The 57,671-nt window shown below is 41.8% G+C and carries 49 protein-coding genes and 3 tRNA genes (1 of these 52 running past the window's edge); 34 read left to right on the forward strand and 18 right to left on the reverse strand.

What is annotated here, in order from left to right; translation table 11 throughout:
- Positions 1–63: 63 nt before the first annotated feature.
- From rplA to B2727_RS15310, 7 genes are all read left to right on the forward strand, one after another.
- Complete coding sequence (gene rplA / locus B2727_RS15280) at positions 64–759, forward strand: 50S ribosomal protein L1 (protein WP_005200547.1); 696 nt, start codon at positions 64–66, stop codon at positions 757–759.
- A gap of 312 nt (positions 760–1,071) precedes the next feature.
- Entirely contained in the window at positions 1,072–1,578 is a 507-nt protein-coding gene (rplJ, locus tag B2727_RS15285; RefSeq protein WP_004656288.1) for a 50S ribosomal protein L10, read from the forward strand.
- 42 nt (positions 1,579–1,620) lie between these two features.
- Positions 1,621–1,989, forward strand: coding sequence for a 50S ribosomal protein L7/L12 (gene rplL / locus B2727_RS15290; protein ID WP_004656287.1), 369 nt, complete (start codon positions 1,621–1,623; stop codon positions 1,987–1,989).
- Positions 1,990–2,298: 309 nt separating this feature from the next.
- Positions 2,299–6,387, forward strand: coding sequence for a DNA-directed RNA polymerase subunit beta (gene rpoB, locus B2727_RS15295; RefSeq protein WP_004802234.1), 4,089 nt, complete (start codon positions 2,299–2,301; stop codon positions 6,385–6,387).
- A 143-nt stretch (positions 6,388–6,530) separates the two neighbouring features.
- Positions 6,531–10,724 carry a DNA-directed RNA polymerase subunit beta' gene (gene rpoC, locus B2727_RS15300; RefSeq protein WP_004802235.1) on the forward strand — a complete coding sequence of 1,398 codons (4,194 nt, stop codon included), beginning with the start codon at positions 6,531–6,533 and terminating at the stop codon, positions 10,722–10,724.
- A gap of 163 nt (positions 10,725–10,887) precedes the next feature.
- Positions 10,888–11,253: a hypothetical protein gene (locus B2727_RS15305; protein ID WP_005200545.1), complete on the forward strand. Its 366-nt coding sequence runs from the start codon at positions 10,888–10,890 to the stop codon at positions 11,251–11,253.
- Positions 11,254–11,637: 384 nt separating this feature from the next.
- Positions 11,638–11,997, forward strand: a complete 360-nt coding sequence (locus B2727_RS15310; protein ID WP_004802240.1) for a YMGG-like glycine zipper-containing protein — start codon at positions 11,638–11,640, stop codon at positions 11,995–11,997.
- A gap of 62 nt (positions 11,998–12,059) precedes the next feature.
- Here the strand turns inward: B2727_RS15310 and B2727_RS15315 are convergent, their stop codons facing one another.
- Positions 12,060–12,545: a DUF4442 domain-containing protein gene (locus B2727_RS15315; protein WP_026057579.1), complete on the reverse strand. Its 486-nt coding sequence runs from the start codon at positions 12,543–12,545 to the stop codon at positions 12,060–12,062.
- A 113-nt stretch (positions 12,546–12,658) separates the two neighbouring features.
- On the opposite strand from B2727_RS15315, the gene B2727_RS15320 reads away from it, so the two are divergent.
- The 5 genes from B2727_RS15320 to htpG all read left to right on the forward strand — a co-directional run bounded on the left by B2727_RS15320 (position 12,659) and on the right by htpG (position 18,601).
- Positions 12,659–13,534, forward strand: a complete 876-nt coding sequence (locus B2727_RS15320) for an alpha/beta fold hydrolase (protein WP_004802244.1) — start codon at positions 12,659–12,661, stop codon at positions 13,532–13,534.
- A 121-nt stretch (positions 13,535–13,655) separates the two neighbouring features.
- Positions 13,656–15,077 carry a Na+/H+ antiporter family protein gene (locus tag B2727_RS15325; protein ID WP_004802246.1) on the forward strand — a complete coding sequence of 474 codons (1,422 nt, stop codon included), beginning with the start codon at positions 13,656–13,658 and terminating at the stop codon, positions 15,075–15,077.
- Between the two features lie 418 nt (positions 15,078–15,495).
- A complete protein-coding gene (locus B2727_RS15330; protein ID WP_004802248.1) occupies positions 15,496–16,080 on the forward strand; it encodes an OmpW/AlkL family protein in 585 nt (194 codons plus the stop codon).
- A gap of 136 nt (positions 16,081–16,216) precedes the next feature.
- Positions 16,217–16,567 carry a lysozyme inhibitor LprI family protein gene (locus B2727_RS15335; RefSeq protein ID WP_017402445.1) on the forward strand — a complete coding sequence of 117 codons (351 nt, stop codon included), beginning with the start codon at positions 16,217–16,219 and terminating at the stop codon, positions 16,565–16,567.
- A gap of 114 nt (positions 16,568–16,681) precedes the next feature.
- On the forward strand, positions 16,682–18,601 hold the full coding sequence (htpG, locus tag B2727_RS15340) for a molecular chaperone HtpG (RefSeq protein WP_033134025.1): 1,920 nt from the start codon (positions 16,682–16,684) through the stop codon (positions 18,599–18,601).
- A 93-nt stretch (positions 18,602–18,694) separates the two neighbouring features.
- Here the strand turns inward: htpG and B2727_RS15345 are convergent, their stop codons facing one another.
- From B2727_RS15345 to B2727_RS15360, 4 genes are all read right to left on the reverse strand, one after another.
- Positions 18,695–19,591, reverse strand: coding sequence for a hypothetical protein (locus B2727_RS15345; RefSeq protein WP_033134024.1), 897 nt, complete (start codon positions 19,589–19,591; stop codon positions 18,695–18,697).
- A gap of 134 nt (positions 19,592–19,725) precedes the next feature.
- On the reverse strand, positions 19,726–20,859 hold the full coding sequence (locus B2727_RS15350; protein WP_033134023.1) for a hypothetical protein: 1,134 nt from the start codon (positions 20,857–20,859) through the stop codon (positions 19,726–19,728).
- 226 nt (positions 20,860–21,085) lie between these two features.
- A complete protein-coding gene (locus tag B2727_RS15355; RefSeq protein ID WP_033134022.1) occupies positions 21,086–22,507 on the reverse strand; it encodes a hypothetical protein in 1,422 nt (473 codons plus the stop codon).
- A 591-nt stretch (positions 22,508–23,098) separates the two neighbouring features.
- The gene (locus B2727_RS15360; protein ID WP_033134021.1) at positions 23,099–23,794 is read right to left on the reverse strand and encodes a DsbA family oxidoreductase; all 696 of its coding nucleotides are present in this window, start codon (positions 23,792–23,794) and stop codon (positions 23,099–23,101) included.
- Positions 23,795–23,971: 177 nt separating this feature from the next.
- On the opposite strand from B2727_RS15360, the gene B2727_RS15365 reads away from it, so the two are divergent.
- Entirely contained in the window at positions 23,972–24,721 is a 750-nt protein-coding gene (locus tag B2727_RS15365) for a hypothetical protein (protein ID WP_033134020.1), read from the forward strand.
- A 58-nt stretch (positions 24,722–24,779) separates the two neighbouring features.
- Entirely contained in the window at positions 24,780–26,585 is a 1,806-nt protein-coding gene (locus B2727_RS15370; protein WP_033134019.1) for an ABC transporter ATP-binding protein, read from the forward strand.
- 41 nt (positions 26,586–26,626) lie between these two features.
- Here B2727_RS15370 and B2727_RS15375 read toward each other — a convergent pair whose 3' ends face one another.
- Positions 26,627–27,325 (reverse strand): hypothetical protein, encoded by a 699-nt coding sequence (locus tag B2727_RS15375; RefSeq protein WP_033134018.1) that lies wholly within the window; start codon positions 27,323–27,325, stop codon positions 26,627–26,629.
- Positions 27,326–27,412: 87 nt separating this feature from the next.
- Entirely contained in the window at positions 27,413–28,129 is a 717-nt protein-coding gene (locus B2727_RS15380) for a hypothetical protein (protein ID WP_033134027.1), read from the reverse strand.
- Between the two features lie 275 nt (positions 28,130–28,404).
- On the opposite strand from B2727_RS15380, the gene B2727_RS15385 reads away from it, so the two are divergent.
- The gene (locus B2727_RS15385; RefSeq protein WP_033134017.1) at positions 28,405–28,911 is read left to right on the forward strand and encodes a hypothetical protein; all 507 of its coding nucleotides are present in this window, start codon (positions 28,405–28,407) and stop codon (positions 28,909–28,911) included.
- A gap of 51 nt (positions 28,912–28,962) precedes the next feature.
- Here the strand turns inward: B2727_RS15385 and B2727_RS15390 are convergent, their stop codons facing one another.
- The 3 genes from B2727_RS15390 to fadB form a co-directional block, all read right to left on the reverse strand.
- Entirely contained in the window at positions 28,963–29,586 is a 624-nt protein-coding gene (locus tag B2727_RS15390; RefSeq protein ID WP_004802274.1) for a PH domain-containing protein, read from the reverse strand.
- Positions 29,587–29,754: 168 nt separating this feature from the next.
- Positions 29,755–30,927, reverse strand: a complete 1,173-nt coding sequence (gene fadA / locus B2727_RS15395; protein ID WP_004802276.1) for an acetyl-CoA C-acyltransferase FadA — start codon at positions 30,925–30,927, stop codon at positions 29,755–29,757.
- Between the two features lie 12 nt (positions 30,928–30,939).
- Complete coding sequence (gene fadB / locus B2727_RS15400; protein WP_004802278.1) at positions 30,940–33,093, reverse strand: fatty acid oxidation complex subunit alpha FadB; 2,154 nt, start codon at positions 33,091–33,093, stop codon at positions 30,940–30,942.
- Positions 33,094–33,487: 394 nt separating this feature from the next.
- On the opposite strand from fadB, the gene lpxO reads away from it, so the two are divergent.
- The 5 genes from lpxO to pgsA all read left to right on the forward strand — a co-directional run bounded on the left by lpxO (position 33,488) and on the right by pgsA (position 38,408).
- Entirely contained in the window at positions 33,488–34,402 is a 915-nt protein-coding gene (lpxO, locus tag B2727_RS15405) for a lipid A hydroxylase LpxO (protein ID WP_004802281.1), read from the forward strand.
- Between the two features lie 90 nt (positions 34,403–34,492).
- Complete coding sequence (locus B2727_RS15410) at positions 34,493–34,912, forward strand: PH domain-containing protein (protein ID WP_033134016.1); 420 nt, start codon at positions 34,493–34,495, stop codon at positions 34,910–34,912.
- Between the two features lie 103 nt (positions 34,913–35,015).
- Entirely contained in the window at positions 35,016–36,815 is a 1,800-nt protein-coding gene (gene uvrC / locus B2727_RS15415; RefSeq protein ID WP_033134015.1) for an excinuclease ABC subunit UvrC, read from the forward strand.
- Positions 36,816–36,919: 104 nt separating this feature from the next.
- On the forward strand, positions 36,920–37,717 hold the full coding sequence (locus B2727_RS15420; RefSeq protein ID WP_033134014.1) for a thioesterase family protein: 798 nt from the start codon (positions 36,920–36,922) through the stop codon (positions 37,715–37,717).
- A gap of 103 nt (positions 37,718–37,820) precedes the next feature.
- Complete coding sequence (pgsA, locus tag B2727_RS15425) at positions 37,821–38,408, forward strand: CDP-diacylglycerol--glycerol-3-phosphate 3-phosphatidyltransferase (protein ID WP_004802289.1); 588 nt, start codon at positions 37,821–37,823, stop codon at positions 38,406–38,408.
- Between the two features lie 215 nt (positions 38,409–38,623).
- Here pgsA and B2727_RS15430 read toward each other — a convergent pair whose 3' ends face one another.
- Positions 38,624–39,403 carry an IclR family transcriptional regulator gene (locus tag B2727_RS15430; protein WP_033134013.1) on the reverse strand — a complete coding sequence of 260 codons (780 nt, stop codon included), beginning with the start codon at positions 39,401–39,403 and terminating at the stop codon, positions 38,624–38,626.
- 430 nt (positions 39,404–39,833) lie between these two features.
- On the opposite strand from B2727_RS15430, the gene B2727_RS15435 reads away from it, so the two are divergent.
- The 3 genes from B2727_RS15435 to B2727_RS15445 all read left to right on the forward strand — a co-directional run bounded on the left by B2727_RS15435 (position 39,834) and on the right by B2727_RS15445 (position 43,193).
- The gene (locus B2727_RS15435) at positions 39,834–41,927 is read left to right on the forward strand and encodes an FUSC family protein (protein WP_033134012.1); all 2,094 of its coding nucleotides are present in this window, start codon (positions 39,834–39,836) and stop codon (positions 41,925–41,927) included.
- The gene (locus B2727_RS15440; protein ID WP_033134011.1) at positions 41,920–42,126 is read left to right on the forward strand and encodes a DUF1656 domain-containing protein; all 207 of its coding nucleotides are present in this window, start codon (positions 41,920–41,922) and stop codon (positions 42,124–42,126) included. The genes B2727_RS15435 and B2727_RS15440 overlap by 8 nt, the downstream gene beginning before the upstream one ends.
- Before the next feature lie 65 nt (positions 42,127–42,191).
- Entirely contained in the window at positions 42,192–43,193 is a 1,002-nt protein-coding gene (locus B2727_RS15445; protein ID WP_033134010.1) for an HlyD family secretion protein, read from the forward strand.
- Positions 43,194–43,302: 109 nt separating this feature from the next.
- On the opposite strand, the gene ruvX is transcribed toward B2727_RS15445, so the two are convergent.
- The 3 genes from ruvX to recN form a co-directional block, all read right to left on the reverse strand.
- Entirely contained in the window at positions 43,303–43,746 is a 444-nt protein-coding gene (gene ruvX, locus B2727_RS15450) for a Holliday junction resolvase RuvX (RefSeq protein WP_033134009.1), read from the reverse strand.
- The gene (locus tag B2727_RS15455) at positions 43,739–44,293 is read right to left on the reverse strand and encodes a YqgE/AlgH family protein (protein ID WP_004802298.1); all 555 of its coding nucleotides are present in this window, start codon (positions 44,291–44,293) and stop codon (positions 43,739–43,741) included. The genes ruvX and B2727_RS15455 overlap by 8 nt, the downstream gene beginning before the upstream one ends.
- A gap of 114 nt (positions 44,294–44,407) precedes the next feature.
- Positions 44,408–46,066, reverse strand: a complete 1,659-nt coding sequence (gene recN / locus B2727_RS15460) for a DNA repair protein RecN (protein WP_033134008.1) — start codon at positions 46,064–46,066, stop codon at positions 44,408–44,410.
- 561 nt (positions 46,067–46,627) lie between these two features.
- On the opposite strand from recN, the gene B2727_RS15465 reads away from it, so the two are divergent.
- From B2727_RS15465 to B2727_RS15475, 3 genes are all read left to right on the forward strand, one after another.
- Positions 46,628–46,954 (forward strand): pyrimidine/purine nucleoside phosphorylase, encoded by a 327-nt coding sequence (locus B2727_RS15465; RefSeq protein WP_004802302.1) that lies wholly within the window; start codon positions 46,628–46,630, stop codon positions 46,952–46,954.
- A 130-nt stretch (positions 46,955–47,084) separates the two neighbouring features.
- A complete protein-coding gene (rlmB, locus tag B2727_RS15470; protein ID WP_004802304.1) occupies positions 47,085–47,834 on the forward strand; it encodes a 23S rRNA (guanosine(2251)-2'-O)-methyltransferase RlmB in 750 nt (249 codons plus the stop codon).
- A gap of 30 nt (positions 47,835–47,864) precedes the next feature.
- Positions 47,865–48,776, forward strand: a complete 912-nt coding sequence (locus tag B2727_RS15475; protein ID WP_033134007.1) for a DMT family transporter — start codon at positions 47,865–47,867, stop codon at positions 48,774–48,776.
- Here B2727_RS15475 and coaE read toward each other — a convergent pair.
- Genes coaE through pilB form a run of 4 tightly spaced genes read right to left on the reverse strand, consistent with a single transcriptional unit; the run spans position 48,773 to position 53,209 of the window.
- On the reverse strand, positions 48,773–49,378 hold the full coding sequence (gene coaE, locus B2727_RS15480) for a dephospho-CoA kinase (protein WP_033134006.1): 606 nt from the start codon (positions 49,376–49,378) through the stop codon (positions 48,773–48,775). The genes B2727_RS15475 and coaE overlap by 4 nt on opposite strands.
- Position 49,379: 1 nt before the next feature.
- Positions 49,380–50,240 (reverse strand): prepilin peptidase, encoded by an 861-nt coding sequence (locus B2727_RS15485; RefSeq protein WP_033134005.1) that lies wholly within the window; start codon positions 50,238–50,240, stop codon positions 49,380–49,382.
- Between the two features lie 5 nt (positions 50,241–50,245).
- On the reverse strand, positions 50,246–51,472 hold the full coding sequence (locus B2727_RS15490; RefSeq protein ID WP_005314943.1) for a type II secretion system F family protein: 1,227 nt from the start codon (positions 51,470–51,472) through the stop codon (positions 50,246–50,248).
- A gap of 24 nt (positions 51,473–51,496) precedes the next feature.
- Entirely contained in the window at positions 51,497–53,209 is a 1,713-nt protein-coding gene (gene pilB, locus B2727_RS15495) for a type IV-A pilus assembly ATPase PilB (protein WP_033134004.1), read from the reverse strand.
- A gap of 371 nt (positions 53,210–53,580) precedes the next feature.
- Between pilB and tpiA the strand changes: the two genes are divergently transcribed.
- From tpiA to infB, 8 genes are all read left to right on the forward strand, one after another.
- On the forward strand, positions 53,581–54,372 hold the full coding sequence (tpiA, locus tag B2727_RS15500) for a triose-phosphate isomerase (RefSeq protein ID WP_033134003.1): 792 nt from the start codon (positions 53,581–53,583) through the stop codon (positions 54,370–54,372).
- Positions 54,373–54,384: 12 nt separating this feature from the next.
- Positions 54,385–54,714: a preprotein translocase subunit SecG gene (gene secG, locus B2727_RS15505; RefSeq protein WP_004802318.1), complete on the forward strand. Its 330-nt coding sequence runs from the start codon at positions 54,385–54,387 to the stop codon at positions 54,712–54,714.
- A gap of 57 nt (positions 54,715–54,771) precedes the next feature.
- Positions 54,772–54,856 (forward strand) — tRNA-Leu (locus tag B2727_RS15510).
- A gap of 44 nt (positions 54,857–54,900) precedes the next feature.
- Positions 54,901–54,977, forward strand: a tRNA-Met gene (locus B2727_RS15515).
- Between the two features lie 88 nt (positions 54,978–55,065).
- Positions 55,066–55,142 (forward strand) — tRNA-Met (locus tag B2727_RS15520).
- A gap of 201 nt (positions 55,143–55,343) precedes the next feature.
- A complete protein-coding gene (gene rimP / locus B2727_RS15525) occupies positions 55,344–55,868 on the forward strand; it encodes a ribosome maturation factor RimP (protein ID WP_004802320.1) in 525 nt (174 codons plus the stop codon).
- A 37-nt stretch (positions 55,869–55,905) separates the two neighbouring features.
- Complete coding sequence (gene nusA, locus B2727_RS15530) at positions 55,906–57,390, forward strand: transcription termination factor NusA (RefSeq protein ID WP_004802322.1); 1,485 nt, start codon at positions 55,906–55,908, stop codon at positions 57,388–57,390.
- A 10-nt stretch (positions 57,391–57,400) separates the two neighbouring features.
- On the forward strand, positions 57,401–57,671 hold the start of the coding sequence (infB, locus tag B2727_RS15535) for a translation initiation factor IF-2 (RefSeq protein ID WP_033134002.1). 2,444 nt of this gene lie beyond the right edge of the window; only the first 271 of its 2,715 coding nucleotides appear in the window; it begins with the start codon at positions 57,401–57,403; the stop codon falls past the right edge of the window.

A 57,671-nucleotide genomic window follows, 5' to 3' on the forward strand; every position in this document is an offset into this window, starting at 1 on the left:
GCTCGTGTGCGTACCATTGTTGGTTCTGCACGTTCTATGGGCTTGGAAGTGGAGCTATAAGACATGGCAAAGTTAACTAAACGTCAAAAAGCCATTGCTGCTGCTGTAGAAGCAAACAAAGTTTACACTTTGGAAGAAGCAGTACAAGTTCTTAACAGCCTTCCAGCTGCGAAGTTCAAAGAATCTTTAGATATCGCTGTAAACCTGGGTGTAGATCCGCGTAAATCTGATCAGGTTGTTCGTGGTGCTACAACTTTACCTGCGGGTACTGGTAAAACTGTACGTGTTGCAGTATTTGCTCAAGGTGCTGCTGCTGAAGCTGCGAAAGCTGCTGGTGCTGATGTCGTTGGTTTTGATGACCTTGCTGAAAGCATTCAAGGTGGAAACCTTGATTTCGACGTCGTTATTGCTGCTCCTGATGCAATGCGCGTTGTTGGTAAGTTGGGTACGATTCTTGGTCCACGTGGCTTAATGCCAAACCCTAAAGTGGGTACAGTAACGCCTGACGTTGCTAACGCGGTTAAGAATGCTAAATCTGGTCAAGCACGTTACCGTGTAGACAAAGCGGGTATCATCCACGCTGCTATCGGTCAACTTGGCTTTAGCGAAGAAGCTGTGCGTCAAAACGTTGAAACTTTAATTGCAGACTTGAAAAAATTAAAGCCTGCAACTTCTAAAGGCGTATACGTTAAAAAGATCACTTTGAGCTCAACTATGGGTCCTGGTTTGATCGTTGACGTAAGCAACGTTTCTAAGTAATTAGTAAGAATTTTAAAGCCCTGAAAAGCTCCCTCTCTTTATAGGAGAGGGTTGGGGAGAGGTTTTATACCCTCATCCTTACCTTCTCCCTGAGGGAGAAGGGGTTTTTAGGCAAACTTTGAATTGATAAATGAATATTTATCAGCGTCAAAGACCTCAGGCGAGAAATATTTTCGAATATTTTTCTTAATCATCCAGTCTGAGTAGACGCGGTGGTGTGATTTATTCCTCCTCCGCGTGTAAGTCTGAAAAGGCTTACGAATTGGGAGTGCATCTCTATGGGTGCATAAATCACCGTTAGGAGGTTTTACAATGGCTCTTCTTATTGAAGACAAAAAACAGATCGTTGCAGAAGTAAGCGAAGTTGCTTCTAAAGCGTTTTCTGTTGTTGTGGCTAACTATCAAGGTTCAAGCGTAGAGCAATTAACACAACTTCGTGTTGAAGCTCGTAAGCTAGGTGTTACTACACGTATCGTGCGTAATACATTAGCTAAGCGTTCATTTGAAGGTACTCAATTTGATATCTTGAATGACGACCTTGTTGGCCCAACCATTCTCGGTTTCTCAACTTCTGAAGATGACATGGGTGCAGCTGCACGCTTGTTCGAAGAATTTGCGAAAACTAACAAAGCTTTTGAACTTAAAGCTGCTGCATTTGATGGCAAAGTTTATCAAGGTGCTGAAGTTAGTGTAATTGCAAATCTTCCGAACCAAGAAAAAGCGCTTACTATGCTTGCCTCTGTCCTTCAAGCTCCTATTTCGAAATTGGGTCGCCTTATTACGGCACTCAAAGAGAAAAACGAGTCAGAAGCGGCTTAATCCTACTTTCACACCATTCAATATCCATTTGGAGTTATTCTCATGGCTTTAACAAACGAAGAAATCTTAAACGCAGTTGCTGAAAAAACTGTTCTTGAACTTGTTGAATTAATCTCTGCTTTCGAAGAGAAATTTAACGTATCTGCTGCTGCTGTTGCTGTAGCTGCTGCTCCAGGCGCTGCTGCTGCTGCTGAAGAACAAACTGAATTCAACGTTGAGTTGACTTCTTTCGGTGCTAACAAAGTTGCTGTAATTAAAGCAGTTCGTGAAGCTACTGGTCTTGGTCTTAAAGAAGCTAAAGATCTTGTTGAAGGCGCTCCTGCAGTTCTTAAAGAAGGCGTTTCTAAAGAAGAAGGCGAAGAACTTAAGAAGAAGCTTGAAGAAGCTGGTGCTACAGTTACACTTAAGTAATGCTGTAGGGAGTCGATTTTTTGAAAATCGGCTCCAAAAAATGGCTGATGGCTCTTGGGTCATCAGCCTTTTTGCGTTACAATAATCGGCTCGTTTTTTGTTAGTTTTACGTTTAGCGTGCGTATTATTTGAACAAAATACATGAAATCAAACGCTTACCAATATTTTTTTGCTTATAAAAATATTGTTAAGCGTTTTAATACCACTAAAAATTGCAGCATTTGTAAACAGTGGTGGCCATATCGGCCTGCGTAATTCCTTCTAGACCCGTTCTGCAGGCGGGTTTAGTTTACTTTCCGAGGACTCCAGATGGCATACTCATATACCGAAAAGAAACGGATCCGTAAGAATTTTGGTAAATTGCCCCACGTAATGGAAGCACCGTACTTACTTTCGATTCAGGTCGATTCGTACCGTACATTCTTACAAGGCGGTAAAACTCCAAAAAATCGCGAAGATATCGGTCTCCAAGCCGCATTTCGTTCAGTTTTTCCTATTGAAAGTTATTCTGGCAATGCTGCTTTAGAATTTGTTGAGTATAGTCTTGGTAAGCCTGAGTTTGACGTGCGTGAATGTATTTTACGTGGTTCAACTTATGCAGCACCAATGCGCGTAAAAATTCGTTTGATCATTAAAGATCGTGAAACGAAATCAATTAAAGACGTTCGTGAACAAGAAGTTTACATGGGTGAAATGCCACTCATGACCGATAACGGTACTTTCGTTATCAACGGTACAGAGCGTGTAATCGTATCTCAATTACACCGTTCACCAGGCGTATTCTTTGACCATGACAAGGGTAAAACCCACTCAAGCGGTAAAGTGTTGTATTCAGCACGTATTATTCCTTACCGTGGTTCATGGTTAGACTTTGAATTCGATGCCAAAGATTTAGTCTTTGTACGTATTGACCGTCGTCGTAAATTATTGGCAACGGTGGTTTTACGTGCCTTAAATTACAGCAATGAACAGATCTTGAATTTGTTCTACGAAAAAGTGCCTGTATATCTTGATATGGGTAGCTATCAGATTGACCTTGTTCCAGATCGCTTACGTGGTGAAATGGCGCAATTTGATATCTTGGACAATGATGGTAAAGCGATCGTTGAACAAGGTAAGCGTATTAATGCACGTCACGTACGTCAAATGGAAGCTGCTAACTTAGCGAAGCTTTCTGTACCTGATGAATATTTATATGAGCGTATTACAGCTGAAGACATTCCATTGAAAAATGGAGATGTGATTGCTGCGAATACAGTGCTTAGCCATGAAATCTTGGTGAAATTGGCTGAAGGTGGTGTTAAACAATTTAACATCTTATTCACCAATGACATCGACCGTGGTTCTTTCGTTGCAGATACATTACGTGCAGATACGACAACAGGCCGTGAAGAAGCGCTTGTTGAAATCTATAAAGTAATGCGTCCAGGCGAGCCACCAACAAAAGAAGCTGCTGAAAACTTATTCAATAACTTGTTCTTCTCTTCTGAGCGTTATGACCTTTCTCCAGTGGGTCGTATGAAGTTCAACCGTCGTTTGGGTCGTCCTTACGAAGTGGGTACAGATCAGAAGTCGCGTGAAGTTGAAGGTATTTTATCGCACGAAGATATTATCGATGTACTGCGTACATTGGTTGAAATCCGTAACGGTAAAGGTGAAGTCGATGATATCGATCACTTGGGTAACCGTCGTGTACGTTCTGTTGGTGAAATGACAGAAAACCAATTCCGTGTTGGTTTAGTCCGTGTTGAACGTGCTGTTAAAGAGCGTTTAAGCCAAGCAGAAACAGATAACTTGTCTCCGCAAGATTTGATCAATGCAAAACCAGTTGCTGCTGCAATCAAAGAATTCTTTGGTTCAAGCCAGTTATCTCAGTTCATGGATCAAAACAACCCATTGTCTGAGATTACACACAAACGTCGTGTATCTGCGCTTGGCCCTGGTGGTTTGACACGTGAACGTGCGGGCTTTGAAGTACGTGACGTACATCAAACTCACTATGGTCGTGTTTGTCCAATTGAAACGCCTGAAGGTCCAAACATTGGTTTGATCAACTCGCTTTCTGTTTATGCAAAAGCAAACGATTTCGGTTTCTTAGAAACACCTTACCGTAAAGTTGTTGATGGTCGTGTAACTGATGATGTTGAATATTTATCTGCAATTGAAGAAGTAGGGACTGTCATTGCACAGGCCGATTCTGCTGTTGATAAAGATGGTCACCTGACTGAAGAAATGGTTTCTGTACGTCATCAAGGTGAATTCGTACGTATGTCGCCTGAGCGCGTAACACATATGGACGTTTCTGCACAGCAGGTTGTTTCTGTTGCAGCATCATTGATTCCATTCCTTGAACACGATGATGCGAACCGTGCATTGATGGGTTCGAACATGCAACGTCAGGCTGTTCCTACCTTACGTGCTGACAAGCCGCTTGTTGGTACTGGTATGGAAGCAAACGTAGCACGTGACTCTGGCGTGTGTGTGATTGCTGACCGTGGCGGTGCGATTGAATATGTAGATGCATCTCGTATCGTGATTCGTGTAAACGAAGATGAAATGATCGCGGGTGAAGCGGGTGTAGATATCTACAACCTGATCAAATACACACGTTCAAACCAAAATACATGTATCAACCAAAACGTTATCGTAAACTTGGGTGACAAAGTTGCTCGTGGCGATATCTTGGCTGATGGTCCATCGACTGATATGGGTGAACTTGCGCTTGGTCAAAACATGCGCGTCGCGTTCATGACATGGAACGGTTATAACTACGAAGACTCGATCTTACTTTCTGAGCGTGTACTTCAAGAAGACCGTTTAACCTCGATTCACATTCAAGAATTGTCATGTGTAGCGCGTGATACTAAGTTAGGTGCAGAAGAAATTACTGCCGATATTCCTAACGTTGGTGAGGCTGCACTGTCTAAGTTGGATGAGTCTGGTATTGTTTATATCGGTGCTGAAGTAACTGCTGGTGACATCCTTGTTGGTAAGGTAACGCCTAAAGGTGAAACTCAGTTAACACCTGAAGAAAAACTACTTCGTGCAATCTTTGGTGAAAAAGCTGCTGACGTTAAAGATTCTTCTTTACGCGTTCCATCTGGCACTAAAGGTACTGTGATTGACGTTCAAGTCTTCACACGTGATGGTTTGGAAAAAGATGAACGTGCTCAAGCAATTGAGAAAGCTCAGCTTGATGCCTACCGTAAAGACTTGAAAGAAGAATACAAAATCTTCGAAGAAGCAGCACGTGAACGTATTGTCCGTTTGTTGAAAGGTCAAGAGTCTAACGGTGGCGGTTCAACTAAACGCGGTGATAAACTTGCTGAAGACGTATTGTCTGGTTTAGAGCTTGTTGATTTACTTGAAATCCAACCGACTGATGAAGCAATTGCAGAGCGTCTAACTCAAATTCAAGTGTTCTTGAAAGAGAAGAGCTATGAAATTGATGAGAAGTTTGCAGAGAAGAAGCGTAAACTTTCTACAGGTGATGAATTAACCACTGGCGTATTGAAAGTTGTTAAGGTTTACCTTGCGGTTAAACGTCGTATCCAGCCTGGTGATAAGATGGCGGGTCGTCACGGTAACAAAGGTGTTGTATCAAACATCTTGCCTGTTGAAGACATGCCGCATGATGCGAATGGTGTGCCAGTCGATATCGTATTGAACCCATTGGGTGTACCGTCACGTATGAACGTGGGTCAGATTCTTGAGACTCACTTAGGTATGGCGGCCAAAGGTCTTGGCGATAAACTTGAAAAAATGTTGAAAGAACAACGTACAGTGTTAGAACTACGTGACTTCTTAGACAAGATTTATAACAAGGTTGGTGGTGAGCAAGAAGAGCTTGATAGCTTAACTGATGCCGAAATCTTGGCGCTTTCAGGTAACTTACGTGCCGGTGTTCCATTAGCAACACCTGTATTTGATGGTGCTGAAGAAAGCCAGATCAAAGACTTACTTGAATTAGCAGACATCTCACGTACAGGTCAAACGGTATTGTTTGACGGACGTACAGGTGAGCAGTTTGATCGTCCTGTAACTGTAGGTTACATGTACATGCTCAAATTGAACCACTTGGTTGATGACAAGATGCATGCGCGTTCAACAGGTTCTTACTCACTTGTTACACAACAGCCGCTTGGTGGTAAAGCACAATTCGGTGGTCAGCGTTTCGGTGAGATGGAAGTATGGGCACTTGAAGCATACGGTGCAGCATATACACTTCAAGAAATGCTCACTGTGAAGTCGGATGACGTCGAAGGTCGTACACGCATCTATAAGAATATTGTAGATGGTAACCATTATATGGATCCGGGTATGCCTGAATCGTTCAACGTATTGACCAAAGAGATCCGTTCTTTAGGTATCAACATTGAACTGAAAAATGGTGACTAAAAAATCTCCCCCAACCCCTCTTTCTTAAAGAGGGGAGAAAGTCCCCCTTCATAAAGGGGGATTAGAGATTCCCAAATTTCAGTAAAAACAATATTTGTGACCCAGTCGGGTGAGCTTAGCTTCCCGACACACGGAGAAAAAAATTGAAAGACTTGCTCGATATCATGCGTAAGAAAACGGATTCAGAAGGTCATGCACCTGTTGAATTTGACCGTATCCGTATTGGTCTTGCGTCGCCAGAGATGATTAAGTCATGGTCTCACGGTGAAGTTAAAAAGCCTGAAACCATTAACTACCGTACTTTTAAACCTGAACGTGACGGTTTGTTCTGCGCCAAAATTTTTGGTCCAGTAAAAGATTACGAATGCTTGTGTGGTAAATACAAGCGTATGAAATATAAAGGCGTCATTTGTGAAAAATGTGGCGTTGAAGTAACAACTGCGAAAGTTCGTCGTGAACGTATGGGTCACATCGAGCTTGCGTCTCCAGTTGCACACATCTGGTTCTTGAAATCATTACCGAGCCGTATTGGTTTATTACTTGATATGACATTACGTGATATCGAGCGTGTATTGTATTTCGAATCTTATGTTGTTACTGATCCAGGTATGACTCCGTTTGAAAAGTACCAACTTTTAACAGACGAAGAATACTACAATGCACTTGAAGAACACGGTGATGAATTCGCTGCGAAAATGGGTGCAGAGGCAATTCAAGATCTATTGAAAGATATCGATCTTGAAGCAGAGATTACACGTTTACGTGAAGAAATTCCTCAAACAACCTCTGAGACGAAACTTAAGAAATCGTCTAAGCGTTTGAAATTGATGGAAGCTTTTAACGATTCGAACAACAAGCCAGAATGGATGGTGATGAATGTACTTCCAGTACTTCCACCAGACTTACGTCCGCTTGTACCACTTGAAGGTGGTCGTTTCGCGACTTCTGACTTGAACGATTTATATCGTCGTGTGATTAACCGTAACAACCGTTTGAAGCGTCTTCTTGACCTTGCTGCACCAGACATTATCGTACGTAACGAAAAACGTATGTTACAAGAGTCTGTAGATGCCTTGCTTGATAACGGTCGTCGCGGTCGTGCAATTACAGGTTCGAACAAACGTCCATTGAAATCTTTGGCAGATATGATCAAAGGTAAACAAGGTCGTTTCCGTCAAAACTTACTTGGTAAGCGTGTTGACTATTCTGGTCGTTCGGTCATTACCGTTGGCCCTACTTTACGTCTTCACCAATGTGGTCTTCCGAAGAAGATGGCACTTGAATTATTCAAGCCATTTATTTTCGCGAAACTACAAGCCTCTGGCCAAGCAACAACCATTAAAGCTGCGAAGAAAATGGTTGAGCGTGAGACACCAGAAGTTTGGGACGTTCTTGCTTCTGTGATTCGTCAACATCCAGTGATGTTGAACCGTGCGCCAACACTTCACCGTTTAGGTCTTCAAGCATTTGAACCTATTCTGATCGAAGGTAAAGCGATCCGTCTTCACCCACTCGTCTGTGCTGCGTTTAACGCCGACTTCGATGGTGACCAAATGGCGGTACACGTTCCATTGACACTTGAAGCACAGTTAGAAGCGCGTGCGTTGATGATGTCAACCAACAACATCTTGTCACCTGCAAACGGTGAGCCAATCATCGTTCCTTCTCAGGACGTTGTCTTGGGTCTTTACTACATCACACGTGATGCGGTAAATGCCAAAGGTGAAGGCATGGTGTTTGCGGATACACACGAAGTTAACCGTGCCTTAGCGACGGGTAAAGTTGCGATCCATGCACGCGTTAAAGTACGTGTACACCAAACTGTAATCGATGAAAATGGTCAGCGCGAAAAGCAAACCATCATTGTTGATACAACACCTGGTCGTTGCTTGTTATGGGAAGTTGTTCCACAAGGTTTAAGCTTCGAATCGATCAACCTTGAGATGACCAAGAAAAACATCTCGAAGTTAATCAACTCTTGCTACCGTAAACTTGGTTTGAAAGATACTGTAATCTTCGCTGACCAATTGATGTATTTGGGCTTCCGTCAAGCGACGCGTTCAGGTGTATCTGTAGGTATGGAAGACATGCTTATTCCACCTAATAAGCACACTATTATTGACAAAGCTGAAACTGAAGTTCGTGAAATCGAACAACAGTTTGAACAAGGCTTCGTAACTGCGGGTGAGCGCTATAACAAAGTGGTCGATATTTGGGCACGTACCAATGACCAAGTTGCAAAAGCGATGATGGACAACTTGTCTTATACACTTGTGAAAAACAAGCAAGGTGAAGACGAGAAACAGAAGTCATTCAACTCAATTTATATGATGTCTGACTCGGGTGCCCGTGGTAGTGCGGCGCAGATCCGTCAGCTTGCTGGTATGCGTGGTTTGATGGCGAAGCCGGATGGCTCGATCATTGAGACCCCAATTAAAGCAAACTTCCGTGAAGGTTTGACCGTACTTCAGTACTTCATCTCAACACACGGTGCGCGTAAAGGTTTGGCCGATACCGCATTGAAAACTGCGAACTCTGGTTACTTGACTCGTCGTCTTGTCGACGTAGCACAAGATTTAGTTATTACTGAATCTGATTGTGGTACAGCTGGTGGCCTAGTCATGACACCATTCATCCAAGGTGGTGACGTGATCGAACCATTACGCGATCGCGTATTGGGTCGTGTAACTGCTGAAGACGTACGTCGTGCATCTGATGATGAAGTGGTACTTCCACGTGGTACGTTAATTGACGAGAAAATTGCTGCTCAGCTTGAAGAGTCGGGTGTCGATGAAGTTAAAGTCCGTTCAGTTATCGCATGTGAATCTGCATTCGGCGTATGTGCGAAATGTTATGGTCGTGATCTAGCACGTGGCCACTTGGTAAACCCAGGTGAATCTGTTGGTGTAATGGCTGCACAGTCAATTGGTGAACCTGGTACACAGTTAACGATGCGTACCTTCCACGTTGGTGGTGCTGCAAGCCGAACTTCTGCTGCAAACAGTGTTCAAGTACGTAACAAAGGTACTGTACGTTTCCACAACGTGAAAACTGTACAACATGCTAAAGGTCACTTGGTGTCAGTTTCACGTTCAGGTGAAATTGGTATTGCGGATGATTTAGGTCGTGAGCGTGAGCGCTATAAACTTCCTTACGGTGCAAGCATCTTGTTGAAAGATGGTGAAGCTGTAGAAGCTGGTGGTATCGTGGCGACTTGGGATCCACATACACATCCACTTGTTACCGAAGTTGCGGGTAAAGCGCGTTTCAGCCAAATCGCTGATGGTGTAACTGCTACTTCTAAGACAGATGATGCAACAGGTATGACCACTGTTGAAATTTTACCTGTAACAGCTCGTCCTGCTTCTGGTAAAGATTTACGTCCTGCAATTGTGTTGGATACAACAGATGGCGGAGAACAGTTCTACTTCTTACCACAAAACACGATCGTAACCGTTCGCGATGGCGCAACGATTGGTGTAGGTGATGTACTTGGTCGTGTACCACAAGAATCTTCACGTACTCGTGATATTACCGGTGGTCTTCCACGCGTAGCTGACTTGTTCGAAGCGCGTAAGCCGAAAGAACATGCAATCCTTGCAGAAGTATCAGGTATTGTGAGCTTCGGTAAAGAGACCAAAGGTAAGAACCGTTTAGTGATCAGTCCGGATGATGGCTCTGAGATTTATGAAGAGTTAATTCCAAAATGGCGTACGATCAACGTGTTCGAAGGTGAGCATGTGAACCGTGGTGAGACTATTTCTGATGGTCCACAAAACCCACATGACATCTTACGTTTGAAAGGCGAAGTTGCGTTAACGAACTACATCGTGAATGAAGTTCAAGACGTTTACCGTCTCCAAGGGGTAAAAATCAACGATAAGCATATTGAAGTTGTTGTACGTCAAATGTTGCGTAAAGTTGATATCACTGATGGCGGCGATACAAGCTTCATCAAGGGTGAGCAAGTGGATTACATCCGCGTTGTTCAAGAGAACCAAGCTGTCTTGGCTCAGAACAAGTTCCCTGCGAAGTTTGAACGTCTGCTTATGGGTATTACCAAAGCATCGCTTTCTACAGACTCGTTCATTTCTGCTGCATCGTTCCAGGAAACAACACGTGTGTTAACTGAAGCTGCTGTAACAGGTAAAGAAGATGATTTACGTGGCCTGAAAGAAAACGTTGTTGTGGGTCGTTTGATCCCAGCGGGTACAGGTCTTGCGTATCACTTAGAGCGTCGTCGTCAAGAATCAGAAGCTGCTGAATTTGAACTTCATAACGATTTCAGTGAAGTTGATCAAGCATTTAGTCAAGCGTTGAACTCAGACCAGTTCTAAGTCTTAACGAATTAAAAAGGCACCTTCGGGTGCCTTTTTTTGTGGAAAAATAAAGCAGTTGTTACAAAAACACATTACAGCATCAGTATTTGATTACTTAATCAAAGTAAACAGTTCATTAAACAATACTATCCTATGCACATCTGAGAGAGGAGTAGTACGAATGAAAAAAATGATGATGATTGCAGGTGTCGCTTTAATGTCAAGCACGCTATTTGTGGGTTGCCAGAATGCGAGCCCAGAAAGCAAACGTATTGGTTCTGCTGCAATTGGTGGTGGTGCAGGCGGTGCGGTAGGTAAGCACGTTGGTGGTAATTTGGGTGCTGGTCTTGGTGCTGCAATTGGCGCGGGTGTTGCTGCGAATGCCAAAGGTTCAAATAGTAAAAATACTAGAAACAGTGCGATCGGTGCTGGCTTAGGTGCGGTGATTGGTGGTGCAGTATTGGGTGGTGACTCTGGTGCTGCGGTAGGTGGTGCACTTGGTGGTAGTGCTGGATCTGCTTATGGTGAGAAAAAAGGCAAGTACTAAGCCTGAGCTTAAACTTGCTGATGACAGTGGTGCTGATTTAACTATTTAAATCAGGTTATTTCTATCTCTGTCATTTTAAAGAGCCTCTCTCAGCGATAACACTATGATTGCTGAGAGAGCTTTAATATGAATATCTATTATTTATTTAGCCTATTTGCTATTTGTTTTAAACATTTTGAATAACATCAAATTTTAATTCAGCATATCCCTATTATTTTTAATTTATGTATTTCCCAGCTCATAAGCTGCATTAGCTGGCTTGAGCCGACCATCTACCTTTACAAAATATCAATCGATTGGGACATAGTGATAACACAATGTGATCAAATTCCGCATAAAAGAAGATTATGCTTTTCTATAGAACGTATAGAAGTGAGTATAGTCATGAAAAAAACAATTGGTTTAGTTTCAACTTTAGTGTTATCGGCGGTAATGTTCACGGGCTGTCAAAATATGAGTGCTGCTGATCAGCGTATTGGTACAGCAGCCCTTGGTGGTGCTGTCGGTGGTGGACTAGGTAACCATGTTGGTGGCGGATTAGGTGCGGGTGTTGGTGCCGCTGCGGGTGCAGGTGTAGGTGCCAATGCGAAGGGCGCGAATAGTAGCTCTACCACCAGTAGCGCGATTGGCGCTGGTATCGGTTCAGTAGTGGGTAAAGCAATCTTTGGTGGTGACTCAGGCGCTGCAATTGGTGGTGCAATCGGTGGTGGTGCTGGTGCCGCAATCCAAGAGAAAAAGAGATAATTTCTGATCATCAGATTCAAAAATGCCTGCAAACGATTGCAGGCATTGTTATGTGAATGGTGCTAAGCACTGGCTTTGGGTTTTTTACGACGGATATAAAGCACTTTTTCGACTTCTGCGATTCGTGTTCCTGCATCATCTACAATATTTAGGGTGTAATGACGTAAAACGGGCTCATGATTCTCTGCCAGTTTTTTGATTTCAGTGATTTCATCGCGACTCAGTTGAATCTCGGCATAAACCGTGTTTCGGCCTGGTGAAAGAAAATTAATGGTGGCACTTTTATCCCAGACAATATATTTATGTCCCAAATGGTGAATTAGAATCAGCATATAAAAGGGGTCAACCATTGAATATAGACTACCGCCAAAATGCGTCCCGACAATATTTCGATTACGCCGAGTCAGTGGCATTTTGACACGAATGTAATAATCATCTAGATCAATGGTTTCAATCTCAATACCTGCACCGCGATAAGGTGAGTAATGATTGAGCATAAATTTGGATATTGCGGGAATGGTTCGAATTCTTTTGAAAAAGTCTTTCATGGTCAATTTTTTTTCTTGCAACTCTATTCATACTCCATAAGTATCATTTTTATTGCATCGCTGGCAATGGCTGTTTTATGAACAGCCGATAGAAAACAAAATGGGAAAGAATTATGCAAGCACAAGTCAAAACAGTAACAACATCTGATCAGCAAACGCTTTGTGTTAAAACATGGGGTGATGAGAAAAAAACGCCTTTGGTTTTAGTGCATGGCTATCCAGATAATCAAGAAGTTTGGGAGCCGATCATTGAAAAACTGGTCAATGATTATTACGTGGTGACTTATGATGTGCGTGGTGCAGGTCTGTCTTCGATTCCTAAGCGTATTAAAGATTACCGTTTGCCGCGTTTATCATTAGACTTGCAAGAGGTGGTGGATCACGTTCTTCCAAATCGTAATTTCCATATGGCAGCACATGATTGGGGCTCATTACAGTCTTGGGAATCTGCAACAGAACCAAAATTAAAAGGCCGCTTATTGTCTTATACCACCATTTCAGGTCCTTGTTTGGATCATGCTTCTTTGTATTTACGTGAGAAATTTAAATCTGCGCCAAGCAATGTATTAAAAATTCTGACCAAATCTTGGTATATCGGTGCATTCCACTTACCCCTTGTGGCACCAACAGTATGGACTTTCTTTAGTCCTGAGAAATGGGGCAAGATTTTGAGTGGTTTAGAGAAGAAGAAGGATTTACCATTGAATGCCAATATTGTGGCGGATGGTAAATATGGGATTAACCTGTATCGCGCCAACTTTATTCCTTCATTGACTCAACCACGTCAACGCTATGCACAATGTCCTGTACAGGCGATTGTGTTAAAACGCGATGCGTTTGTCAGTCCAGAGTACATTACTGAATCGATGCCAAAATGGGTAGAAAAATTTGAGTATGTTGAACTCGATGCCAACCATTGGGCAGTATTGAGTCAGCCAGAAAAAATTGCTGAACTGATCCGTCAATTCGTGCAACGCCAAGCTGCTTAATGCTTTAGTGGATTTATTAAGCTAAAAATCACTTGAGATGCAGCACAATTCGGCGATATTTTCAGCTTCATGATCATGAATCTGCTAGAATGTCGCCTTTTCTTTGCTCCTGAATTTGTTCATGAATGCTGTCGTAATTGCGATTGCCGTGATGTTTATCTTGTCACTGGCACGAGTTTCTGTTGTTCTCACTTTGGTGATTTCAGCCATTATTGGAGGCTTGGTCGCTGGTCTAAGTCTTTCTCAAACTGTAGAGGCATTTAATGCTGGCTTAGGCGATGGTGCTGAAGTTGCTTTGGCTTATGCGGTATTAGGTGCATTTGCATTGGCACTTTCAAAGTCTGGATTGCCCGATTTACTTGCACATAAACTGATTGGTTTATTGGGGATGGAAGCAGGTAAAAATCAACAGAAAAAGGTGAAATATCTGTTATTAACCATTCTGCTGATTGCTGCAATCTTCTCTCAAAACCTGATTCCTGTGCATATCGCGTTTATTCCAGTCTTGGTTCCACCTTTATTAAAAGTGATGAATCATTTAAAGCTGGATCGTCGAGCGGCAGCATGTGTGATGACATTAGGTCTAGTCGGGACCTATATTTTCCTGCCAGTTGGCTTTGGTGCGATTTTCCTTGAACAGATTCTGATGGGCAATATCAACAAGATTGGCGCAGCTTACGGCTTGCATGTTGAACGGGGCATGATGCCAATCGGTATGGCGATTCCAGTTTTAGGGATGGTAATCGGTACTTTAGTTGCGGTATTTATTAGCTATCGTAAGCCACGTATTTATGTGGATCGTTCAATTACGCCTGTCAAAACCATTGATCTAGACAAGCCACTGAAAGTCACCACACAAGCAGAATATGATCTCAAAGCTGATGCGGAAGAGCTCAAACAAGAAGCTGAGAATGTACCTTATATCTCCAAGAAAACCATGTTTATGGCGGTGCTGGCGATCGGTTTAACTCTGGTTGCACAGCTGTACTCAGGTTCGATGATTCTTGGCGGTTTAGTCGGCTTTGCTGTGTTATCTGCTTCTGGAATTTTTAAATGGCAAGATGCTGATGACGTATTTGTACAAGGCATGCGTATGATGGCGCTGGTGGGCTTTATCATGATCTCTGCGGCAGGTTTTGCCTCAGTGATGACCCATACAGGCGATATCACACATCTGGTCAATGGCGTGGTGCATATTATTGGTGATAACCATGCATTAGCCGCGTTCCTGATGCTCTTTATCGGCTTATTCGTGACGATTGGTATTGGTTCATCGTTCTCAAGTGTGCCTGTGCTGGCGGTGATTTACGTGCCTTTGTGCGTACAGTTTGGATTCTCACCATTGGCAACGATTGCACTCATTGGCACCGCTGCAGCATTAGGTGATGCGGGTTCACCTGCATCTGATTCGACCTTAGGACCAACAGCGGGTTTAGGTGTAGATGGTCAACATGATCACATTTGGGATACAGTTGTGCCGACTTTTATACATTTTAATATCCCGCTGCTTATTTTTGGCTGGATTGCCGCAATGATTTTATAATGCAAATGGCTCGTTAAGAGCCATTTTTTTATGCATAATTATTTTAGTAATTAAAATATAAAAAATACCAGTATTTGACATTTTTTGTCTCTTTTTTAATCTAATTTTATAATGTATTTTTAATATTAAGTTTTGCGTAATTATATTTTTAAATTCATCTAAATAGAATTTTTCTAAAAACTTTATTTAATATTATGAATTTTGATATTCTGATCAAAATACTAGGTTTTATAGAGGGTTAAGTGGACTAAAATAGTCTGAATTAATAAATATTACATATTTTAACAATTATATTTTATTAATATTCAATATATTACAAAATGTATTTAAATAGTCGGAATTAATAAGTATTGCATAATGTAAAAACCCGTGCCTATTATGTTGAACAAGAACATAAATTGTTAAAGAGGTTGTTTTAATGTTAAAGAAAGCATTGGTTGTCGCATTATTGGGGTTATCTTCAACTGCATTTGCAGGGGGCTTTCAAGTTAAAGTGGGTGCGAGTGTTATTAACCCAACTGCGGATACAACGTTGGCCCCAGGTGCAACGGTTAAAGGTGATGATGAGTTTGCATTTACACCGTCAGTTGAATATTTTTTTGGTGAAACACCGTTCTCAGCGGAATTATTATTAGCAACTCCAATTAACCATGACGTATTATTAAATGGTGAAAAAGTTGCTAGTGTTCGTCAATTACCACCAACGATTACAGCAAAATATAATTTCAAAAACTCAACTCGCTTTACACCTTACATCGGTGTGGGTGGTACAGCCTTCATCCCTTGGAATGAAAAGGGCGTAGCGAAAGATGTGAAAGAGGCATTTGGCTTTGCTGGTCAGCTGGGTTTTAACTTCCAACCTGCAGATGCTAAAAACTGGGGTGTTTATGTCGATGTACGTTACGCAGATATTAGCCCAGAAGTGACATTGGTTGATGGGACTAAATTTGATTTAGATCTCAATCCAGTGGTGTATACATTAGGTTATAGCTACAAATTCTAAGTCAGTGAATGATTGAAGAACCTCACCTTGTGTGAGGTTTTTTATTTTTGCAATTTGAATATAAAACCGATACAGGCCTCAACACTTGAGTTTTGTATGCTGAGACATAAGCTTAAATAAAAGTGAATGATCCATGATGAAAAAATTGATAACGACAGCATTATTACTGACACCCTTATTTTTTTTATCCCAAGCTCAGGCAGCCAGTTTCTCTTGTAAAGCTGCGAAGCTAAAAGCTGAGCAACAGATCTGCAATGACCGCAGTTTAAATGATGCTGATGTCAAACTCGCAACCACCTACCAAATTATTCTGCATGCTTTACCGATGGGTGGGCGTGATGCAGAGAAAGATCAACAATTTAAATGGCTAAAACAACGTAATTCCTGTGCTGCCAATAGTCCTTGTCTGAAGCGTGCTTATGCACAAAGGCAGCAACAGTTAGATCAACTTCTACAAACACGCGTCTTGAGCCAAGGCCCATTCTAATTGTAACTTTTGTGCGATTTTTAGCTTAAAAATAAGCATCAAGGATTGAAAAATCCAAGATATGCACCATTCATAAATCATTCCAAAGATATAAGCACAGATAAGGAGTGATTTATGAGTGAACAAGTCGCACAGAATTATAGTTTCCAAGCTGAGGTTGCTCAGTTATTGCATTTAGTGACCCATTCACTGTATTCCAACCCTGAAATTTTCTTACGTGAATTGATTTCAAATGCATCAGACGCTTGCGATAAGTTACGTTTTGAAGGAATTAATCACCCTGAATATTATGAAAATGATCCAGACTTACGTGTCCGCGTCACTTTAGATAAAGACCATAAAACCTTAACTATTTCAGATAACGGGATTGGTCTAAGCCAACAAGAAGCCATTGATAATTTAGGGACCATCGCAAAGTCAGGTACCAAAGACTTTATGTCTAAGCTGACAGGCGACCAAAAATCAGATGCCCAGTTGATTGGTCAGTTTGGTGTTGGTTTCTACTCAGGTTTTATTGTTGCCGATAAAATTACCGTTGAATCGCGTCGTGCAGGGCTGGATGCAGCTGAAGCTGTGCGTTGGATCAGTGGTGGTACAGGTGAATTTGAAGTTCAAACGATTGAGAAAGCAACGCGTGGTACGGATATCATCTTGCATTTACGTGATGATGCACTGGATTATTTAGAGTCGTGGAAAGTTAAACAAATCATCAATAAATATTCTGACCACATCAGCTTGCCAATCGAAATGCAAAAAGAAGTGTGGCAAGAGGAAGAGGTCGCTGAAGGTGAAGAACCAAAAGGCGGCCAAATGGTGAAGACGGATGAATGGGAAGCGATTAACTCAGCCAGTGCGTTATGGACGCGTAACAAGAGTGAAATCACGGATGAGCAATACATCGAGTTTTATAAAAACCTGAGTCACGATTTTGCAGAACCTTTGGCGTGGGCGCATAACCGTGTCGAAGGTAGTACCGAATATACCCAGTTGCTGTATATCCCAAGTCAGGCCAAACAAGATTTATTTACTCGCGAAGCAAAAGCAGGCATCAAGCTGTATGTAAAACGCGTATTTATCTTGGATGAAGCAGATAACCTGATTCCAAACTACTTACGTTTCGTACAAGGTGTGGTCGACAGTGCGGATTTACCGCTGAACGTCAGCCGTGAACTTTTACAAGAAAGCCGTGATGTAAAAACCATTCGTGAAGGTAATGCGCGCCGTGTATTGACCTTACTGGATGGCTTGGCAAAATCTGAAGATGAGAAAGACCAAGAAAAATTTAAAACCTTCTACACTGAATTTGGCTCAGTATTGAAAGAAGGTTTAGGTGAAGACACGGGCAATCGTGAACGTATCTTAAAATTATTGCGTTATGCAACTTCAAATCATGATGAGATCAGTACTTCTTTTGCTGATTATAAGTCACGCATGAAAGAAGGGCAGAAAGCGATTTATTACGTGACTGCAGATAGTTTAACCGCTGCGAAAAATTCGCCACAACTTGAAGTGTTCAAGAAAAAAGGCATTGAAGTGCTATTGATGGCGGATCGTGTTGACGAGTGGGCCATGAACTTTGTATTTGAGTTCGATGGTACGCCATTGCAGAACGTGTCTAAAGGTGCCGTTGATCTTGGTGATCTACAAGATGCCGAAGAGAAAAAGGCCTTAGAGCAAGCGGCTGAACAGTTTAAGCCTGTGGTGGATCGTTTAAGTAGCTCGTTAAAAGACAAAACCAAAGAAGTTCGTGTGACGACGCGTTTGGTGGATTCTCCTGCATGCTTAGTCACCAGTGAAGGGGAGCTTTCACCACAGCTGATTCGTATGTTGAAACAAGCAGGGCAAGCTGTTCCTGAAATTAAGCCTACTTTGGAAATCAACCCTGAGCATCCTTTGGTGAAAAAATTAGAGAACTCAGCGCAGTTTGACGATTTAGCCAATGTGATCTTTGATCAGGCTGTGATTGCAGAAGGTGGCTTACCAGAAGATCCAGCAGCTTATGTTAAACGTATTAATAGCTTGTTATTGAAATAAGTATTTTGATCACAAAAAACCTCTGCTTCGGCGGAGGTTTTTTTATGTGTATGGATAACTTTAAAGTTATCCACAGTGGTGTTGTTATTTTCATCAGAAGTGAGCTTCAAAGCTCATTTGATAGCTGAAATGATTGTCCTGTTTATCGGCCGGAACATTTAAATAATTCAAATCATTTTGCATATACAGCCAGTTACGCCAAATCGGACGTTTCCAAGAAAAATAAGGTCCCCATTGATTGACTCGGAGTTCTTTCTTTTCATAATCACCTTCACTAACAATGCCATAGCTGAGGTTATCGTTGGAGAGCAAATGCAATTTTTGGAAAGTCCGATTTCGCCAAGTGTAGTCTTCATCTTGGGTCTTCGACAGATTGAATTGAGTCGACAATAGTGCCTGTTGCTGAAACTTTTGGGTTAAATTTAGGTTGGTTTCGGCATAGTTTTTACTGCTTGAGCCATAACGAAAGATTTGTGCCGTATCCAGATTCAGTCCTGAATGTAAGTTCCATTGCTTCTTGGCAAGAAATTGCACATAAATATCAGTATTGGAGTTCGAACCTAAGTCCAGATCATTGTTAAAGGGTAACCAGCTTGAAATCGTACTCCAGCTCGCGCTGACGGGATTGGGCGTATTGATATTTTTATGCGGTGGATGCTTGCTGGTTTTACCAAGCTTTTTTAGGAGTGGCGGCTGTTGTGCACGTTGCCATAATGAGTCTTCACCAAAAACGGCCATTAATTCCTGACTTAGTTGTGCATCACTGAGCTGATCTTCAGGCCTTTCTGTTGCAACATCACAAGCAAGCGTTTTTGTGGCTTGTTTTTGAGTGTAAGGATGCCAGGTCTTTTGATCTAAAAATACATGTGATGTGCGGGTGAAATGCCGGCTGAGCGGTAAGAACATTGGAAAGAAGGGTGTAAGTAGCTCACCGAGGCAGAGATTGCCTACAATCAATAAATACACAGCCAAAGCGTATCGTTGATCCATGTTAAAGTGAAGAAAAATAAAAGAAAACAAGCATAGCAGTTTAAGCTTAATCATTTATTTACTGGACTTCATTTTTTTAAATAAAAATGCCCAATTGGAATTCCAACTGGGCATCATGACAGATCATTTCAGTACTAGAATAAAGTCTCGAGCCGAACGAATGTACTGACAAAATGATTACGGTCTTCGCGATGATCATTAAAATAATTCAGATCGCCTTGTACATAGAACCACTCACGCCAAAGCGGTTGTCGCCAAGACACGAAAGGTCCCCAACTGTTTAAACGGAGTTCATCTTTGTTGTAATAGCCACCAGTATAAATGCCATAATTGAAGTTATTATGCGCAAAGAACTGGTGTTGACGGAAAAGACGGTTATCCCACCATAGATCATCATCCTGCTTGTCCGCGTAGGTCAAACTGAACTGATTGGAGATAAAGGGTTGATTCGGACGCGCGTGGATCAACTCTAAATTGGTGCGCAGATAATTTTCACTTTTGCTGCCATAGCGATAAATTTGTTCTGCATTAAAGCGGAAATCATTGCGTAGATCCCAATGTTTTTCCGCTCTTAGACGGGCATAAATATCACTGCCTGAACGGATACCAAGGTCAGCATCGGTTTCAAAAGGCAGCTTCTTGGAAAAATTTGACCAACGTAAGGCTAAGGAGCCGTTACTGTCTCGGGTTTGTTTGGAGTCAAACTTTTTATCCGGATCTGAATTGGGCTGGTTATTGGTATTGGCAACGTTATTTTTAAACTCGTCGTCTAAAGAGTCATCACCAAACACCACACTGACTTTTTTTTCTAAGGTTGGTAATTTAATTTTACCGCGAATACGTGGCTTGACTTCATAACCATCATGTTCGTTCCAGTAATTATCCAGCATCACTCGGATAGTAGCTGAAGCCGGATTTTCAGGATCGACATCGCCAAACCAATCATCAATTTTGACCGAAGTACGATCCGCCCATTCGCGGATACTGCGTTGTTTTTTATCCGCCCAAGTTTTGTCTTCAGTTTCGGCAGTCGCTGGGACTGTGGATTGATTGGATTGTGCAGGAAAAATTGTTGGCGTGGCATCGACCCAGCGTGGAATATAGTCCAATGCATTCTCATCGCTATTTACTGTGGTCGCATTCGTAGCAGAATTCGGCTGTTGGTTTTGAGCGTTGGTTTCTGCGTTGGTAACACTCAACGTACCCAGTGAAAGTGTTAGCAAAGCAAAAAAGATACGTGTTGGTACCATTTGCTGTAAATTATTCATAATGAAGGCTTATATATTGTTCTTATGTTAACTTTTGATGATTGAGGCGATAAAATCAAGTATTAGAAACAAAAAGCAGCAATTTAGCTGTATAAAAATGCTAGAAATCATAAGGGCTTAGTGAAATAAAAGTAGACTAGCTGATCCAAATCCTTTTGGAAAAAACAGCCAATAGTCGAGTCACAGCATAAGACAACCTGAATTAAAAAGTATAGCTATGCCTTGTTTAAGATGATTCAGGCAGAGCGCTATTTTCGAGTGCCTGATAAAGATCATGTACCGAAATGGGTTGCGGTAAACGGCTAATGACTTGACGAATCAGCTGCCATGTATAGCCATCGGTACGATCGAGTAGTAGATATGGATAGGCTTGATCTTCATTGGACAACTTCACACGCTCTAAGCCATGGATGACACGTATTTTTTGACGCTCTCGTAGCAAAATCACGGGCGTAAAGAAGGTCGCAGCAGTCTCATCAAAGGGAATGAATTTCTGTATATTAATAAAGGATGCTGGAATATATGGATAGACACGTTGATCACGCTGCCAGACCAAAGTGCCATTCATAATGCACTCATTAAACAAAGTCTCATGTTGATGATAATGTTGTTTAAAATTATTCCAGCTGGTTTGATGAATAGAACTGGTTCGCGTATGACGTTGATCGGTATAGGCCTGTAAAATCGTGGTTGCATATTCAACACTATGAGTTCCGACTAAGACCACGTAATGTGAAAATTGGCCTTGTGCGTAAAGTTGCTCAGCAATAAAAATTTGTGCTGATCCCCAAAGTGGTTGGGCTTCATTCTCTGCTTTGAGATAGAGCCAATCAATTTTTATATTCTGATCGATCTCGTTATGCAGATCGACCCGATATAGCGATGGAAAGGTACGTGCATCAATCCGCTCCAATCTACAGAGTAAGCCATCTAAACTAAAATCATTCAATGCCAAGGGTTTGGCCTTGTTAAGATTTGCAGAAGCAACAGGACTTTGTCTAAAACTCGGTTTAACACGTGCTGTAGCTTGAGCAGAAGGTGTGATCTGAGCCGGTTGAATTTTTTCTTGAATAATGGCATCGAGTTGTGACTTAAACTGAGCTGTTTGTTCCTTAATAATGGATAGGCTATCTTTATTTGCAGCTTTTTCAGTATCATCAGCTTGAATGGGTTCTAATATTGGGATTAAATTCTGTAATTCGTAGTCTGTTTTAACATACTCACTGGCATGGCTCTGTAACCATTGTAAGGCATCTTTAGATGAGTTGAGCCAAGGGCTTTTCAGGAATGACAGTGCAGGGCGAATCACCCAAACTTGCCAATGCTGTGCTTGACGTAATGCGGCCCAGCCCATATCTGCCGAAGCAAACAAGGCATTTTCTACGCGTCCCATAAAGTTATAAGTACCGCGGTAAGTCAAGGTATAGCCATAAAGCGCTAAGTCATCGGCAGAGAATTCTTCATTCAGAATAAATTCTTTAAATGGGCTGAGCTGATCCTGAAAATTAGGATCGTCGCAAGATGCGCAAATGTCTTTGATGCGTTGTTTTGACTTAGCAATTTCAAAAAGTGATGTTTTATCATCATTCAGCCCGTCGACGAGGGTTTTGAGCTCATCAACCAAGAGTGCTTTCTCTAATACGTCCATCGATTGTTTCCTTAGAGATAGGCTTGAGCCTGTTTTTAAATCATGAATTAGGACAAAGTGACAGCAATTTCAAACAGGTTGTAATCAGTTATAGTCGATAAAGTATGCTGTCTTATACGTGTGACAAGTGCGTTGATCTTCGGATCTATTTGTAATTTGACCTGTGTTAAAAGAGATCACCACTCAACATTTTCATCACAAAAGATTGTCACTTTATGACGATTATAGAAGAAAAGGAGGTAAAATCTATAGCGGTCAAGTTAGTATAAAATCTCATTTACGTATTCTAAATCGAGATATAGATCATGGTTTCTCTTTGAAAATAAAAACATTTTAAAATAATGAATCGAATAAATAGATCATAAGATAAAAAATTATCTATAAATTTATGGATGAGTTGTGATCACTTTCACATATCTCTTGGTGAAAAGCTCAGCAAATAAAAATATGTCATTATTGAAATAATTATGACTGTCGACAAACGGTATTTATTCAAAGATAAAAGACTGAAACAAAAAGGGAATGTAAAAATTTAAAGATTAAAAAACCGCTTTCATACGGAGGTGAAAACGGTTTTAGGCTTAATCAAGCTTAAGGCTTAATTTCGCATTGATCATCATTACATTGAACTGCATCGGTTTGCTCAATTTCTTCAGTTGATTCTGACTGTGCTTGCTGCATCGCCTGTAAGAAAATCTCACGAGGTTGCGCACCTGAAAGTGCCAGTTTTTGATCAAAGACAAAGAATGGTACGCCAGTCACTTTGAGTTGTTCATGGGCAATTTGCTCATCATGACGCACAAAATCTGCAAGTTCATCCGAGTCCAGTACATATTCCACTTCGGCATTGTCTAGACCGATACGTGAGGCAATTTCTTCAACCACTTCACGCTCACCAATCGCAAGACCTTCAGTCATGTAAGCATGGAAGAATGCTTCTTTCGCTTCATTTCCCAAACCCTTACTTTGTGCAAGGTGAATAATGCGGTGTGCATTGAAGCTATTGCCTGAATTGGCTTTCTGCCATTGAAAGTCGATACCTTCTACTGCGGCCATGGCTGCAACATTACGTTCCATTTCTTCCATTTCAGCATAACTACGACCATACTTTTTGGCTAAGCGTTCAGTATTTGAGGTGTCGTGTTTAGCAGGTGCATTTGGATCCAGTTCAAAACTATGCCAGTGAATGTCTAATTCAATACCCGCTTCTTGGGCAACATGTTCAAGACGTTTTTTACCAATATAGCAAAACGGACAGACCACATCTGACCAAATATCTACACGCATGGTGGATCTCTTCAATTCTCGTTAAACAGATAATAGGGGCGAACGTGTAGAATTTAAAGCGATGAAAATGTAATGCTCCGTTACGAGAAGTGAAATAAAAAGGACTATAACTGCATGTGTTTTATCAATTAAACTCAGATTCAGAACATAAAAAATATAATTATACTTGGAGGCAATATGCGCCGTTTTTTAATCTTTGTGACTATTGTAGTCCTTTGTATTGGTTCATTTTTCTTTTATCAGCATAGCCTGAAACAGCGTGCCATCAATAATCAGCAGATGTTTGAGGTGGTTATGTCTGAGAAAATGCGCGAACTTTATGATCAGGCACAAGACTGGTCGACCCCAGTACAACTGAATATTCATGATGATCGCTTATCTGGCGATTATAAATTGATGTCTGAGTTTCTTCTGAACTACTGGATGCAAAATGTAGAAGCCCGTAATCATTATTTACGTGAACTCAAAGCCGCCAATTGGGATACCTTTTTAGATGTTGAGCGTCTGGATCAGGACCGCAAGCAGAACTATAAGGACACTGATCAGATGTTTATGCAGGTGCGTAAAGCATCTGCTGAATATGAGCAGGCACGGCAACAAATCCAGATCAGTTCTATGCAGCAGGCAAAAAGTCTGGCAATCCAGAATGAAATGAGAAGTTCGCTCCAAGCCAAATTGGAGAATAATCTAAAAGCGGATAAAGCGCATGATATTTTCCCGATTGAGCAGCAAATCATTGAAAAGGCCCAAGCCATGTTCGATATGCTGAAAAAATATCAGTGGCAAAGGAAGGATAAAATGATCTTGTTCCGTGAGACCGCTCAAGTGAAAAAATTCAACACACTCTATCAAGATGTGTTAAAGCTGAATGCCAAGATGGAGAAGATTAAACAAAATAATGCTGAGGTTTTAGAAGAAGAACTGTAATTAAGATAGATCAGGTAGCTTTCAGCCTAGATGTAATGAAGAGGTAGACCTCAAGAATATGAATTTATGGCAGCTGTTTCATAAAGTAAAACCATTTGTGCTTCCCTATAAGTGGCTGGTTGCAGTGACACTGGTACTGACTTTGATTGGTGCATTAACTGCACAGGTCAATGCACTCACCTTGCAGTATGCAGTTGATCAGATCAATGCGGTGGTGGAGTCAGGGCAGGGCTTAAATGCAGGCTGGCATATTCTGCTCACCATCAGTGTGATTTTATTGAGCAAAGAAGTACTGAATATTTTTCTTCAGTTTGGACAAAAGTTCTTTGGCGAGAAATTACGGATTTTGATTTCACAAGATGTCGCACAGTCGATCATCGTGAAATTTCTACAATATCGTCTGGCCTTCTTTACCCAAGATGATAACCAAGCAGGAAAATTACAGACTCGGATTGATCGAGGAATTGGGTCAATTACCCGATTGGTGCAAATCTTTTTTATTGATATTTTTCCATTATTTAGTAGTGCCATCATCGCCCTGTGTCTGATGTTCTATGCCAACTTCTGGATTGGCTTAGTGGCGTTAAGCATTGTACCAATTTATTTCTGGATTACCTTTAAGCAGGCGCAGAAACTCAGTGGTACACGACGTAATTTACGTGATGGTCGCGAACGTAAAAGTCAGGGGACGTTAAGTATCATTCAGTCGATCACGGTGATTAAGTCCTTTAACCGTGAGCAAATTGAGGCGGAAAAACAGCTGACTTTGCAAAAACAACTGACCGATGATCAGATGCGAACCCGCCAACTCAGTTTTCTATTTGATGGCTTAAAAACCTTTATTGAACAGATCGGCGTGGTCTTTATTATTATTTTAACGGCCTATTTTGTTCTGGTTGGTGATATGAGCATCGGTATGATCATGTTTCATATTCTGTTATTCAACAATGTTTCAGCACCGATTCGCTCGCTACATCGCATCTATGATGAAGTGAATGATGCGATGATTTATGCAGAAAGCTTTTTCAAAATTTTAGAAGCTGATGATGAAATTGAAACTTCTGGAGAACTGAAACCGCAACCACTGACGGGTAAGTTTGAACTCAAGCAGGTGAACTTTTTCTATCCCAATGGTTTTCATGCACTGAAAGACATCAACCTCACCATACAACCCAATAAAATCACGGCTTTGGTGGGCTTGTCTGGTGCGGGGAAATCGACTTTGATTAGTCTATTAGATAAATTCTATTTACCGCAGTCCGGTGAAATTCTACTGAATGGAAGCGCATTGACCGAGATCGATACCCAATATCTACGTGATCATATTGGCTTAGTCCTGCAAAAGAATCATATTTTTCAGGGCACAATTGAGGAGAATATTCGCTACGGCAAGATGGATGCGACGCAGGCTGAAATCATCCTTGCGGCAAAGAAAGCCTCGATTCATGAGCAGATTCTCAAGTTACCACTGGCGTATCAATCCGATGCCTTATTGCTTTCAGGCGGCCAGCAACAAAGGATTGCCATTGCACGCATGTTCTTGAAGAATCCCCCGATTATTTTTCTGGATGAACCGACTGCAAGTCTAGATGCCATTGCAACCGAGCAGATCAAACATAGTCTGGATGAGATCAAGCAGGGGCGTACCGTGATCATCATCTCACATAGTCTGTCACAGATTATTGATGCGGATTATACCTATGTGATGCAGGATGGCATGATCGTGGAACATGGTGAGCATCATCAACTCTATCAGCAACAAGGGGTATATAAGAACATCTTTGATGCGATGGCGAAGAGTCTTAATATTGAAAAGATTTCCAAGACCTTTGAAGGGGATGATGAAGAGGAAACGCATAGTTAGTCACTTCATCATCCTGTTAGAAAAGGCTTTATTTTGTAGAGTTAATCAAAAATTTTGTCTGCGGCTTGGAACGGCAGACTCACCACATCAATTGCCACAGCAAACGGCAGAAGTACCAGTTTTTCAAAAGGATTCAAGCCAGATTTAGATTTATAGTTTTCTTCTTTCTGGGTATAAATGGTGACTTGATAAGCCTTGCTTAACGGCTTTAACGAGCTGAGATTGTTTGCTGCAGGATAGACCACACCTTTCAATTTAAGATCAAAACAGAAACGTTGCGCCTGCATGCGCTCATCACTTGAGGATGAACACTCTTTGGCACCATTTTCAATGAAAAACTCCAGATCTTTCTTGCTTAAATCTTCTTTCAGCTTCACATAGGAAAGTGGCAAGGTTCCTGAAAAATGACCATCATTCTTTTCTGAATAGAAATTGAGGTCACGCGTGATCTGAATATTTTTCGGATCCAGCTTGCCAATTAAAGTGACGAACTGAGCGCCGCCTTGGGTCAGGATATAGCTGTTCTTTTGCCCTGCAATCACGATACTGTCTTTCGGCAAATCGGCAGCTGCTTGAGCAGGACGGCCAAAAGCCACCACATTGTCCTCAATCAGTGTGACTTTGGCGGTACGGGTATAGGAGCGATTGTCTTTTTTGATCAGGGTTGAAGTGGCACAGCCTGTCGCGAGTCCTGCTATTGTTGCTAGTGCGATTACAGTCTTTCTTTGAGATGTAAACATCCATGTGTTCCTTATATTTTAAAGCTTAGAGCTGCGCCTTAGATTGGATTGAAGGTTGTCATTATTGTATGGTGAGGATCGATCATATTAGGGTTGATAAATAACACCCAGAACTTTAGAAGGCAAAACAATTGCATCGAGGGTGAGTGTAAAGGGAAGTAGTGGCAAATGCGCCAACTTTTCTTTAGTCGATAATGGGACTTTGCCACTCTTGTAGTCAAGATATTGAATTCTAACGTGATATGGTTTCGATAGTGGTTGTAGGGATTGAATGGTACTGATCGCAGGATAAACCGTGCCTTCAAGACTTAATTCAAAACGATGCGGTTCTTGTTTGTTGATGCAGTGACAGGGAGCTACACCATATTGCTTAAATAGTGCTTGCTCTTTTTCGCTGAGATTTCCATTTGCAGGAGTATAAGCAAATCTAAATTTCCCACTAAAGCGATTGCTATCAGCCGCGGGTGCAATAAAATCTAAATCACGACTGATCTGAATATACTGAGGATTAAGCTGGTTAAGCAATTGCACAAATTCGGCTCCGCCTTTGTTAATCACATAGCTATATTGTTTTCCTGCAATGATAATGCTATCCGTCGGTTCATTGGGTAGGGGAATGGAGGGTTTAGCAAAGGCAACTACGTCATCTTCGATTAATGTTGTCCATTGATGACCAGATTCATATTTTGTGAATAAATCTCGTGTGGTTTCACCAATAACTCGATTACTTGAGCAACCTGTCATAAATAAGCAAGACAATAAACAGCAGCTAAATATTTTCTGATTGAATAGTTTAAAATTCATTGTTTGTTTTTTAAATTTGATTCGAACTGTCACTATAAACAAAAATTCCAACAATATGAATCGCACATTCAAGTGAGTTACTTTTAGTTTAATTTATGAGCTTTAACCAAAACTTGCAGTGACAGAATACATTTGTGCCTGAATTTAAATTTGATTGATATTTACCGTTTATCTGACCTCTACTGAATCAAACATCACTTTGCTGTAGCCTATTTATCAGATGCTTTTATTTAACTCATTATCTTCTTATGGATGAGGGATGTTTGGAGCAAACGATGAATTTTCTAAAACGATCTGTCCTGATCACTGCATTGGCTTTTATGGGCATACCTGTCGTACAGGCAAATGATGAAGTGACTTCATTGCCGACCATTCGGGTCATGGCTGAATCTGAGCTACGTGAAGAAGTGGGATTTGTGCCCTTTCAAGAAGACAAGCAGGTTCGTCAGGCGCTACAGCATTATGTCTATAAAATGCATAATGACATGCAGAATGCGGGTGTCAGTGAAAACCCTGTGAGTGTTAATTATCAGCCTGCAGCAGCACAGCCAGATCTATCTCAATATTCGCCGGTTTTGCAGCAATACATTCTTGCTGTTGCGTCAGGTTTACAGTCTTCAGACCCAACCAATGGCATTTTTAAAATGCTAGAACCATTGAATATTAATCGAAACAATATTGATGGGATTCGTAATGGTACGATTAAGTTGAATGCCGATGATATTTTGCGATTACAACAACAAATTCAAGATGGGCTTAGAGGTTTTAAACAGCCATATTAAATTACCGGATTGAATAAAGAAAAATCCCCGCACATTACGGGGATTTTTATATTATTGCTTTAGATAGCGTTCAAAAATAGCAGAGAAATCATAGTCCTCAATTTGTTTGCGGCGCTCGGTAAACTTGTTTTCAACTTGCAGGGTCGTTTGCGAAATAATATCAGGTAGATTCAGTAACACCTGTTCTGGCAACTCACGCAGCGAGAACATACTGTTTACGGCTTGCTGTGTTTGAACCAGAGTGGTGTATTGGCGTTCAATTTCTTTGCAAGCTTCACCAATACTAAACAACGCTTTATATAAATCGCGCACTTTCTCGATTTGAGCTTTCTCAATATCAATCGAATAGGCAGCACCACCCAACTGGAACTTGATTTCAACATCGCGATCAATGGTTCCTGCGGTTTCAAGTAGCACTCGGCTGATTTGATAGTGTTTGTAGGGATAACGATTTAGGGTTCTTTTCTTGCTGACAGCACTGGTACCGTCTAGATGGATAAATGCGGTGTTGGTAAAGCAGTATTCATCCGTTTTTGCTTTGATGAGGAAGAAGATTTTTTCATTGTCTTCATGGAAAATATAGTCATCAATATCAGTTTTATCATAATCTTGAGGTTCAATAATCTTACCGATATCACTGGTTCCCATTAGATCGGCTGCCATATTTTTAAACATTGTTAGAACCTTATTATTTGTTGGAATAGCGATCATAATTTGCCGTGTATTGTTCTGTCTACAGTGGGCATTTGTATTTTAAGAATTCTATACAACCATGAAACGAATTTTGATCGCATAAAAAAATCCCCGCAAAATGCGGGGATTTTCTTTTTATCTTAGTGTCGCTTAAACACGTTCGATAATGGTCGCGATACCTTGACCAAGACCGATACACATGGTCGCAAGACCGATTTGTGTATCTTGTTGTTCCATCACGTTCAACAAGGTTGTAGTGATACGCGCACCAGAACAGCCCAATGGGTGACCCAATGCAATCGCGCCACCATTCAAGTTGATGATGTCTTGTTTGTCATATACGCCTAAGCCTTTCATGACTGATAAGCCTTGAGCAGCAAATGCTTCGTTTAATTCGATGGTTTGGATATCCGCCATCGTTAAACCAGCACGCTTAAGTGCTTTTTGAGTTGCTGGTACTGGACCATAACCCATGATCGCAGCATCACAGCCTGCAATTGCCATTGAACGAATCACAGCACGTGGTTTTAAACCCAATGCTTGAGCACGTTCAGCAGACATAAGCAACATTGCAGATGCACCGTCAGAAAGAGCAGAAGAAGTTGCTGCTGTTACTGAACCACCTTTAGGATCAAACACTGGTTTCAATGCTTTGAATGCTTCAAGGTTGGCATCAGCACGAATCACTTCGTCGATGTCGCAAAGGATTTTGAAGCCATTAGCATCATGACCTTCAACACCCACGATTTCGTTTTTGAAACGACCTTCTTGAGTTGCAGCCCAAGCACGACGGTGAGACTCAACACCGAACGCATCTTGTTCTTCACGAGAGATACCATTCATACGACCTAACATTTCAGCGGTTAAGCCCATCATGTTCGATGCTTTCGCATAGTGTTTAGATGCTTCTGGGTTAAGGTCGATGCCATGCATCATACCGACGTGGCCCATGTGCTCAACGCCACCAATGATGAATACATCACCTTGGTTAGTTGCAATTTGTGCAGCAGCCGTGTGGATTGCTTGCATTGAAGAACCACAAAGACGGTTGACTGTTTGACCGCCAGCAGTTTTTGGAATGTCAGCCAATAAACCAATGTTACGAGCAATGTTCATACCTTGCTCTAAAGTTTGGTTTACACAGCCCCAAATTACATCTTCAACTTCGTTGGTATCAAACTGGTTACGAGCAACAAGTGCACGTACTAATTCAGCAGATAAACTGTCGGCACGTACATTGCGGAACATACCGTTACGTGATTTGCCCATGGCAGAACGAACGCCATCAACAATCACAACGTCACGTGGATTTAAAGTAGCCATTCACGTCGCTCCTTAACCGTAGAATTTTGTGTTGTTAGCAGCCATGTCACGCAACATTTGTGGCGCTTCATAAGCCTTACCTAAGTGTGCATATTTGTCGCAAAGCGCAACGTATTCAGCAACACCTGTTTGGTCGATGTAACGGCATGGACCACCACGGAATGGAGGGAAACCTACACCCATGATCATCGCCATATCTGCTTCAGACGCAGTAGCAACGATGTTGTCTTCTAAGCAACGAACAGTTTCGTTACAGAAAGCAAGCATCATACGGTCGATGATTTCTTGATTGTCAAACTCGCGTTTTTCGCCAGTCACGAAAGGTGCAATAATTTCGTATGCTGTTGGATCAACAGTTTTCGCTTTCTTACCTTTCTTATCTAACACGTATTTGTAGAAACCAACGTCATTCTTTTGACCAAGACGTTTTGCTTCGTACATCGCTTCGATCGAACCTTTGTAGTCTGGCTTCATACGGTCAGGGAAACCTTCAGCCATTACTTCTGCGCCATGAACACCTGTATCGATACCAACAACATCGATCAAGTATGCAGGACCCATAGGCCAGCCGAATTTCGCCATCACATTGTCCACTTGTTGGAAATCTGCACCGTCTTTTACAAGCAGGTCAAATGCACCAAAGTAAGGGAACAATACACGGTTAACCAAGAAACCTGGGCAGTCGTTAACAACGATTGGTGTTTTACCCATTTTTTGAGCAAGAACAACAGTTGTTGCGATCGCTTCTTCAGAGGTCTTTTCACCACGAATCACTTCTACAAGTGGCATCATGTGTACTGGGTTGAAGAAGTGCATACCAACGAAGTTTTCAGGACGTTGTAATGCTTTCGCTAAACGTGTAATTGAAATCGTTGATGTATTAGATGCAATGATCGTATTTTCACGAACATGCTTTTCAGTATCAGCAAGCACGATTTCTTTTACTTTTGGATTTTCAGTCACGGCTTCGATCACGATATCCACTTCTTTAAACTCGTCATAGCTTAAAGTTGGACGGATGCGAGCCAGTGTTTCACCCATTTGCGCAGGTTTCATTTTCTTGCGCTCAACTTGCTTAGTGAGCAAACCATTCGCTTCTTTCATACCAAGTGCAAGTTGTGGGTTACCAATGTCTTTCATGATGATTGGTGTGCCTTTGCTTGCCGCTTGGTAAGCAATACCACCACCCATGATACCCGCACCTAATACAGCTGCTTGGTTAACAGGGTGAGCACCTTTCTCATATTTTTTCGCAGTTTTCTTCACGACTTGGTCATTGATGAATAAACCAATCAATGCACCTGCTTGTGGTGTAATCGCTGCTTTTGCAAAACCTTGTGCTTCTGCTTTTAATGCGTCATCACGTGTTGAGCTTGCACCAGCTTGTAAAGAATCAAGCAATAATTTTGGCGCAGGGTATTGAGCAGGGTTTGCTTTCGCAAGGACCGCACCTTTCGCCGTATTGAACGCCATCATTTGTTCAAGTGGGTTCAATTTGATTGCGTCTAATTTTTCTTGACGCTTTGCTTTCCAGTTCAAACGACCAGCAATGGCTTGTTTAACGAGGTCAACAGCAGCTTCTTGTAATTTGTCCGCAGCAACAACCGCATCTACAGCACCATCTTTTAGTGCAGCAGCTGGTTTTTTCGGGTTCGCCATTGCCATCCATTCAACGGCATTGTCGATACCGATTAAACGGCTTAAACGTACGCTACCACCAAAACCAGGATAGATCCCCAATTTGATTTCTGGTAAGCCCACTTGTGCTTGTTCTGACATCACACGATAGTCACACACCAAGCACATTTCAAAACCACCACCCAGCGCTGTACCATTGATCGCAGCAACTTTCGGTAGATCTAAATCTTCAAAACTGTTGAAGATCTCGTGTACAGGCATAAGCCAATCAACAATCGCTTGTTCACCCGCAGCGAAGTTTTGCCCGAATTCAGTGATATCAGCACCAACGATGAATGTTGATTTGCCAGAGGTAACAACTAAGCCTTTAATATCGTTATTGGCTTTCACTGCAGCAATCGCTGCTTGGAAGTCTTCGATGGTTGCACGGTTAAATTTATTAACCGACTCACCTTGTAAGTCAAAGCGGAATTCTGCAATTCCGTCCGCAAGCATTTGGACGGTAATGGCATTGCCAGCGTGGATCATGCCTGATCTCCCTTGTTGTGGAGGATTCTGAGTGGATGTCATAAAGCGTGTGTGCGCTTCAGCACACAAAAAAGCTTCGCTAATCTTACGATAACTATATCCAAAAAGGACATAACAAGTTGTATCAAGCCGTGACGCTAGGGTCATCAATTTATTGTAATCTTGGACTTGAACTGCTAAATCATGAATAAAAATAAATTTTTCGACTAAAATAGAGCGTTTACTCTTTGATTGTGATGAGAAATTTTAAAAGTGCTTTTGTCCGATTTAGGTAAGCTCATTGGTATTTAAGTCGACAAATTTGCTAGAATAGCAAGCTTATTTTGAGTGCGATTTTGAGATTTGATTCATCAAACTGAGCATTTGGTTTTCAGCTAAGAAGATAGAGTAATCTATGATTAAGTGGATCATATTAGCGATTTTTATCATTTCGGCTTTGTATATTCAGCGCCGTGGTAAAGTAAAGCATTCGTTTTATCGTCAGTTTTTTGACCATTCTACGATTCTCGCACCCATTAACTTTTTAATGTACATGTTTTCCAAAGTGCCGAATCAACCGTATATCGACACTCAACATTTTCAGGACTTAAAAGTGCTGGATGAAAATTGGGAAATGATTCGTGATGAAGCTAAAGCTTTGTACGACAAAGGTGGTATTAAAGCTTCAAGTAGCTATGATGACTTAGGCTTTAACTCATTCTTTAAAACAGGCTGGAAACGGTTCTATCTGAAATGGTACGACTCGGCACATCCATCAGCGGCCGAACTTTGTCCAAAAACAACCGCTTTGTTAAAGACATTGCCAACGATTAAAGCCGCAATGTTTACTGAGCTAGCACCCGATAGCCGTTTGGTTCGTCACCGTGACCCGTATGCAGGTTCATTACGTTATCACTTAGGTTTAATCACTCCGAATGATGATCGCTGCTTTATCGATGTCGATGGTGAGCGCTATTCTTGGCGTGATGGTGAGAGTGTGGTTTTTGATGAAACCTATATTCACTATGCTGAAAATACGACTGACCAAAACCGCATTATTTTCTTCGCAGATGTAGAGCGTCCATTAAAGACTCGCTTTATGGAGAAGTTTAATCACTGGTTTGGTAAAAGTGTGATGACGGCTGCCAGTTCACCCAATGAAGCGGGTGATCAAACAGGTGGTTTAAACAAAGCATTTGGCTATATTTACCAGATTCGTATTAAAGCCAAAGCTTTGAAGAAATCGAACCGTTCCCTGTATTACTTTTTGAAGTGGTTCATCATGCTCGGTCTATTCTTCCTCATTTTTATTCGTCCTTATGTTTTTTAAGTTTGAATAACATCAACGCCCGAAAGGGCGTTTTTTTATGGGATTTGGCTTAGAATATTTTTAATTCATAACAATTCACTTTGAAAATCTATGCAAACGTTTCGTTCTAAAATTGATTGGTGGTTCTGGGGTGTAGTGATTGCAACGACAGGCTTGTTACTGCAATTTTTATGGACCATGTATATGAAAGGCACCATGCAGGAGTATCCTGAACATGCCGTCCTATATTTTCTGACGATCGCTCTATTATGGTGGCCGATTTTTAATACGCGTTATATTGTGACAGAACAACATTTAACGATTCGTTCGATGTTCTTCAAGTGGCAGATCAATAAATCTGACATTATTAAAATATCCTCGAGCCATAATTTAATTTCATCTCCTGCTTTATCTTTGGATCGTTTGCGCATTGATTATCAGAAAGATGGGATTACAAGTCATATTTTGATTTCGCCTAAAGATAAACAGAGGTTTTGTAAGGCCTTAAATCAAACCCTTTCTAAGCATTAAATCACTTATAAACTTGGCGCTTACACGATATTCACATTTAAGGCTTGAAAAAAATTGAGCAAACATCACATCATGTGATGTAAATAAAGAGAATAGGCATGTTGTGAATCCAAACGCTCGAGAACACATTGAAAAAATACTGGCGCATATGACTCAGTTGCCTGGCGTTTATAAAATGCTAGGTAAAGATGGGGAGTTACTATATGTAGGCAAAGCCAAAAACCTAAAAAATCGTGTGTCGAGCTATTTTGTAAAAACCATTGAGCATCCGAAAACACAGGCCTTGGTTGCCCGTATTTATGATATTGAAAGCTTGGTGGTACGTTCAGAAACTGAAGCCTTATTGCTTGAACAAAACCTGATTAAGTTGCATCGTCCGCCTTATAACATTATGTTGCGGGATGATAAATCCTACGTCTATATTTTTGTCTCCTCAGATAAACCTTATCCGCGCATCGCCAGTGGACGTGGTAAGGGTAAGCATCAAATTGGGAAGTTTTTTGGGCCTTACCCAAGTGCTTATAGCGCGCGTGACACATTATTGGTGTTACAGAAGCTGTTCAATGTTCGCCAATGCGAGAACAGCTATTTTTCACAGCGCAAACGTCCGTGTCTTCAATACCAGATTAAACGCTGTACCGCGCCTTGTGTCGGCTTGATTAGTCCTGAAGACTATAAAGAAGATGTCGACAACTCCATCCGTTTTCTGCAAGGAGATACCAAAGAGCTAAATCAAGAGCTGATTGGGAAAATGGAACAGGCAGCTGAAGCACTTGAGTTTGAAAAAGCGGTGTTTTATCGAGATCGTTTGTCTTTACTTCGTGAAGTACAGGCACAGCAAGCGGTATTCAAGATCAAAGGTGAGGCCGATATTTTGGCAATTGCCTACCAAGCAGGCGTGACCTGCGTCCAGATTATGTATGTGCGTAATGGACGCATGCTCGGCGGGAAAAGCTATTTCCCCGATATGCTAAGTGATGATTTGGGACAGATGCTCAGTGACTTTATGGCGAACTTTTACTTCCAAGTTGCCGATGAAGTGCCGACAGAGTTGATTGTGAATGTTGATGTGCCAGATCAACAGCAACTGGAAGAAGCCTTACAGCAAACTTTTAGTAAAAAGGTCCAGATCAAGCATAAAGTCCGTGAGACTCGAGCTGAATGGTTAGAGTTGGCACAAATGAATGTGCAGCATGCGATTAAAGGCAAACTCAGTAATCATTTAGAGTTAACGGAACGTTTTTATCAGTTGGAACAGGTGGTGGGACGCCCGATTGATCGGATCGAATGCTTTGATATTAGCCATACCATGGGGGAAGCACCAATTGCTTCCTGTGTGGTGTTCGATCAAGGTGGGTCACGAAAGCGAGACTATCGTCAATTTGCGATTCAGGATATTACCGGGGGCGATGATTATGCTGCAATGCGGCAAGCTCTGATCCGTCGCTATAAAAAGAATATGTTGCCTGATCTTCTGCTCATTGATGGTGGTAAAGGGCAATTACATATGGCGATGGAGGTGATGCAAGAGCTAGAGCTGGATGCCTTTATGATCGGTGTATCTAAAGGTGAAGGTCGTAAGCCAGGATTGGAAACATTACATTTTACCGATGGCACCAAGATCCAGCTTCCAGAAGATCATAAAGCGCTACACCTCATTCAACAGGTGCGTGATGAAGCGCATCGTTTTGCGATCACCAAGCATCGTGCCAAACGAGATAAACGTCGTAGTAGCTCAGTCTTAGAAGCCATTCCCGGACTTGGACCAAAGCGTCGTCGTGATTTATTGACGCATTTTGGTGGGATACAAGGGGTACTCAGAGCATCGGAAAAAGAGTTGATGTTAGTCCCGGGGTTAGGTGAGGTTCTGGCGCGGACGATTTATAAAATCTTACATGAGTAATTTGATCGATTAACACAATCTTCCCAATATTGCGGTGTAAACGATCATTCACAAATGGCGAAAAACATTCAAAGATAGTGTATTTCGATGATGAAGGAAAAATGATGTCCTTGCTTCCGCTCTATCAACAGGTTGAACAACAAGAATGGATCGATATTCCATCAGGTTGGCTACAAGGCCGGACAGTGTTTGGCGGGTTGATTGCCGGACTGATGATCCAAAAGGCGCTGAGTACGGTACAAGATGCAGCAAAACAACTGTTAAGCTGTAACATCACTTTTGTCGGCCCGGTGCAACAAGGACGAGCCAGACTCAGTGCTGAAATATTACGTGAAGGAAAATCAGTCACATCTTTAGAAATCCGACTCTGGCAGGATGATGCGGTACAAAGTATTTTGGTGGCCAGTTTCGGCCTACAACGTGAATCGCGGATTCAGGTGCAAAACTTACCTACAGTTCCTGACTATCCAACGGCCGAACAACTGGATAAAACCTTCTATATTGAGGGGTTAATGCCCGAATGTTTACAGCAATTTGAATTGTGTTGGGCAGAAGGGAGTTATCCGATGGCAGGCAGTAAGGTGCCTGATTTTGGTGGCTGGGGGCGGTTTGCACCTAGTTTGCATCCAAACCGTAACATGCAATTGGCAGATCTGTTTGCACTCATGGATGTCTGGCCACCTGGGGTTTTACCTATGTTTAAAACGCCTGCACCAGCCAGCTCCTTGACTTGGCAGATTACGTATTTGCAGCCGATTGTGGATCAAATTCAAGATTGGTTTAAATACAAAGTCGTGACTGAATATGCAGAACATGGTTATTCAACGGAATATGCGTATATCTGGGATCGTGAAAACCGCTTAATTGCGGTACTTAGACAGACAGTTGCCGTTTTTGCCTAGTCGACACTGCGGTGCATTTCGTATAAAGTTGCTTACACATGGATAATCTCGGCACATCCTTTGTGCGACATGCATATTTGATGCGAACAACATGGCGGTGTTTATGAGTACAGGGCAAATCCTGAACATTCCTAATATTTTAACTTTGGCACGTATTGCCCTAATTCCTGTTTTCTTGGTGATTGCTTATTGGCCACCCGCAATTGGAATTGCTGAGCATCATGGGGGAATGATGCGTCATCTGATACTGACAGCGGTATTTGTACTTGCTGCGGTAACAGATTGGTTGGATGGCTATTTGGCACGAACTTTAAATCAAAGCTCTGCTTTTGGGCGGTTCCTTGATCCAGTCGCAGATAAGTTGATGGTTGCAGCAGCACTGATTGTATTGGTGCAATGGCAGCCGAATATTTCAATGGCTTTTGCTGCGATTGTAATTATTTCGCGAGAGATTACCGTTTCTGCGCTACGTGAGTGGATGGCAGAGTTAGGCGCTCGTACCAGTGTTGCGGTGTCGACTGTTGGAAAATACAAAACAGCTTTCCAAATGATTGCGATTAGTGTGTTCTTATTGAACTGGAAACCTTTGGAAATATGGGCCTATGCCTTACTGTACGCTGCTGTGATTCTCACCCTATGGTCGATGTTTATTTATTTGAAAGCAGCATGGCCGTACCTAAAACAGCCTTAATCGTATTACAAAGCTAATATTTAAAAGCCTTCTATACAGAGGGCTTTTTTATTGTCTGATGAATGGCTAGACAAGAAAAAAGCCCATACAACGATGAGCTTAGTTCTCTGAGGAAAGCCATGCTCTTTTGGGAGAGTATGCTGAAGAACATAATCATCATATGAGAATTTGCTGAGATTTACAACCGTGTAAAATGTAAATGTTTTTTAATATTCTCAAATCGGGTTGCCTTGGTTCTCAGACAGTGTTGCAAATTTATGTTCAATTTGAGCCGCATTATTTTGCAAAATTTCAATTAACTTTTGAATGTTGATGAAGTCAAAACGATTCTTTGAAGCCACTAATGTGAGCGCAATCGGCGCTTCTTTGTTGGAGAAACGGATCGGCACAGACAAACTACAAAGTTGAGGATCGATTTCACCTTGGGATAAGTAGAAGCCCTGTTTTTTGATTTTTCGCATGTGCTGGATGAATTCATCTTGAGTCTGTGCAAATCCGACTTGTGCCAATTCTTTTGAAAACTGCTGATAATAGGCTTGAATACGTTGCTTGCTTAAATGTGCAATCACGATCTTGGGCGAAGCACCGACGTAAACAGGGCGTGGACAACCTCGGCCAAAAGAGAGTAATTCGGCATCTTTAAAGGTCTCATGATGTAGGTCGATACAATAATCATGATTTAAATAGGTTAATAAGCAGCACAGTTCGGTACGTTCCACGATATCGCGCATAAAGGGAATACTGATCTGAACCAGAGGATCAGTGCTATGTGAAATATAATCTAAAACGGCAATTTTAGAGCCGAGTGTATAGTCACCTGATGTGCCACTAATTCGTTTTAAGATGTCCGTCGAAACCAATTCTTTGAGATAACGATAGGCGGTAGGTTTGGATAGCGCAAGCTCATCACAAATGATATCGACATTGATAATCGGACGTGAAACTGAAAATAAATCCAGCACAGTAAGAATTTTACCAAAACTCGAAATTGCCATGATGGGACGCCTACTCCTTACAAAATAACGTGAAAACCGAACTTTTATTGCTTTATAACAGAAAAGCGAAAGGTCGTGTATGTACTTTTAAATCTGATCATCCGAGATCAATCGTTTAGGGTGAATACTGAGAAAAATGATAAATTTTATTGTGATTATTTTAAATTAAAATGAAAAATTATCAAATGGTGATAATTTATGTTGACTAATTTACTCGATTTTGAAAAAATAAGCTATGCAATGTCTTATGTGGATAATTATTTTTAGCTGAAAATGCCTAAAAATGCTAAGTCTTGCAGATCACTCCTTATATCCAGTTTCACTCATCGCACTTGCCCTGATCTGAATTGTTTCAAATCAGTCTGGAGAGCTTGTCACTTTTTTAGTGATGACATGCGTGATTAAACTGACGCTGAACCGAGACATACTCATGCTATTTAAACAGCTGTTGGCTTTTAGACCGAGTCGGCTTGACCTCATCTTTGCCTGCAAAACATTTGTAGCAGGCATGTTGGCACTGTTTATTTCGTTTGAATTGGATTTGATTAATCCGATGTGGTCGATTGGTACGGTGTTGATTATTGCCAGTCCCTATTCGGGGATGGTGTCTTCAAAATGTGTGTATCGCTTGGTGGGAACGGTCGCAGGGGCCATGATTGCCTTGTTTTTGACCCCCCATTTTATTAATACCCCTTGGTTATTTACCATTATTTTGTCCTTGTGGGTGGGCTTTGCACTCTACGTCTCTTTACTTGATCGGACACCACGAAGCTATGTATTCATGCTAGCGGGTTATTCAACCGCCATGATTGTGTATAACGCGATTACCTATATTGATACCTATAATATTTTTGATATTGCCTTGGCTCGTGTGCTTGAAATTTCTGTGGGGGTGATTTCAACCGCCGTGGTTTCAGCAACCTTTTTCCCTGTGCATGTCGGTGCAATGATTAAACAGCGGGTTAATAAAACCCTGAATGATTTGGAAAGTACCTTTGAAAAGCTGATCACTGTTCAAGAAACACCAGAAAACTATACGCAAATTTTGTCGGTGATTACCCGTGATACAGCTGATATTCATGCTTTAGCCGTACATTTGGCTTATGAAAAAGGAGAGTTAAAGGGTATGACCAAAACCTTGCAGGAAATGCTGCATCAGGTGTCTTTGGTGGTGGCCAATCTGGTGGCTTTATCGCAACGGGTGAAACAACTTGAACAAATGCAATTGAGCAATCTTAGGCCGCATTTAAATCGTATCCGCCAAGATACATTGGCTTTTTTAAAGCTAGAGCGCATGGTTCAACCCAGTGATTTGCAGGGTTTACCCATAAGATTCGAAGAAGATTTTGCCGAGCTGATTGCGCAAGCTACAGCTGAACAGCAAATTGTATTGGGTGCCTTGAAGATGGATGTTCGCCATTTTATTGCCAATATGCTGGCAGTGAAATTGATTTGGCAGCAGATTCAGCAAGGCAATAAAGAGATTCCAACTGAAATTACTGCAATCACCACCAAGTATCCGAGTTTACATCGGGATCATGGCATTGCCGTTCGTGGCGGTATCAGTGCAGTGTTGATCACCTTTATTGTGACAGCAGCATGGATTCTTTCGGGTTGGAAAGCGGGTTTTATGATGGCTCAAATGGGGGCGATTACGGCCTGTATCTTAACGGCATTGGATAATCCTGTACCTGTATTACGTATTTTTATTTGGGGCAGTATTGTCTCGGCGGGTTTAGTTTTTATCTATGCTTTTGGGATCTTCCCGCATATCACTCATTTCTGGCAATTGGCATTGGTACTATTTCCGGTATTTCTGGTTGCGGTCACCATGATGGCCAATCAAATGCTGATGCCTGTTGGGATGGTGCTGGGGATTAATACCATGATGGGGTTGAACCTACACAACAAATACACCATGGATGCCGTGTCTTATCTGGATAGTTCCTTTGCCATGGTGTTAGGCGTTTTAGTGTCCCTGATTGTGATTGATTTGGTCCGTGCTGTTTCACCAGATACCAGCGCGACGCGAATTCTAGCTTTGCATTACCAAGCGATGCGCCAAGCTTTGCATCTGTCTTATGGCACTGATTTTAAAATTCATTTACGTAGTATGTTGGACCGTGTCGGGGTATTAAATACCAAGATGGTACAAAACCCAGAGGTGAAAACGGCCATTCATAATGCATTGGTTGAAAGTAGTTCGATTGTTGATTTAGTCCGTTTGCAAGAAATAAGCCAAAAATTGCCACAATTGTTGGAACTACAAAATGGCTTAAACCAGTTACAACAACAGTTGACAGATTATTTTCAAAGCCAGGAAAAGCAACTTTCAATTCATCATTTTCCGATTCAGATTGTGCAACAAATAGAACGTTTACAAGACATCTCTCAACAGATTGAAGATGTACAGTTGCGTCAACGGCTGCTCATTTCACTGAATAATATTTGTGAAAGTATTGGTCATGTCTCAATAGAACAGATGTATTCGGACAGATATGGTTTAGGGGTATCTCATGGGTGAAATGAATCTTTATGGGGTTTATATCCCAATCCTTTTGGTACAAGCCGTTGTTGCTTATGTGCTGTTTAAGCTACTCAGCCCCTTAGTTGATCGTTTGGTCATCAAAGGCTGGATTGCATTGCCCAGTATTTTCAATTTGTGCTTTTACTTGGGTTTGATGCTAATGGTGCATTGTCTGTTTGTTTTGCTGTGGGCCTGAGGTCTTGGACGAAATGCTCATTCTAAAATTTAATGATTTAAAGAAAGGTGGTAGAGGTAATAAACATGAGTGCATTTGATGTAAGAAAAGTTATACGTCCAATTGTATTGCTGGTTGCAGTTGTGATTGCCGTTTACACCATCGTGCATTTATGGAATTACTACAATGCAGCACCGTGGACACGCGATGGGCGTGTACGTGGTGATGTGATTCAGGTTGCTTCTGATGTGAATGGTTTGGTGACTGAAGTCTTGGTACAAGATAACCAGACGGTAAAAAAAGGGCAGGTTCTGTTCAAGATTGATGTGGCACGTCAGGCTTTGGATGTTGAACAAGCCAAGTCAGATCTTGTCAAAGCCAAAGCAGGTTTAGCACAAGCACATGCAAATTTAGCAGGTTCGAAAGCGAGCTTAGTGAAAACTGAAGCCAATATGAAACTGGCTGAGAAAAATGCAGCACGTTATGCCAGCTTGATGGATGGTGCGATTTCTAAACAAGAGCAAGATCAGGTTTTTGCGACCCGTGATCAAGCTGTTGCTGAGCGTGAGCAGCTCACTGCCAGTATTGAGCAAGCCAATGCAGCCATTCAACAGCAGCAAGCATTAATCGAAGTGGCAACCAGCAGCCTACATTTGGCTGAGTTGAATCTTAATCGTTCTGAAGTAGTTGCACCTGCGGACGGCACCTTGTCGAACTTTGACTTACGGGTGGGTAATTATGTGAAGGTAGGACAGGCGGTTGCTGCTTTATTAGACCGTCATCAGCTCTATGTCGTCGGTTATTTTGAAGAGACCAAACTGAACCGTATTCATGTGGGGGATGCAGCAACCGTACAGTTAATGGGTGATAAGCAAAGAATTCGCGGTCATGTACAAGGCATTGCAACGGGGATTGAAGATCGTGAACGTTCTGGTAGTTCAAACTTATTGGCCAATGTGAATCCAACCTTTAGTTGGGTGCGTTTGGCACAGCGTGTACCAGTGAAAATTGTATTGGATGAGCAGCCGAAAAATCCATTGGCCTTTGTTTCTGGGCGTACAGCAACAGTTAGAATTATCGAGAAGTAATTCAATTAAGGTTAAAAATCTTATTTTATTCGTGAAACGTGTTTTGAGTTTTACATAATCGCCTAGTGGTATTCATGGTACTAGGCGATTGAATCTTATGGGGATATTTTTAAGGTGTAATTCCAGCTGGGTCGCGATACCAGCTCTGAATCAATAGCGCCGCTGCAAAGCTATCAGCCGATAAACGTTTTGCTTGACCTTTACTTTGATAAAATTCGAGTTCTTCTCTGGCTTCTCGTGTGGTTAGGCGTTCATCCACCATCCAAGTTTCAATATTGGTTTGGTGGCGTAAACGACGGGCGAATTTTCGCGCCCGAGCAGACAGTTCAGATTCACTATCATCCATATTTAGTGGTAAGCCCACGATAAATAAATTGGGTTGCCATTCTTTGACAATCTTTAATAATTTATCCCAGTCTGGAATACCATCTTTCATTGGAAATAATGGTAGGGGATTGCTACTTTCAATACTGGATTGACCCATCGCCATCCCCATTTTTTGGGTACCAAAGTCAAAAGCCATGATGGATTGGGGTGCTTGCATATTAGGCATGGCCAATCTCAGAAGCAAACCACGTGCGGTCTACCCCAATTTTCTTGTAAGCAGCATCCCAGCGATCGTGATAAGGCAAATTAAAAATTAAATCCATATCCGACTCACAGATCAGCCAATCTCCCCGTATCATTTCTTCTTCGAGCTGATTCTTACTCCAGCTGGCGTAACCCAAAGCAATTTGATAACGTCCAACACCTTCGTTATGCGCAATCGCATCCAGAATATCTTTACTGGTGGTGATACAGACATTTTCACCAATCGCAATGGATGAATGCCATGTCGGCTGACCAGTATGCAGCACAAAGCCAGCTTCAGGGCGCAAAGGACCACCTTGCAATACCGCATGAGGATGTACGTTATCTGCATCAATCTCTAAATCATTGAGTAATTCTTTGATTTGTAAGTCTGAAGGTCGGTTGATAATGATGCCTTGAGCGCCGTCTTCGTCATGGCGAGCAATATAGATGACTGTATTGGCAAAAAAGTCATCTGCCATGTCTGGTGGAGCGATGAGACAACGGTGAGTTAAATATTGTTTCGTCACCTAGGCGATTCTCCATCAATGTATTGTGTTGATTTATCTATATAGGTTCTTTTTATCAACATACAAGAGTTAATCGGATTTCGCCAATCTTTTTCTGAAATTTTATCGCTTTAATTAGGCCGTTTGGAACTTAAGCTGACGCAGTTGGCGTGCATGTTGTAAGGTGGTTTCGCTAATTTCGACCCCGCCAGACATGCGGGCCAATTCTAGGATACGCTGTTCCTCTTCCAACTCGATGATGGTACTGCTGGCTGGATCAGTCTGTTGTTTTTTCACCAATAAATGTTGATCAGACTGTGCCGCAACTTGTGCCTGATGTGTGATACACAATAATTGGACATGTTGTGCCAGATCAGCCAGTAAACGACCCACCACTTCTGCTGTGCCACCACTGATCCCCACATCAATTTCATCAAAGACCAACACTTCTGCATCGGTTTTTTCTGCATTCATCACTTGCATTACCAGCGCAATACGAGATAACTCACCACCTGATGCAACGCGTGCCAATGGTTGTGGTGGAATCCCTTTATTTGCAGTAAAGAGAAGCTGAATAAAGCTCAGACCTTCTGCATTAGGTTCCTGTGGCTCAAATTTAAACTCAAAATGTGCTTCAGGGAGTGCCAATGGTTTTACTTGTTCCGTCAGTTGTTTCGCCAATGGAATTGCGGCCGCACGGCGAATTTCATCCAGATGTTGCGCAGCTTGTATAAATGCCTGATATGAAACTTCAACTTGTTCGGCCAGCGTTTCTGGATCTTCAAGTTGATGCAGTTGCTCTAATTCTTGCTGCCAAGTTTCATATTCTTGTTTCAGTAATTCCGGTTGAGTGCGATGTTTACGTGCTAGACGATGGAAGACTTCGAGGGTCGCATTCAACTGTTCCATGCGTTCAGGGTCAAAGCTTTGACGATCAATAAACTGACGCAAACTTGCGGTTGCATCGTCTATTTCGCTTTGTGCATTTAATAAAGAGTTATAAATATTGGCTAACTGTTCGCTACGACCTGCATGAGATTCTAAGCGACGAATGATTGAGGCAACTTCTTGGGTGATATTTTGTTCCGCTTCATCCAAGACATTGAGGCTATAACTACAGTCCTGCATGATATGTTCATGATGGCTGAGACGATCAAATTCTTGTTCTGTTTCGCGATAATCGGTTTGAACAACCTCTTCAAGCTCTTCTATTTGAGACTCTAGGCTTTGTATTTTTTGAATACGTGTCGCTTGTGCATCTAAAGCAGCTTGATGTTGCCGAATATTTCGTTGCCATGTGCTATACGCTTCACGTACTGCTTGGGAAGGTTCGGCAAAATTATGATAACGATCGAGCCAATGTTTTGGATAGGGTGGTTCGAGTAATTGTTGCTGGCTGTGTTGGCTATAGAGTTGAACCAGTAAACGTCCAATTTCTTTGAGTTCTGCTAAGCTGCTCGGACGTCCATTAATCCACGCTTTGCTGCGGCCTGTGGCGAAAATCACACGTCTTAAATGGATTTCACCTGAATCATCATCCAATTCATGTTCGGTGAGCCAATGTGCTTCCGCACTTTGGGGCTGATAACTGAACACAGCGGTAACATCGGCTTTGTCTGCACCATAACGCACATAATTGGTATCAGTGCGTTCACCTAAGCATGCTGAAAGTGCATCTAACAGTAATGATTTTCCCGCACCAGTTTCACCAGTCAGCACATTGAAGCCTTGTTCAATGTCTAAAGCCAGATGGTCGGCGAGTGCAAAATTAATTAAAGTTAAATGGGTGAGCATAAACGCATCCAATGCACGGAATCTTTTGCTTAAAGATAGAGAAGTTTTAAAGTGACGACAAGAGCGGAATACAGGATTTTCCTGATTTACTGAGGAATTGCTGATTGTTTGTAAGTTTAAGAGAACGTTTCACTTTGTATTTCTGAGTCATGGGTAAAAAAGCGGTAGGCCTTATGCTTAGCTCTTGCGATCAGTAAAAAGTTGTTTGTCTTGCGCGTGGGTAATGCTTAGCTTTATTAATCCTCTTCATTCGTAGTATAGCTGCTCGTCTTCTTGCGGAACTTGAACGTTCCTCAGGACAAAGCTTCGCTTTGTTAATCCTCGTCACTCGTAGCATAGCTACTCGTCTTGCGCTCGGACAAAGCTTCGCTTTGTTAATCCTCGTCACTCGTAGCATAGCTACTCGTCTTGCGCTCGGACAAAGCGTTGCTTTGTTAATCCTCGCTCAGGTATGAAAATTGCTATGTTTAGCCTAGAAAATGGATTGATTAGTTGTCACGGCACAATTAAACTACGTCCAGCATAATCTAATATAAATGCGGCATTATTTGGAGAGTACGCATGAGTTCAGTGCAATTTGATCATGTAACGGTCATTAAGAAATCGAATGTGTATTTTGGTGGGGCGTGTATTAGCCATACTGTACAATTTGAAGATGGTACAAAAAAGACTTTAGGTGTTATTTTACCTACTGAACAAGCGTTAACGTTCGAAACACATGTGCCAGAGCGTATGGAAATTATTTCTGGTGAATGTCGTGTCAAAATTGCAGATAGCACTGAAAGTGAATTATTCCGCGCAGGTCAGTCTTTTTATGTACCTGGAAATAGCATGTTTCACATTGAAGCAGATGAAGTACTCGATTATGTTTGCCATTTAGAAGGTTAACCTATTCCTTCTTAAATCGAGTACACTACGCTCAAAGAAAATCCTGTAAAGTTCCTTTGCAGGATTTTTATTTTTTTAAAATTCCCTAATACCCTCTTGATAAAAGAGGAGCTTCTAAACGAGGTCGTTCATGGCAAAACCCGAATATTATTATGGCGTTCATTCAGTGGAGTCATTGTTGGAGTTGGAGCCTGAACGCGTTTTGACTTTATTTACATTGAAAGGTCGTGATGATCAGCGTTTGCAAAAAATTTTGCAGTTAGCAGAGCCTTTTGGTATCAGTGTACAAAAAGCCAGTCGTGATAGCTTAGAAAAGCTTGCAGGGCTACCATTTCATCAAGGTGTAGTGGCCGCTGTGCGTCCACATCCAACCTTAAATGAAAAAGATTTGGACGAAATCATGCAACAGTCGCCAGATGCATTGTTATTGGCGCTTGACCAAGTGACTGATCCGCATAATCTGGGCGCATGTATTCGTACTGCGGCTGCGATGGGTGTTCAGGCGGTGATTGTTCCCCGTGATCGTTCAGCCAGTTTAACCCCGACAGCACGTAAAGTTGCAGCAGGCGGCGCTGAAAAAGTGAAATTTATTCAAGTCACTAACCTCGCTCGAACCCTAGCGCATTTAAAAGACACCACTCATACCCGTGTGATCGGGACGATGCTGGATGAGAAAGCATTGCCGATACAACAATGTGATTTCAAAGGTCCTGTAGTGATTGTGATGGGTGCGGAAGATACGGGACTTCGTCCAATTACTCAGTCACAATGTGATCATACCGTTTATATTCCAATGTCTGGTGATCTACAAAGTCTGAATGTCAGTGTGGCAACAGGTATGGCACTTTATGAGGCGTGTCGTCAGCGTAGTGCTGTATAATTTAGCCAAATGTTGGCAATGTAAACTCAGATGACCATCCGTACGCAAGGCTATTTCTTTGTCTTTATTACCATGTGTATTTGGGGCGGATTTACCATTTTTTCCCGTCTCAATGCACATTGGCATGTCAGTGTCTGGGATCTGGTGGCAATGCGCTTTGCGATTGCTTCTTTGATTCTGCTCCCAGTCTTAATCTATAAAAAAGATTTCGCTTTTTTGTGGCATCCACGTCCAATCATTTTGGCACTGATCGGTGGCTTGGTTTATTGTCTCACCGTCTATAACGCTTTTTTACATGCGCCAGCAGCGCATGCCGCTATCTTTCTCAATGGTTGTATTCCCTTGTGTACCGCTGTGGCTGCTTATGTATTATTTAGACAGCCTTTTGATAAGCATACTTGGTTCAGTTTGATGATTATGATGGCAGCTCTGATACTGATGAGTTATCTGATGCTGCATGATCAAGCTTTGGCATTGGGAGTAGGAGATTTACTACTTTTTATCAGTGCAGTGTGGTGGGGGATTTTTACGGTATTGCTGAAACAATGGAAATTATCTGCTTGGCATGCAACCGCTGGCGTGGTGATTTGGTCGGCGATTATTTATTTACCGATTTATATTTTATTTATTCTTAAGCATTTTCAAGATGCAGCACCTGTACATTTATTGATTCAAGGGCTGTTTCATGGTGTCTTGGTGGTGATCGTGGCAACGTTGACGTATGTAGCTGCGATTGAGCGTTTGGGTGCATTTAAGACTGGCAGTATTGTCACTTTGGCACCATTTATTGCTGCTGTTGTGGCAGTCCCATTGTTGAACGAGCCGTTGAATGCCGCGATTGTGTGTGGCTTGATCGGAATGGGAGTCGGTGCACTACAACCATGGCGATGGCTGCGTAAAGACACTTTAGCGACTCAACTCGCTAAACAGGAACAAGGCTAAAAAGCATGTTCTGATCGTTGTAAATAATTGAAATGCAAAGGTTTTAGCTGTTGATGGAGATGTTCTAATAGGCCATCATTGAGGACAATATCATCTGCCAATTGTTGTTTTTGGGTACGAGACATTTGCGCTGCAATGATTTTTCGGATTTGTTCTTCGCTTTGCCCATCACGTTGGCTGGCACGTTGTAGTTGTGTTTGCTCATCAGCATCGACTAATAAAGTATGCTGGACCAGTTCATGTTGATTGGTTTCAAATAAGAGTGGTGAAACTAAAATCACATATGGGCTTTCAGCTTGTTGTAATTGCTGAATAATCGACTGACGAATGGCCGGATGGGTAATGTTTTCTAAGTTTTGGCGTGCTTCTGGAAATTGGAAGATATGTTCGCGGAGTGCACGCCGATCGAGACTACCATCTTCCAATAAGACCCAATCCCCAAAAGCATCTTGAATTGACTTCAAGGTCGGTTGGCCGGGTTCAACCACTTCTCGTGCCACGATATCAGCATCGACCACGGCAATACCTTGGGATTCAAACCATTGTGTGGCTGCCGACTTACCACTTCCAATACCGCCTGTGATTCCCAAGATAAAACGCATATTAACCACCTAGATAGACTTTCATAATTTGATCACCCCATAAAAAGGCAATCCAGCCTGCAATGGCGATATATGGGCCAAATGCAAAAGGCTGATTTTCACCACGCACTTTTATCAAGATAATACCAATAATTGCGCCAAGCATTGAAGAGAGTAGCACAATTAAAGGCAGCAGCATTGGCCCCATCCAAGCGCCTAAGGCTGCGAGGAGTTTGAAGTCACCGTAGCCCATACCTTCCTTGCCTGTAATCAGTTTAAAAATATAATAAACAATCCAAAGGCACAGGAAACCAATTAAATAACCCCAAATTGCGGCGGTCGCTGTCGTGTAAATCGCATAGCTATTTATTCCCAAACCTAAAGCAGCTAAGGGTAGGGTAAAACGATCAGGCAGCAGTTGGGTGTCAAAATCAATAAACGTTAAGGCAATCAGTACCCAAGTTAAGATTAGACCAAACAGCATTTGGATAGTTGCACCGAAGACTACCACGATAACCAAAGAACAGATCATCGTGAGTAACTCAATCAGTGGATAACGGATACTGATCGGATTCTGGCACGTCCCACATTTACCACGAAGAGCTAACCAACTGAGCACTGGGATATTTTGATACCAACGAATAGGCGAGTCACATTTCGGACAGGTTGAGGCTGGTTGGCTTAAAGTCAGTTTACTTTGATCAATAATCGGTTGTTCTGGGTGTAACAGCATTTGACATTCTTGCTGCCACTCCTGCTCCATCATGCGGGGAGTACGAAAAATGACAACATTTAAAAAACTGCCGATGCATAAACTAAAAAGCCCAACCGCGAGATAAAGAGCGGTTGGGTTTTCAATAAAATAAGAAAAAAATTGTTGCATAAGAATTAGACCACAGAACCCATTTGGAAGATTGGCAAGTACATGGCAATGACCAGACCACCGACCAACACCCCAAGAATTGCCATGATTAAAGGTTCCATCATTGAAGTTAAGCCATCGACGGCATTGTCGACTTCATTTTCATAATGTGTCGCAACTTTGTCGAGCATACTGTCTAGGGCACCAGACTCTTCGCCAATTGCGACCATTTGAATCGCCATCGACGGAAAACGGTTAGAAACACGCATGGCGAATTGTAATTGTTGGCCTGTTGCCACATCTTCACGAATTTTCATGACGGCTTCTTCGTAAATGACGTTATTGGTTGCACCAGCAGTAGATTCAAGTGCATCAATCAACGGAACCCCTGCTGCAAATGTTGTCGCAAGCGTACGACTATAGCGCGCGATAATCGCTTTATAGACTAAATCTCCGAAAATAGGCGCTTTGAGTGCCATTTTATCCAGTAGATCTCTGAATTTTTTACTGCGTTTTTTGGCTTCAAGAAAAGACGCAATAATGGCTCCAATCACAATAATCAAAATAAACCAATATTCTTGCATCCATTTTGACATTTCTACCACCATTTTGGTAAAGGCGGGGAGATCTGCACCAAAAGAGCTAAATAAATCTTGGAATACGGGGACCACTTTGACCATCAAAATAATCGTCACAATCACAGCAACCACAACGACTGTGATTGGATATTTCATGGCTTTTTTAATTTTTTGTTTCAGTAATTCACTTTTCTCTTTATAAATCGCAACGCGATCAAGCATGGTTTCAAGCGCACCGGACTGTTCACCGGATTCAACCAAAGAGCAAAATAGGTTGTCAAAATATTGAGGATATTTTTTCAGTGCCCCAGCAAAGGTATTACCTCCTTCAACTTCGCCTTTAATACCTAGAACCACTTCACGCATGGATGGATTTTCTAATCCCTCCGCGACAATTTCAAAGCCTTGTACCAATGGGACACCCGCTTTCATCATCGTAGCCAATTGGCGGGTGAAGATAGTGATATCTAGTGTGGTGACTTTTTTCTTCATCAAGCCTTCGAGAATATTTTTACGTTTTTCTCGAATATTCTTGATGGTTACCCCTTGTTTACGCAGCGTGACTTTAGCCAAAGCCATATTACGTGCCGGTAATTCCCCTTTAATTTTTGCCCCTTTCCGGTCGACCCCTTCATAAGCAAAAGTTGGCATCATTTGCGCTTTTTTAGCTGCCATGATTATTAATCCTTTTTATTGATTTTATTCACTTGTTACTCGGTTGACTTCCTGCAAAGAGGTAATTCCCTGCATGACTTTTTTCAAACCTGAACGACGTAGATTATTAAATCCTGCTTGTTCTGATGCTGCTGCAATTTGTAAGGCATTGCCATCTTCCATAATCAGTCTGGAAATTTCTGGCGTGACTTTCATGACTTCGTAAATCCCCACACGACCTTTATAGCCTTCACGGCATTCAGCGCAACCGACAGGTTGAAAAATTTTGAATTCAGGGTCATTTAAATCTTGTTCAGTAAAGCCGAGTTCCAACAAGCTTTGTTTAGGGATCTCAATCTCTTCTTTACATTGACCACAGAGGCGACGCGCCAAGCGTTGCGCGATTACCAGATTGACGGAGGTTGCAATGTTGAAAGAAGGCACCCCCATGTTGCGTAAACGGGTTAGGGTCTCTGGCGCGCTGTTGGTATGCAGAGTTGACATCACCATATGACCCGTTTGTGCGGCTTTAATGGCAATTTCAGCCGTTTCCAGATCACGAATCTCCCCGACCATGATCACGTCTGGATCTTGACGTAAAAATGCTTTCAGCGCTGCAGAGAAGGTAAGTCCTGTTTTCGGATTGACGTTAACCTGATTAATTCCTTCCAAGTTAATTTCAACTGGATCTTCGGCGGTCGAAATATTGGTGTCTTCGGTATTCAGGATATTCAAACCTGTATACAAAGAAACGGTTTTACCTGAACCCGTTGGACCTGTAATCAGTAGCATGCCTTGGGGCTTATCCAGTGCATCCATAAATAAGGCTTTTTGCTCATCTTCATAACCGAGTGCTTCAATCCCCAACATGGCACTGGAAGGATCGAGAATACGTAGTACCAACTTTTCACCAAACAGTGTAGGGAGTGAGTTGACACGAAAATCGATGGCTTTGGTCTTGGAAAGTTTAAGTTTAATACGACCATCTTGTGGCATTCGTTTCTCAGAAATGTCCATTTGTGACATGACTTTTAAACGTGAGGCGAGGCGAGTTGCCATTTGTAAGGGCGGATTGGCAATCTGACGCAATACACCATCGACACGATAACGTACTCGATACATTTTTTCATAGGGTTCAAAATGCAGGTCAGATGCCCCCATACGAATCGCATCAATCAACAGTTTGTTAATATATTTGACAATTGGAGACTCATCACCTTGTGGCGTGTCATCTTCTTCTTTGCTTGGATCTTGACTTACATCAATGTCGAGATCAAAGTCTTCACTTTCACCAAAATCGAAACTGCCAGAATCGCCAAACTGTTGTTCAATCAGTTTTTCGAGTTTTGTGTGCTCAACAATGATGGGCTCAATATTGAGTTTGGTATTAAAGCGAATGGCATCTAATGCTTCAATATTGGTCGGATTGCTGGTCGCGACATATAAAATTTGCCCACGTTGTAGTAACGGTGCAACTTTATGTTTCTGAATGAGTTTGTTGTCTGCCAGATCGCGAGGCAGCAAAGCCGTATCGTATATAGCCAGATCGAAAAGTGGTTCACCGAATTCGGCTGCAATCGTTTCAGCAATGGTTAGGGGAGATAAACGATGCTGTTCAATCAGATGTGCAACGATGTCTTGTTGTGCTTTTTTAGCCGCATCAATTGCGGTTTGCATGCTTGTGGTGGACATGTGTCCATCTTCAACTAACCGTCGAATAAACCCCGAAAACTTTGGAGACGTATGTAATCCTGACATCTGTCCGCCTTATGACAATAAATGTTTATAATATGTATTCTAAAAATTATACTTTTGTTATGCAAAAATACTACTACAGAAAGTGTTGTTTTTGCCTTGATTCATAGCCAAAACTTTGAACTGATCGAGTTTTTTGCAAATTAATTTTCTTTCATTGAATTAAATCTTGTCCATAATCAAATCAATTCAATTGTGGCAAGCTTTAAATTTTACACTGAAACACCATAATATTATGACGGTAGAATAGCAGCTTTTACTGATCTTCATGATTTTTAGTCATTTATACAGCAGTAAAAGAAAAAACTGAATTTTATAAAAATCCGTGTAAAATATGCAGCATTTTTGAGAAATTAACAGTGGGTGGGCGAAGTATGTCGAACTCGAGCATTACTCCTTGGGTTGTTGGCAATTGGAAAATGAATCCAATGCATGCGAATGCTTTCCAATTAGTAGAAGAATTTAAACAGTTATTACAACAGGAAGATATTGCAGCTGAGCAATGTCATATTGGTGTTGCGCCAATTGCAATTGCATTAAGCGGCATTCAGACACAATTTAAAGATGCAGCGAGAACGATTTATACGGTTGCGCAAGATGTTTCTCGTGTCGCAGGTACAGGTGCCTATACAGGTGAAGTAAGCGCCGAACTGTTAAAAGACAGTGGTATTGAATTTGTTTTAATTGGGCATTCTGAACGTCGTGAATTATTTGGCGATGATGTCGAAATTTTAAAAGCTAAATTACAAAATGCATTAACTGCTGGTTTGACTGTCATTTATTGCGTGGGCGAAAGCTTAGAGCAACGTGAACAGGGTGCAGCAGAACAAGTGGTATTACAACAAATCTGTGATATGGCCGCTGTAGTAAAAACTGAACAATGGCAAAATATTGTGATAGCGTATGAGCCTATTTGGGCAATCGGAACAGGGAAGACAGCTTCTCCTGCGGATGCTCAAGCCATGCATGCAAAAATTCGTGAAGGTCTAAAGCAAATCACGGCATTTGGTGCTGAGATGGCGATTCTGTATGGTGGTAGTGTAAAAGCTGAAAATGCAGTTGAATTGGCAGCATGTCCAGATATTAATGGTGCTTTGGTTGGTGGTGCGTCTTTAAATGCACAATCGTTTTACCAAATCGCAAAAGCATTTGCACAAAGCAAATAACGAGGAATTGAAATGTATAGTTTTATACTCGTTGTACATATCATTTTAGCAATTTTAATTATTGCTTTGGTTCTGGTACAACAAGGTAAAGGTGCGGAAGCAGGAGCATCATTTGGTGGTGGCGGTGCTGCTACTGTTTTTGGTGCCTCAGGTGCAGGTAACTTTTTAACTCGTTTAACTGCGATTTTTACCGCATTGTTTTTTGTCACAAGTTTAACGCTCGCTGTATTTGCTAAAAAACAGACGACAGATGCATATAGTTTAAAAACTGTTCAAACGTCGACATCTGCCCCAGCGACATCGCCTGAAACTTCACCAACTGCACCAAAAACGACTGAATAAGTTGAATTAGCGCTTTCCTTTTTGCGTTTAAGGGAATAGAATGCGTCCCACAATACTGCGGTGGTGGTGGAATTGGTAGACACGCTACCTTGAGGTGGTAGTGCTTTCGGGCGTGGGGGTTCAAGTCCCCCCTTCCGCACCAAGCTTAATAACCAGTAAGTTTGGTGTGTGCAGTGTTTGTATTGTTGCGGGATGGAGCAGTCTGGTAGCTCGTCGGGCTCATAACCCGAAGGTCGTTGGTTCAAATCCAGCTCCCGCTACCATTTGATTAAGGTGCAACTTAATCAAGCAAATGTGAAAAAAACTTAAATTGACTTTTTTTCATATTTGTATATAATTTTTGCACGTTGATGCGGGATGGAGCAGTCTGGTAGCTCGTCGGGCTCATAACCCGAAGGTCGTTGGTTCAAATCCAGCTCCCGCTACCAAGTTTCTAAAAAGAGGCTCACAATAAGGTGGGCCTTTTTGCACAGTGGGCATTGCTTTTCTGTGTAACATAGGGGCGATTTACGCCCTTTTTTATTGGTTGTTTAGCTATATCGTGTAGTTGTTCGACATCAATTGGTCAAATAGTCGTGCTTCACTATACGGTTAAGATTGATTGGCTCGTATGAGAGCGACGAGAGTAAATGAAATTATCAAATAAATCTCAAGCATTGCATGATCTAATTGCACCAGCTGTAGCTGCGTGTGGTGTAGATTTGTGGGGAATTGAATTCCTCCCACAAGGGAAACGTTCTTTATTACGCATTTATATTGATAAAGCGGTCGATGAGAATGTTGAACCTGTCTTAACAGAAGATGGTGAAGTTGAACTCGGGCGTGGTATTGGCGTTCAAGATTGTGTTCTCGTAACACAACAAGTGGGTGCAATGCTTGATGTTCATGATCCAATTTCGGGTGAATATGCTTTAGAAGTTTCTTCACCAGGTTGGGATCGTCCATTTTTCCAATTGAACCAACTGCCTGCATATATCGGGCAACAAGTGGCTTTACGATTAATTGCTGCTGTCGAGAACCGTCGTAAATTCCAAGCCAAATTACTTTCTGTAGACTTAGAAAATGAAATGATTCAAGTTGAAGTTGAAGGTAATCATGTGCTTGAAATTGATAGTAATAATATTGATAAAGCAAATTTAATCTATCAAGACTAATATTAACTTAATTTTATAAGAAATCGGTAGGTGACTTATGGGCCGCGAAATTCTTACCGTTGCAGAAACGGTTAGTAATGAAAAAGGTGTTAGTCGTGAAGCGATCTTCCAAGCGTTAGAGCAAGCACTTGTTGCGGCAACGAAGAAAAAGTTTTACGAAGGCACACGTTCAGAAGAAGCTCAACTTCGTGTTGAGATTGATCGTAAAACGGGTGATTACCGTACTTTCCGTCAATGGACAGTAGTTGCGGATGAAGATCATGAAATGCCAGCATGCCAAGACGCGATTTCTGATTTAGACCCTGCTCAGTGGTCAATCGGTGACGTGCGTGAGTTGGAAGTTGAATCAATTGAATTCGGCCGTATTGCAGCACAAATTGCAAAACAAGTCATCGTACAAAAGATTCGTGAAGCAGAACGCGCACTAGTTGCGGATGCCTATGAGTCTAAAGTGGGTGAGTTGATCTACGGTGAAGTGAAAAAGCAAACTAAAGATGGCTTTATCATTGATCTTGGTGACAACGCTGAAGCTTATTTAGCGCGTGAAGAAACCATTCACAAAGAAATTTTACGTCCTAAACAACGTATCAATGCGATTTTGTATAACGTGAATCGTGAAGGCCGTGGTGCGCAATTATTATTGTCTCGTGCACGTCCTGAAATGCTGATTGCATTGATGAAAAAAGAAATTCCAGAAATTTCTGAAGAAATCATTGAAATTAAAGCGGCTGCTCGTCAACCAGGTGTTCGTGCTAAAATTGCAGTGAAAACCAATGATCATCGTATCGACCCAGTAGGTGCATGTATTGGTATGCGTGGTACACGTATCCAAGCAGTGCAACAAGAGTTGAATGGTGAGCGTATTGATGTGGTGGTGTGGTCTGATGACCCAGCACAATATATTGCAAGTGCATTAGAGCCAGCTGATGTATCAGGTATTGTTTTAGATGAAGATGCACGTAGTGCAGATATTATCTTTGCAACCAATGATCAGTTAGCACGTGCAATTGGTTCGCAAGGACAAAATGTTCGTTTAGCATCGGAATTGACGGGTTATAAACTCGACATGATGTTAGAAGAAGAGTATCGTGCTCGTCAGCAAAATGAAGCGCAACAATATTTAGATATGTTTGTTACACGTCTGGATATTGAAGAAGACTTGGCAATGGCATTGGTAGAAATGGGCTTTACTTCACTCGAAGAGATTGCTTATGTACCAGCTGAAACATTCGACGAAATCGAGCTTGAAGCAGATTTAGTTGAACTGTTACAAAGTCGTGCGAAAGAAGCTGCTTTGACGGATGCATTGAAACAGCAAGAAAATATTCAAGAGCCAAGTGCAGAACTTCTCGGTATGGAAGGTATGACGACTGAGATTGCATATGCATTGGCGGCGCGTGGTGTGGTTACTGTTGATGATTTGGCAGACCAAGCAACTGATGATATCTCTGATATCGAAGGTTTAGGTCATGACAAAGCGGGTCAGTTAATCATGAAAGCACGTGAATCATGGTTTAACTAGGAGATAATAGATGACGGACAAGTCGATTCAAGAGTTAGCGCTCAGCGTAGAACGTCCTGTAGAGAAACTCCTAGAGCAGGTTCGCGAAGCAGGTCTACCACAGCGTAAAGCAGATGACATTATTACCACTGAACAGCAAGATACTTTGGTCAATCACTTGAAAAAAGTACATGGTCAGGAAAGTGGTAACACAGGAAAAATTGCGTTGAAACGTAAAACAACGAGTACTGCTAAAGTTACAAGTACTTCAGGTAAAGCGAAAAGCATTAATGTTGAAGTTC

The organism is Acinetobacter sp. UBA991 (assembly GCF_002292065.1).
GTDB classification, from domain to species: Bacteria; Pseudomonadota; Gammaproteobacteria; order Pseudomonadales; family Moraxellaceae; genus Acinetobacter; species Acinetobacter higginsii.

Bases quoted from the DNA above. Each gene is read 5' to 3' on its own strand.
- B2727_RS15325 (WP_004802246.1), top strand. From the start codon at position 13,656: ATGAATGCTGTCGTAATTGCGATTGCCGTGATGTTTATCTTGTCACTG.
- B2727_RS15330 (WP_004802248.1), top strand. From the start codon at position 15,496: ATGTTAAAGAAAGCATTGGTTGTCGCATTATTGGGGTTATCTTCAACT.
- fadA (WP_004802276.1), bottom strand. From the start codon at position 30,927: ATGGCTACTTTAAATCCACGTGACGTTGTGATTGTTGATGGCGTTCGT.
- ruvX (WP_033134009.1), bottom strand. From the start codon at position 43,746: ATGCCTAATATGCAAGCACCCCAATCCATCATGGCTTTTGACTTTGGT.
- B2727_RS15365 (WP_033134020.1), top strand. From the start codon at position 23,972: ATGCGCCGTTTTTTAATCTTTGTGACTATTGTAGTCCTTTGTATTGGT.
- B2727_RS15490 (WP_005314943.1), bottom strand. From the start codon at position 51,472: ATGGCAGCTAAAAAAGCGCAAATGATGCCAACTTTTGCTTATGAAGGG.
- B2727_RS15305 (WP_005200545.1), top strand. From the start codon at position 10,888: ATGAAAAAAATGATGATGATTGCAGGTGTCGCTTTAATGTCAAGCACG.
- pgsA (WP_004802289.1), top strand. From the start codon at position 37,821: ATGAGTACAGGGCAAATCCTGAACATTCCTAATATTTTAACTTTGGCA.
- pilB (WP_033134004.1), bottom strand. From the start codon at position 53,209: ATGTCAGGATTACATACGTCTCCAAAGTTTTCGGGGTTTATTCGACGG.
- B2727_RS15370 (WP_033134019.1), top strand. From the start codon at position 24,780: ATGAATTTATGGCAGCTGTTTCATAAAGTAAAACCATTTGTGCTTCCC.
- tpiA (WP_033134003.1), top strand. From the start codon at position 53,581: ATGTCGAACTCGAGCATTACTCCTTGGGTTGTTGGCAATTGGAAAATG.
- B2727_RS15310 (WP_004802240.1), top strand. From the start codon at position 11,638: ATGAAAAAAACAATTGGTTTAGTTTCAACTTTAGTGTTATCGGCGGTA.
- fadB (WP_004802278.1), bottom strand. From the start codon at position 33,093: ATGATCCACGCTGGCAATGCCATTACCGTCCAAATGCTTGCGGACGGA.
- B2727_RS15445 (WP_033134010.1), top strand. From the start codon at position 42,192: ATGAGTGCATTTGATGTAAGAAAAGTTATACGTCCAATTGTATTGCTG.
- htpG (WP_033134025.1), top strand. From the start codon at position 16,682: ATGAGTGAACAAGTCGCACAGAATTATAGTTTCCAAGCTGAGGTTGCT.
- B2727_RS15320 (WP_004802244.1), top strand. From the start codon at position 12,659: ATGCAAGCACAAGTCAAAACAGTAACAACATCTGATCAGCAAACGCTT.
- B2727_RS15435 (WP_033134012.1), top strand. From the start codon at position 39,834: ATGCTATTTAAACAGCTGTTGGCTTTTAGACCGAGTCGGCTTGACCTC.
- rplA (WP_005200547.1), top strand. From the start codon at position 64: ATGGCAAAGTTAACTAAACGTCAAAAAGCCATTGCTGCTGCTGTAGAA.
- rimP (WP_004802320.1), top strand. From the start codon at position 55,344: ATGAAATTATCAAATAAATCTCAAGCATTGCATGATCTAATTGCACCA.
- B2727_RS15390 (WP_004802274.1), bottom strand. From the start codon at position 29,586: ATGTTTAAAAATATGGCAGCCGATCTAATGGGAACCAGTGATATCGGT.
- B2727_RS15385 (WP_033134017.1), top strand. From the start codon at position 28,405: ATGAATTTTCTAAAACGATCTGTCCTGATCACTGCATTGGCTTTTATG.
- B2727_RS15430 (WP_033134013.1), bottom strand. From the start codon at position 39,403: ATGGCAATTTCGAGTTTTGGTAAAATTCTTACTGTGCTGGATTTATTT.
- B2727_RS15355 (WP_033134022.1), bottom strand. From the start codon at position 22,507: ATGGACGTATTAGAGAAAGCACTCTTGGTTGATGAGCTCAAAACCCTC.
- B2727_RS15465 (WP_004802302.1), top strand. From the start codon at position 46,628: ATGAGTTCAGTGCAATTTGATCATGTAACGGTCATTAAGAAATCGAAT.
- B2727_RS15375 (WP_033134018.1), bottom strand. From the start codon at position 27,325: ATGTTTACATCTCAAAGAAAGACTGTAATCGCACTAGCAACAATAGCA.
- B2727_RS15315 (WP_026057579.1), bottom strand. From the start codon at position 12,545: ATGAAAGACTTTTTCAAAAGAATTCGAACCATTCCCGCAATATCCAAA.
- coaE (WP_033134006.1), bottom strand. From the start codon at position 49,378: ATGCGTTTTATCTTGGGAATCACAGGCGGTATTGGAAGTGGTAAGTCG.
- B2727_RS15345 (WP_033134024.1), bottom strand. From the start codon at position 19,591: ATGGATCAACGATACGCTTTGGCTGTGTATTTATTGATTGTAGGCAAT.
- B2727_RS15380 (WP_033134027.1), bottom strand. From the start codon at position 28,129: ATGAATTTTAAACTATTCAATCAGAAAATATTTAGCTGCTGTTTATTG.
- lpxO (WP_004802281.1), top strand. From the start codon at position 33,488: ATGATTAAGTGGATCATATTAGCGATTTTTATCATTTCGGCTTTGTAT.
- B2727_RS15335 (WP_017402445.1), top strand. From the start codon at position 16,217: ATGAAAAAATTGATAACGACAGCATTATTACTGACACCCTTATTTTTT.
- rlmB (WP_004802304.1), top strand. From the start codon at position 47,085: ATGGCAAAACCCGAATATTATTATGGCGTTCATTCAGTGGAGTCATTG.
- secG (WP_004802318.1), top strand. From the start codon at position 54,385: ATGTATAGTTTTATACTCGTTGTACATATCATTTTAGCAATTTTAATT.
- rplL (WP_004656287.1), top strand. From the start codon at position 1,621: ATGGCTTTAACAAACGAAGAAATCTTAAACGCAGTTGCTGAAAAAACT.
- B2727_RS15485 (WP_033134005.1), bottom strand. From the start codon at position 50,240: ATGCAACAATTTTTTTCTTATTTTATTGAAAACCCAACCGCTCTTTAT.
- rplJ (WP_004656288.1), top strand. From the start codon at position 1,072: ATGGCTCTTCTTATTGAAGACAAAAAACAGATCGTTGCAGAAGTAAGC.
- B2727_RS15350 (WP_033134023.1), bottom strand. From the start codon at position 20,859: ATGAATAATTTACAGCAAATGGTACCAACACGTATCTTTTTTGCTTTG.
- B2727_RS15360 (WP_033134021.1), bottom strand. From the start codon at position 23,794: ATGCGTGTAGATATTTGGTCAGATGTGGTCTGTCCGTTTTGCTATATT.
- B2727_RS15440 (WP_033134011.1), top strand. From the start codon at position 41,920: ATGGGTGAAATGAATCTTTATGGGGTTTATATCCCAATCCTTTTGGTA.
- B2727_RS15410 (WP_033134016.1), top strand. From the start codon at position 34,493: ATGCAAACGTTTCGTTCTAAAATTGATTGGTGGTTCTGGGGTGTAGTG.
- recN (WP_033134008.1), bottom strand. From the start codon at position 46,066: ATGCTCACCCATTTAACTTTAATTAATTTTGCACTCGCCGACCATCTG.
- nusA (WP_004802322.1), top strand. From the start codon at position 55,906: ATGGGCCGCGAAATTCTTACCGTTGCAGAAACGGTTAGTAATGAAAAA.
- B2727_RS15475 (WP_033134007.1), top strand. From the start codon at position 47,865: ATGACCATCCGTACGCAAGGCTATTTCTTTGTCTTTATTACCATGTGT.
- rpoB (WP_004802234.1), top strand. From the start codon at position 2,299: ATGGCATACTCATATACCGAAAAGAAACGGATCCGTAAGAATTTTGGT.
- B2727_RS15420 (WP_033134014.1), top strand. From the start codon at position 36,920: ATGTCCTTGCTTCCGCTCTATCAACAGGTTGAACAACAAGAATGGATC.